This window comes from Nocardia sp. NBC_01377, from assembly GCF_045040005.1.
GTDB lineage: Bacteria > Actinomycetota > Actinomycetes > Mycobacteriales > Mycobacteriaceae > Nocardia > Nocardia noduli.
Map to the genome: position 1 here is coordinate 1 of NZ_CP109569.1, position 50215 is coordinate 50215.

Below are 50215 nucleotides of genomic sequence, written 5' to 3' on the forward strand. Positions count from 1 at the left end.
AGTGAGAGGGGTGTGTGGAGTGGGAGAAGAGGGGGAAATGAAGGCGTGAAAGAAGGGAAGTAGGTGGTGTCAGGGTGACGGCGGGTCTTCCAAGACCTCATCCGCCGCAGCCGAATTCGCTTCCCACACCTCGGCCGGAACCATCCGATCGTGGCGGCACTCCGGCAGTCGCGCCGGGGTGTAGATGACCGCCTCGCAGGTCCGGCAGATATGCGTGCGATGAAACCCGCCGACCCTCGGACACGCCACCGTGCCCGCCAGCACCCGGCCCGCACCGAGCAGATGCCCGTTGGGGCAGCGCCGCGGGGAGGGCTCGGCCCATCCGCCGTCGCGCAGCCGGTACAGCCTTCCGGGCTCGACCCGACGACCCTCGACGTAGTACTGCGGCACCCACGGATCGCACATGCGTTCGAATAATAGACCGGCGGGTCGGTTGTTCGATGCATTCGAGATCGGCGTCCTGCGGAGCGACGGTGGGGACGATTCCCGGCGTGATCACGCGCCGAGCCGGGACCTTCTACTGCTGCGAACTGACGGGGTTGTCGCTGACCTTGCCGTCGCGGATGCGTCCGACGTATTCGCGAGTGAACCCGGAATGCCGCGCCAGCGCGCTGGGGCCGATGCCCTCGGTCAATCCGCCACGGATCTCGGCGAGCAGCTCTGTGCGCGCGTCGGCGTAGGCCGCCGTCGCGACGTCGTAGCGTCGGCGGGCCTGCTCGATTCGACGGATCCGTTCCTCGCGGTCGGGCTGTTCCTCGCTCACGACCACACACGGTACCAGTGGATGCGACCACTGTTGACATGATCCGGGTGGATGCTTACCGTAAATGATGGTCGCAATCAGTGTTTGCGACCATCAGTCTCATTCGGTTTGTTCGTCCTTCTGGAGTCGCCATGACCGTCGTCAATGCCCCACCACTTCTCACACCACCCCGCACCGCTGACGTGGGCCTGGATCCGGCGGCCGCGCGATGAGCCTGCGGTCGACGGTGTACTTCGCCGGATGGGGTGGTGACCAGCTGGGCTGGGAGCAGGTACCGGGGGTATCGGGCCGTCTGGCGGCCAATCACAACCCGGTATGCGTGCAGGTCCACAGCCTGAATTTCCCGGGCACCGAGCATCTTCCGCCCGGCGATGTCGAGGACATCGACCTGGCCACCCTGCCCTACACCGAAATGTTCTGGGCGAGCCCGGCGTGCCCGGAGTGGACCGACGCCAAGGGCGTCAAACGCTACTTCGACCAGTCCAACCAGTACTCGATGTTCGACGAAGAACTGGGCAGGGTCGAGGATCCGGCGGCCTCGCGGTCGCGGGCGCTGATCGAACAGATCCCGCGGTACCTGCGCGCGATGGCCGCGCGGGGGACACCGGTACTGGCCGGTGCGATGGAGAACGTGATCCAGTGCCGACGCTGGGACGACTGGAAACGCTGGATCAAGGCCATCCAGGACGCCGCGCCGGGCGGTTACGACGTCCGGGTGATCGCGTTGAACTCCGGGCACGTACTGCCCCGGGCCTGCCTGCCGGTGCCGCAATCGCGAGACCGGCTGTATGTGGCGTACTGGCTCAAATCGTTGGGCCGCACACCGGATTGGGACAAGTGGCTGCGCCCGAAAGCGTGGTGCGGTTCCTGCGAGCAGATCGTCGACGCGCTCCAGTCCTGGAAGAAGCCCGGCGCCGACATGGGCCGCTACGGGATCCGCCACGGCCAGTACGTCTACCGCTGCCCGTCCAAGGCGTGCCGGGCCGCGATCGTCGACCCGATCACCACCCCCGCCGCCGTCGCGATCGACTGGAACCTGCCACCCGGAGCGAAGATCACCGACCGGTCAGAACCCCTGGCCGAGAACACGTTGGAGCGGATCCGGATCGGGCTGGCCAAGTTCGGCGGCTCCCCGATGCTGAGCCCGGCCGGGGGCACCTGGCGCACCGAACCGACGAGTCTCGGCGAGCCGATGCCCGCCCGGACCACTCGCGAATCCGACGCGCTGGTGCTTCCTCCGCTGGTGGTGCAGACCAGCGGGCGCGCGGCACCGACCGCGGTCTCCAGCGCCGGGATGCCGTTGCCGACCCAGACCACACGCCGAGAACTGGCCGTGGCCATCCCGCCGTTCATCGCCGAACTGCGCGGCGGCGGCTCCAAGAAATCCGCGCGGTCGCTGACCGAACCCCTGGCCACCTTCGCCGCATCGGGGTTCCATCACGGGCTGGTGCAACCGCCGGGATCCGAACACACTCGCCAGCTGCTGGTGCCCTACTACCGCACCGGGCGCGCGCACCCGATCAGTGAGCCGATGGGCACCCTGACCACCCGCGACCGATTCGGGCTCCTCGGCATCGACCCCGCCCAACTGCTGGGGCAGTGCACCTTCCGCATGTTGGAGGCCACCGAGATCCGCGCCGGAATGGCGTTCCCGGCGAACTTCCGCGCCGTCGGAGACAAACGCACCCAAGCCCGCGGTTACGGCAACGCCGTCACCCCCGCGGCCGCCGAAGTCATCGGCTGCGCACTCGTCGAAGCCATCACCGGCACAGATATCGAAAGGACAGTGGCGGCATGACCGCGATCGAATGGACCGACGTCACCTGGAACCCGGTCACCGGATGCGACCGCATCAGCCCCGGGTGCGACCACTGCTACGCGATGACCATGGCCAAACGACTCAAGGCGATGGGCTCGGCCAAATACCAGCGCGACGGCCACCCGGCCACCTCCGGCCCCGGATTCGGCGTCACCGTGCACTCCGACGCCCTCGACATCCCGCGCCGGTGGCGGGATCCGCGCATGGTGTTCGTCAACTCCATGTCGGATCTGTTCCACGCCAAGGTGCCCGTCGACTTCGTCCAGGCCGTGCTGGAGGTGATCGCCGAAACCCCTCAGCACACCTACCAGGTGCTGACCAAGAGGCCCGGTCGGGCGCGGCGCCTGGCCGAAGCCGGACGCATCACCTTCCCACCGAACCTCTGGTTGGGAACCAGCGTCGAGAACGGCGCGGTCACCGACCGCATCACCGAACTGACCAGCACACCCGGTGTCGCGGTGCGGTTCCTGTCGCTGGAACCGCTCCTCGGTCCCGTCGACCTGGACCGGTTCCTGTTCATGCGACGCTGCGCCGACGGCTGCTCGTGCCGTCACCCCGACGACGGCGACCGCAACGAATGCGCCTGCGGCGGCGAATGTGCCGAATGGCGTCCGGCGCCGGAAATCGACTGGGTGATCGTCGGCGGCGAATCCGGGCCGAACGCGCGCCCGATCCACCCGGACTGGGTTCGCGACCTGCGCGACCAGTGCGTCGACGCCGGGACGGCGTTCTTCTTCAAACAGTGGGGCGGCCGCACCCCGAAGTCGGCCGGGCGTGAACTCGACGGCGAGATCTGGAGCCAGTACCCGCAGAACAGGAGGGCGACATCGTGGCGCGGTTGATGTCGATCTCGCTGACCGAGGACGCGGTGCGCGAGCGCCGAAAGTTCGTGACGCGTCGAGCTGGGCGGCTGTTTCTACAGCCGGGGACACGGTTGACGTTGTGCCGCAAGGTCATGGGCCGCCGCAAGGGCGATCCGCTGGTGAAGATCGTCGACGTCGAGGTCCTCGATGTGCGCCGCGAGCGCCTGGACCTCATCACCGAAGACGACGTGCACCTGGAGGGGTTCCCGGACATGACACCGGCCGGGTTCGTCGAGTTCTTCTGCCGCACTCACACCGGCTGCACGCCGGATTCGCTGGTGACGCGCATCCGCTGGCGTTACCTCGACACTATTTCGACTCCCGACAACCACACAACAACCCTGAGAGAGGAAACCCGATGACCTTCGACATCACCACCGCCCACCGCGAGATCCTGGATCACCTGCTCGACCCGGAGTTCACGACGCTCAGCGTGGTCCCGGCCGCGTTGAGCGGGCATTACCCGCGCGGCTCCTACCAGGCCGATATGCCGATCGACTGGCTGTGGCCGATCATGGCCTTCACCCACCCTGCCGACCCGACGCGGCTGCTGATCAGCGTGCACACCACCCACCTCGGAACCCTGGTCGCCCTCGACCACATCGCCCACCACTTCTGCGAACACCCCATCTGCACCGCGGTCAACGCCCAACGTGAACGCGAACTCGCCGAGATCCCCGCTGACGGTGCCCTGTTCGCGCTCTGCCGGGTCGAGACACCTTTGGGCGCATTCCTTACCCCGTACATGGTCCACATCGACGACCTTCACGCCGCCGAGAATGGAGGCTGGACCGGGTCGCTCACCGAGTGGGGTTTCCTCGCCACGGAGCCGTAACCGCGCCGCCCGAATGAACGACAGTGCCCGTTGGACCAGTGTCAGGCTGGTCCAACGGGCACTGTCATGTTAATTCCCGGCCGAATAATATCGGGGGCAGAATCAATGTCGCGGCCTGTCGCAGCGAACCCGCGAATCTCCTCCCATCGGGTCTTGACCAGCCTCTTGACGAGGGTCTTTACCAGGGTGGCAATTGAGTCAAGACCTTGGTCAAGAGTCTGGTAAAGGCCCTGGTCAAGAGGCCATTCGAGACGCTGGTCAAGACCCGAAACCCGGTCCTACCTGTGGGTTTGGCTGTCCTGCCCTGTCTCGCTTCGTCGCAGGCTCCGATTCCTTGACCACCCTCTCTCGTGAAGAGTGAGACAGGGTGGTCAAGAAACCGGAGACAGGGCAGGACAGCCAAACCCACTGCAACAGAAGAATTCTGATGATGTGGGGGGACAGGGACCAAAAGAAAAGAACCGCGGCTCGGGGCGGTTGGTCGCGTCGCGTACGGCGGCTCGGCTCGGGCGCGGGGAGACTCGGCTCGCCAGCTGGCGCTGACATCGCCGGGCGGCGCGGTGTTCCATGCCTGCCGGTCAGTGTCTGCCGATACGCTCCACCCGACCGGCGACAGCGCCGACCGGCCCGGCCGGACCGGCGAGGGGGAAATCGTGGTGGTATCTCAGCAGCGCTACATCTGCACCAACTGCTCTTTCGGGTGGCACTACACCCCGTACTGCCCCTCCGCGGGCGCGGCGTCGCTGGGCTCGTCGCTCATGGCCCTCAGCGACGCCAAGTATCGAACCCGCCAAATCGAGAAGAAAATGGTCGAAGACGGCCTGTGGCCCGCACCCGCCGTCAAACGATTCCGGTTCCGCTGGTGGTGGATCCCGCTGGTCCTGACGGTGTGGATCGCGCTGATAATTCTGATCTGACCTGCGCTATGTCCGGTTTTCGACACGGAAATGAGGACCACACGCGATAGTGGTTCACTCCAGCGCGGTGGCGGCGCGAATCCACACGGCGCGTTCGGCTTCCATCATTTCCAGTGCGGCGTCCGGGGTCAGCTGCTCGGCGGTGCCGCTGACGACGACCAGGCCCGCGCCGAGGTGGTGCAGACCCGCGACCCGTTCCCGCCATGTCGGATCGGCGTGCAGCTCGCCGTCGTAGATCTCGCCGAGTCCGGCCGGGCCGCTGATCCGCACCGTGGCCACGCGTGGGCCGATGGCGACCGTCCAGCCCGGCGCCGGGTCGCCGAGGAAATCGGTGTCGCGCATCGGCTGTGCGCCGTGCTCGAGGAGGGCGGTGGTCCAGGCGTCCGCGGTGACCAGTGCCCCGGATTCGGCGACCAGGGTGGCGCGCATACGCGGTAGCAGGATCACGACCGGCGTGGTGCCGATGATGGCGGTGAAGGTGGTTGCCTGCTCGATCTCGGGCGTGGCCATGGCGACCGACACTACCGGTGCGCGCGGTTCGGTGACGGGCCGAATCGGTGCGGACAGTCATGTCCGGTGGTGTCGGAATTCGCGCTCATCCGCCCGATTTTAGATCGAACACTCGTTCGATTTCTGACCGCCGATAAGTGGGTCAACTCGGTTGTCATAGCTCCAGGCGGTTCGGGCGGGAGTCGATGGGTGGGGCCGCCGAGACACGAGGATTTCCCCGATCCGATGTCTCGGCGGCCCGATTTCCCCCAAACAGGCACACCTCTCGTGTTCCCGCGGCGGCTCTGTCACGGGGTGAGGGGCGGGCCTACTGGTGATTCGGAACTGTGTCCCGGCTGGATGCCGACCGATGCGGCGATGATCGGTCGCGGTGGATAGTCGGCGGCGTGTCGGCGATGCCCTGCCTGCGCCGAGCGAGCGCGTGCGGCGGGATAACTACAGGTGCCTTTTTCCTCTGCCGGTATTGACCGTGCGAGGTAGCGGATCGTGTGTTTCACGATCAGGCAGAGTGAAAGTGTCCTCTTCGCAGAGGTTTTCGCGACCAACCAGGACCATCAATGTATCCGTCGCTGTGCTCATCGATTCCATTCCAGCACAGGTTGCTGGAATCGCGAGGAAGAACCAGCGCGCCGACGAACCCGACCTCGGGTCGACGATCCCGCCGTCCGCGATCAGCATCTCGGCTTCGGCCATCCCGGTTGTCAGCGATTAGCTTTCGGTGCTCTTCCACCGCTACTATCCCCGGTCTGGCAACGATGCCGCTATCTATCGAAGGTCTCCGAACTGGACACCACACGGAGATCGGATCTCACTCGTCTCGAACTTTACTGTGGCAGTGCTCGATTCCTAGGAGTAGGTATGCAGCGCAAGAACCGGTTGATGATGGGTCTGGGTGGAATGGTGGCCAGCGCGATGATCGCGGTCACGGTCGGAGCCGGGACAGCGACAGCGGCGCCGACCGGTTGCTCCAAGGGCGGAGGCAACACCTATGCCAACGCTATCTGTACTGGCGGCAACGGCTCGTACCAGGCATACGCGACCTGCTTCAATCCCACGATTCCTGGTGCCACCTTCTACAAATTCGTCGAAGGTCCGTGGAAACGGGCTGGCAGCAAGGAGACCAGCACCGTCTGGTGTCCGTTCCTCTACGTGGTCGAGTCGCGGGGTATCGGCCTGCGCAAATGATGGCACGCTGCGGTGAAGTCGACCATCTTGATGGACCGTGCAGGCGTCGGTGAGGCAATGTCCGACCTCGGAATCCACTAAATACGCCCCGGCGCGGGATCGGCGCTGAGTTCGGCGGTTTTCACGACGCCGTGGACCACGGCCAGGCTGATCTCGACGCCGCGGGCGATCTCGCGCAGCGACTGGCCCTCGGCTCGGCGGGCCAGGATCGCACGGCGTTTGTCGTCGTCGACGACGGTCGGTCGCCCACCTCGGCGGCCGCGCCGTGCGGCGGCGTCGAGTCCGTCGCGGGTCTTGCGTGCGATGTCGCGGCGCCGGTCCTCGGCCAGGGCGAGGGCCAGGTCGAGGATGAGGCTGCGTTCGGTGTGCTCGCCGGCGGCGATGCCCGCCAGGATCTTCACCGCGACGCCCTGCTGGAACAGATCGTTGAGCACGATCAGTCCTTCGAGGAGGTTGCGGCCGAGCCGGTCGGCTTCCTGGACGGTGAGCATGTCTTCGCCGGGGCGCATGTAGTCCAGGGCGGCGCGCAGGCCGGGCCGGTCGGCGACGCGCAGGCTGCCGCTGATCTTCTCCTCGAACACCTTCACGCAGATCGGGTCGAGGTCGTCGTGCTGTCGGTGGGTCTCCTGCTTGCTGGTGCTGACCCGTACGAGACCGACGAGCGCCATTCCACCCTCCCAGATGTTCGGTAAACGTGTTCGTAAACTGTCCTCGACACTACCAGTAAACGAACGGGTTTCCGAACACGTGATCCTGGGGAAACACCGCACCTGTTCGGCGCGGTGTTCGTGTTCGGTAGACGATCGTTTTCCGAACACTGGCGTCGGCCGTCTCGCGGCGGGTAGCTCGTTTTGAAACAAGCGTTCGTGCACGGTTTTTCGTGTTCTGTCGTGGTGGGTGCAGGATGGGCGGGAATGTAGCGGCGGCGCTGCTGATGGCGATAGGGGTGGTCATGGAGATCGAGTTGGCGGACGCGGTCGCGGCGTTGCGTGATGAGTTGTTGACCGCGGCGGCCAAGGGTGCCGGTGCGGGCCTGAATTTCGAGGTCGGGCCGATCGAGTTGTCGTTCGAGGTCGAGTTGCGTCGTGACGCGTCGGTCAAGGCAGGGTTCAAGGCGTGGGTGGTCAACGGCGAAGCCAAAGCGGGACTCGCGCACGCCCGCACCCAACGCGTCACCCTCACTCTGACTCCGAAGAATCCGGGTGGTGGAGGCGTGTTGGTCGGCAGTGACCAGCAGCAGCGGGTGCCGGGCGCCGACGACGAGCGTTACGAGCCGTAGCCACGAAGGTCTGGGCGGCGAACCGCGCGGCGTGAAGGAGGGGTTCGGCGGGTGCGATGGGAACAACTGGTCGGTGTGACCGGTGCGGGCAGCGCGGGGTCGGGGTATCTGATCGCGCCCCGGCTGGTGCTGACCTCGGCGCACGTGGTCGGTGAGCACGCCACCGAGGTGACGGTGATTCGGCCCGGCCGCCCCGGTGTGTACACCGGCTCGGTGGCCTGGTGTGGGCGTGGGGACGGTACGAGCGATGCCGCCCTCGTCGAGATCACCGATCTGGGGTGGGAGCCGCCGCGGATGCGGCCGGTGATCTGGGGTCGCACCGTCACCCACCGGCCCGGGATCGTGTGTCGCACCTGGGGCTTACCGGATTTCGCCCAGCAGGTGGGCAAGGCCGCCGACGCCGAGCAGCCGACCGGCACTCTCAACCCCGGCGACGGCTACGGCCACCGGCACATCCTGCACCTGAGCGAACATCCCCCCACCGCGCTCGGGGAGTCTCCGTGGAAGGGGATCTCCGGGGCGGCGGTCTACTGCGGGTCTCTGTTGACCGGGGTGGTAGCCACCGACCTCGATCACCGCGGCCACGGCGCGCTCGGTGTGGTGCCCGCCTATGTCCTGCTGGCTCGGTCCGGATTCCGGGAGGTGGTCCAACGCCATTGCGGTCCGGCGGGGTTGGAGTGGGCGCCGGTGGAGTTGCAGGAGTTGGCCGATCACCAGTCCCCGACCCGTGCCGCGACGGTGGCGGGCACGCCGGCGACATTGCTGACCGCGCGACGCGCGGTGGTCGAGTTCCGCGGCCGCACCGACGTGCTCACCGATCTGCGCGCGTGGACGTCCGGGCCCGGGGTGGATATGTGGTTGGTGCACGGTGCGGGTGGGCAGGGCAAGACTCGCCTGGCTCACCAGCTCGGTACCGAACTCGCCGCGAGCAAGGAACGCTGGTCGGTGTTGTGGCTCGATCCCGCGTTCGACACCGCCGAAAGACTGCGGGTACTCGGGCAGGTCGTGACCCCACTGCTGGTGGTGATCGATTACGCCGAAGCGCGGGTGCCGCAGGTGGGGGTGTTGTTGACCGAGCTGGCCGCCCACGTCGGGGACCGGCCGGTGAAGGTGCTGCTGCTGGCCCGCACGGTCGGGGAATGGTGGACCCAACTGGGCGCGACCAATGACGTGGTCGGTGACATCACCGCCCGCACCCACCACACCACCCTGCACCCGCTCGACGACGACCCCGAATCCCGCCATGGCACCTACCGCGACACCGTGGACGCGTTCGCGGCCGAGCTTGCTCGACTCCCGGATCTGGGCGGGGTGGGGTGGGCGCAGGCCGCCGCCACGGTGTCGGCCGGCCCGTATCGGGATCTCGGGAACGACACGACGGTGCTGGGGGTGCAGATGGCCGCCCTGGCGGACCTGCTCGACACCGTTCACCCCACCACAACGCCTGTGGTGGCGGGTCAGCAGAGTCTGGAAGACCGGATCCTCGAGCACGAACACCGCTACTGGAGCGCCACCGCCACCCGCCACAACCTCGACGACCTCGGAATCGCCACGCTCAAAGACATCCTGGCAGCCACGGTCGTACTCGGCGCCACCACCAGCGAAGAACTCGGGCAGGTGCTGGCGCGGATCCCGGATCTCGAAGACCAGCCGCGCCTGATCCACACCAGGATCCGGGACTGGCTGATGAGCCTCTACCCCGGCCGGACCGCCCGCGCCTACGCCGGGCTGGGACCCGACCGGCTCGCCGAACAACTCGTGGGCAGGTTGATACTGCACCCGACCCGCGACTGCGTCATCGAAACCCTCGCCGCCACCACCGACACCGAAGGCGAAGCCGAGCAACTGCTGACCGTGTGCGCACGCGCCGCCGCACACCCCACCCTCACCGCCACCGCGGACACACTCACCACCTGGTGCGTGCGACACCCCACCCTGCACCTGGCCGCGGTCCGAGTCGCCACCCGCGTCGAAAACCCCACCCCCCTGATCACCGCACTCGACCAGATCGCCACCACCCCCACCACCGCACCCGACACCCTCCACGCCCTCCACGACGCCATCCCAGACCAGACCCGCGTACTCGCCACCACCGCCGCAACCCTCACCCACACCCTCACCGAGCACTACCGCCACACCAACAACCAACCCGATCTCGCGATGAGTTTGAACAATGTCTCGGTCCGGTTGGGGGATTTGGGTCGCCGTGAGGAAGGCCTCGCCGCGATCGAGGAGGCCGTGAAGATCTACCGGGTGTTGGCCGAACGCCATCCCGATGCCTACCTGCCCGACCTCGCGAGCAGTTTGAACAATGTCTCGATCCGGTTGGGGGAGTTGGGTCGTCGTGAGGAAGGCCTCGCCGCGATCGAGGAGGCCGTGAAGATCTACCGGGTGTTGGCCGAGCGCCACCCCGATGCCTACCTGCCCGACCTCGCGATGAGCTTGAACAATGTCTCGATCCGGTTGGGGGAGTGGGGTCGTCGTGAGGAAGGCCTCGCCGCGATCGAGGAGGCCGTGGGGATCCGGCGGGTGTTGGCCGAGCGCCACCCCGATGCCTACCTGCCCGACCTCGCGAGCAGTTTGAACAATGTCTCGATCCGGTTGGGGGAGTGGGGTCGTCGTGAGGAAGGCCTCGCCGCGATCGAGGAGGCCGTGGGGATCCGGCGGGTGTTGGCCGAGCGCCACCCCGATGCCTACCTGCCCGACCTCGCGAGCAGTTTGAACAATGTCTCGGTCCGGTTGGGGGATTTGGGTCGTCGTGAGGAAGGCCTCGCCGCGATCGAGGAGGCTGTGAAGATCTACCGGGTGTTGGCCGAGCGTCATCCCGATGCCTACCTGCCCGACCTCGCGATGAGCTTGAACAATGTCTCGATCCGGTTGGGGGAGTTGGGTCGTCGTAAGGAAGGCCTCGCCGCGATCGAGGAGGCCGTGAAGATCTACCGGGTGTTGGCCGAGCGCCACCCCGACGCCTACCTGCCCGACCTCGCGAGCAGTTTGAACAATGTCTCGGCCGATTTGGGGGAGTTGGGTCGTCGTGAGGAAGGCCTCGCCGCGATCGAGGAGGCTGTGAAGATCTACCGGGTGTTGGCCGAGCGTCATCCCGATGCCTACCTGCCCGACCTCGCGATGAGCTTGAACAATGTCTCGATCCGGTTGGGGGAGTTGGGTCGTCGTGAGGAAGGCCTCGCCGCGATCGAGGAGGCCGTGGGGATCCGGCGGGTGTTGGCCGAGCGCCACCCCGATGCCTACCTGCCCGACCTCGCGAGCAGTTTGAACAATGTCTCGGTCCGGTTGGGGGATTTGGGTCGTCGTGAGGAAGGCCTCGCCGCGATCGAGGAGGCTGTGAAGATCTACCGGGTGTTGGCCGAGCGTCATCCCGATGCCTACCTGCCCGATCTCGCGATGAGCTTGAACAATGTCTCGGTCGGGTTGGGGGAGTTGGGTCGTCGTGAGGAAGGCCTCGCCGCGATCGAGGAGGCCGTGGGGATCCGGCGGGTGTTGGCCGAACGTCATCCCGATGCCTACCTGCCCGATCTCGCGAGCAGTTTGAACAATGTCTCGGCCGATTTGGGGGAGTTGGGTCGTCGTGAGGAAGGCCTCGCCGCGGCCGAGGAGGCCGTGGGGATCCGGCGGGTGTTGGCCGAACGCCATCCCGACGCCTACCTGCCCGACCTCGCGAGCAGTTTGAACAACGTCTCGGCCGATTTGGGGGAGTTGGGTCGTCGTGAGGAAGGCCTCGCCGCGGCCGAGGAGGCCGTGGGGATCCGGCGGGTGTTGGCCGAACGCCATCCCGACGCCTACCTGCCCGACCTCGCGGACAGTTTGAACAACGTCTCGGTCCGGTTGGGGGATTTGGGTCGTCGTGAGGAAGGCCTCGCCGCGGCCGAGGAGGCCGTGGCGATCTACCGGATGTCAGCTGAGCGGCATCCGGCGTTGTACGAAGTCGACGTCGAACGAATGCAAAGAGTCCTCGGCTGGTTGCGGTCCACCTCCGCAGGAAACGAACCTCACTGAATCAGGCCTATTACCGCCATCGCGTGAAGGTGACCGTTCGTACGTCAGCAGAGGCTGACCGCCGAAACCGCCGATAGCCGGGTCTTATCGGCGGTCAGAGTTCGGGTCTGGACCCGTGAACGGCATCCGCCGGAGGGGTGAACCCATGCGGCCATATGGTCTCGTCGTCGTGCCTGGCCTCGGTCAGGTTCGCGCCGTTCAGGTTCGCGCCGTTCAGGTTCGCGCGGCTCAGTTTCGCGCCGGTCAGTTTCGCGCCGGTCAGTTTCGCGCGGCTCAGGTCCGCGCCGTTCAGGTTCGCGTCAGGCAGTTTCGCGCGGCTCAGGTCCGCGCCGGTCAGTTTCGCGTCAAGCAGTTTCGCGCGGCTCAGGTCCGCGCCGTTCAGGTTCGCGTCGGTCAGGTTCGCGTCGGTCAGTTTCGCGCCGTTCAGGTTCGCGCCGATCAGGTGCGCGCGGCTCAGGTGCGCGCGGCTCAGTTTCGCGTCGGTCAGGTTCACGCCGGTCAGGTTCGCGCCGCCGGTCAGTGCCGCGAAGGTCAGGTTCGCGCCGATCAGGTTCGCGCCGGTCAGTTTCGCGCCGGTCAGTTTCGCGCGGCTCAGGTTCACGCCGGTCAGTTTCGCGTCAGGCAGTTTCGCGCGGCTCAGGTCCGCGACGCTCAAGTTCACGCCGGTCAGTTTCGCGCCGGTCAGTTTCGCGCCAGCCAGATTCGCGCTGGCCAGATTCGCGTCGGTCAGGTCCGCGCCGAGCAAGGACAGGTCGGCGAGGTCGAGGCGGGCGAGGGTGCAGTTCGGCAGGGAGATCTGGCGCAAGTCGATGGAAACTTCTGCCCAGGATTTCGGGTCCTCGGTCGGGCGTCGTCGGCGGCGGGTGAGGACGGCGAGGATGGTCTGGCGGATCTCGCGTTCGGACAGATCCGGCTGTTCCCCCTCCATGGGTTGCGGGAAGGGCACACGCAGGTACCACTGGAGCAGGTCGATGCAGACCTGGCGTTCCTCGTCCTCGCCGATCGCGTGCCAGTCGTCGGCAAGCGCGGTCAGCGCGTAGACCCCGGCCTGGCGGATCGCGGCCGAGGCGTGGGCGAGCTGCTCGGCGCTGCTGGTGTAGCGCTTGCGTAGGCCCTCGATCCGCTCCAGCTCGTGTTTGCGGTCGAACTGCGCGCGGTCCTGTTCCTGCTTGCCTGTGAAGTGTTTCTCGGTCTGGCGGCGGTTCAACAACACACCCCCGAACGCGATCGTCGCGGCCACCACCGCCAGCACCCCGGTGAGCACCGTGGCCACCGGCTGGGTGAACCACCCCGGATTCGACGTCGTGGCGGTCGACGGCGCCTGCGCGACCGCGGGCCCGGCCATCACCACCGCGGCCGCGAACACCACGACCGGCCCCCCGAGCAATCTCCTCATGCCGCCGATCCTGTCACCCACCCCGGCCACGCACCGGGCAATCACGGTGACGCCCAAACGAGTTCGACCGGCACCGTGGCCGCGCCCGGTCCATGGGCGGCCGTCCAGCCCGGGCGCCGCCATTGAACCAGCCCCACACCCACCCTCGATCTGACGTCGATAGCGACCGCGATGCGGGATTTATCAGCGGGTCAGTCGCGGGTCTTGTACGTGATGAGGTTGCCTTCACTGCCACGTGCCGCCATGCACAGGTCGTAGACGTTCGCGTCGTCCGCGAGTTGCCTCACCTTGATCTCGGACGCTCGGTCTCCCGCAGTGGTCGCCGGAAACTCGATCTGTTGCTCGGCCATGCTTCTCACCTCTCGTCGTTCGAATCACGTGAGGCTACGGCACCGGCCCGACAGAGAAGTGGGCTTTATCGGCGGTCAGAACCGTTCATCCGGTGGCAATCGGGCGCTGTCAGGAGCAAAACACCTGGGTCACCAGATTCTCCTCGGTTGGGTTGTAGACGACGGTGAGCCGACCCTTATCCGGGTAGATCTGACCCAGCCCGTCCAGGCTGACGATGATGCGATTCGACGGGAGGTCCGTGACCGCCGTCGGTTTACCTGTCCCGCTGAACGTGTGGTTCTCTGGGTCGAAGTGCGCTCCCGTGAGGTATTTCCACGGACCGGCGTCGCAGCCGAAATCGAACGGCTCCTTCTTCAATTTCGGTTTTGCGGCGCCAGGGGAGACAGGTGCGCCCTCCGACTGCGCACCTGCCCGCGGGGCACCCGACGGCTGCGCGCCCGGATCCGGAGCGGCCGTACCGGCGGCGGCCCCGCCCAGCAGCAGCGCGGCGGACAGGAACGGGACGAGCAGTACTGCACGTGACACGCGAATTCCCTTCTCTACCTGGACAGAGCACCCAGAGCGTAGAGACCAGCAACCTCCGGTAAGGGAAAGAACGACACCTCAGTTCGAGTGTCGGAACATCAATAGCCTGAGACGGGATTCAGCAGGTGGAAACAGGAATCGCGTCGGGTGGTCGGGTCGCGGGATATCGTGGTGGCATGGCATCGCCTCAGCCCACACCAGCGGTCGGTCCCGCGCTGGTCGCGCCGACCACCCCGGCCGCGATCCGCGACGCCCTGGTCGCGGCGGATCGCGGCGAGTTCGAGCGCCAATACCGCGAGGAGATGACCGCGGCCGCCGAGTCGCTGGACCTCACCGGTGTGCTGTCGGTACTGGCCGAGTGGCGTGAGGTCGCTGACCTCACCCAGCGCCAGGGCGTTGCCGCCCACGAGCGGATGCTCGCGGTGGTGGCCGACCTGGAACAGGGCCGCCCGGTGCCGACCACCGGCGCCGCCGAGGTCCGCGCCATGATCGCCGCCCGGCTCGCTCAGTAGCCGCTTGTACTCCTACGAGCAGGCCGACGAGGTCGGCCAGGTACTCGCGGGGATGCCGATCGAGCTGCTGGAGTACTTCGCCGAGCTGATCGCCTTCCTCGAACTCACACCGTGGACCGGTCGGCCCTTCCAGCCACGCAATCCCGAGGGCAACCTGCGCAAGATGGTGTTCGGCCCGAACAGCGAGGCCCTGCTGGTGTATCTGATCCTCGAAGAACAGCGACGTGTCGTCGGGATCAGCCTGATCTGGCTCGACTGACGACGCCGACGGTTCGACCGCGCGCGGTCTTCGAGGTCGATTCCCCCCCCGAGACATGGAACGACCCCTGGGAGGTTCGCGCCCCAGGGGTCGTTCGATATCGCGGGAGTCAGCTCCCTACTCGGTTACCGGATGTCCTCGATCCGGATCTGGCCATCAGCGGAGTGGACAGTCTGTCCGGAACGCCCTGTGCGGGTGATCCAGTCGTTGAGCCGCTGGTAACCGCAGACGCGCAGGAGGTCGTCGACGGCGGTGATGTCGACCAGCGCGCCCGGCTCGGCGGGGGTGATGCCGTCGAAACTCAGCGATTCCCACCAGGACTCGATGGTGCGCCCGACGATTCCGTCTCCGTCGTCGCCTTCCCACGGATCGGACTGGAACAGGTCGACCACCGGGCCGCCGTCAGCGTCCAGGCGAGCACAGATCCACACGTAGACGATGTCGTCGATGGTCACCGCTCGACCTCCGGGGAGTTGCGGCGCATCGAATGCCGTGCTGGGGCGGGGGAGGACGGTTGCGCGGACCGGTCGGCGCGGTGCGCGCGGTTGCGGCCGCTGCTGCGCGGCGCGCGACCGTTGGCGACGGCACGGCGCTGGGCCGCCTGGTCCTCGCGCTGGGCGATGGCCGCATCGGTACGGGTCTTCCACTGGGTCCGGCGCTGCGCCGCGGGGCGGCCGAGCTGTCCGGCTTCGCGGGCGCGGCCGTCGATCACATCGCGAACCTTCAGTTTGGTGTCGCGGTCGACTCCGGCCTTGTCCAACGCTTGCCCGAGGTATCGACGCTTCTCGGCGAATTCCTCGCGTTCGCGCTCGACACCGAGGGGCGCGCCCTCGGCAACGGAGTAGACCGAGTCACTGATCCGCGATACCGCGTGGTCGACGATCCGTCCCTGGTGGCTGTCGGGCTCGACGGCGCCGCTGTCCGCGATCAGTTCCCGCACTTGCTTTCTGGTCGCGGTCGACAGTTCTGCGGCGGGCCGGTTACTGCGCAGCAGGTCGACCTCGGATTTGGTGCGCTCGTCGACCCACATCAGTTCCGGCAGCTGGCTCTCGTGGCCGATGCGCCCGCAATCGATATCGGCCAACACCGCGGTGATCTGATGCCGTTCGGCCGTGGTCAACCCTTTGCCGGTCTCGGCGGCCGCGCGCAGCTGCTCGCGGCGGGTGGCCATGCGTTCGATTTTCAGGAGAGTGTCGTCGGTGACGCCCAACCGTTCGGGGTCTTCCTGGGCGAAGGACGCCGCCTCCTGGACGATGTAGTCGGAGACGCGCAGCAGATCACCCGCGTCCATCGCGTAGAACATCAGTTCCTCGCTGACGTGTTCGCGGTCGACGTAGCCGGGCCAGATATCGGTCTCGACCGGCTGCCCGGCGGTGATAGCGCGTCCGACCTCACGCATGGCGTCCTGGTCGGGCGCGGTCATCACCGAGATCTCCTCGGCCATCCGACCGGGCTGGACCTGGCCGCGTGCGAAGTAGTCGAGCATTTTCGCTGCGCGGCCACGGGCTTCCTCACCGGGATCGACCTGTACCGGGGTATCGAGCAGGTCGACATCGACGGCGTCGCGCAGGTAGTCGACGGTGAATTCGAGCGCGGCACGGTCGGTGTCGGGCATCTTCACTTTGCCCAGCTCGGTGAGCAGCTCCCCGTACCGGTAGGGCTCCTTGTCGACGTAGACCTGCGGGTCCTCGGGTTCGAAGTACTGATCCGACCACGCCGTCATGACCTCACCGACAGCGGCTTTGACGTCCTCGGGCAACGCCAAGCCCGCCACGACGTCGACGGCGGCGAGTTCACGGACCCGCACCGCGCGGGCCTGCGCCTCGACCTGGGCGGTGCGCGCGTCGAACTCGGGATCGATACCGACGCTCAGCTCGTCGATGTCGACGAGCACGCCCCACTGCTGGCGCAGAGCACCCGTGATCTCGGTGACGCGGTCCGCAGCCACCGGGGAGGCTTCCTTCCACGTCAGGGCCTTGCCCAACGCTGCGGCACGGGCGTCGCGGTTGTTGTCGGGCAGCTGCGTGAGTGCGGCCTCGTCGCGTTCGAGGGCGACCTCGATCCGTTCGGCCAGCGCGTCGGCGGCGGCCTGACCGCGGCGTTCGGCGGCCTGCATGTCGACGAACATGCGCTCGCGACGATCGCGGGCCTGGTTGACCGCGACCAGGGCGTGCAGGTGGGCGAGGCGCTGGCCGTGCCCGACCGGCACGGTCTCGGTGGCGGCCGCGGCGAGGTCGGCCTGGATCCACTTGTCGAGGGCGTCGTTACTGGGCGCGTTCATGCCCGGTTCGTCTTCTACCTGGATGTTGTCGATCCATGCGGCTTGATCGGGGCTGATCAGTCCGGAGGCGAGGTCGGCGCGGGTCTCGGCCTGGATCTCGGCGAGTTGTTCGGCGGCGGTTCTGGGCCGGGCGTCTTCGGCACGGCGGGCCTCGATCGCGGCGTCCTGGGCTTCGGACTCGGCGATCCTGGCCCTCGTCGCGCGGAGCCGACGCGCACCCTCGCGCTGCCGGTCCATGCTGTCCGGTGAGAACAGACCGGTCCCGGTCGTGTCCTGGAAGTCGTTGCTGCTCATGTCGTTGTTCTCCTGAGAGTGATTGCGGGATGGTTGGTTTCGGTCCCATTGGGATCCGGGATCGACCTCGGCGGTGAGGTCGGTGCGGGTGTAGCCGTGGCGTTCGGCCGCGCGGGCCTGGTGCTCACGGGTCGCTTTCGCGATGGCGTCGAGCTGCGCGGGCGAAGGCACGCGCTTGGGGCGGGCCAGGGCGATGTCGTAGAGATGGGCGATCAGTCGGCGGCCGCGTCGTTTGCCGAGCATCAGCGCGGCCACGTCCTGCCCACCCGGACTGAGTCCCGCCGCACGGAGTTGGCGGCGGGTTTTCAGGTGAGACGGAGCAGCCCGCCACGGGTAGGTGTCGGGCTGCTCGTTCTCGTGCACTGCGGTCACGGGTGATTCACTCCGGCAGGGCCGGTGCGAGGGTGGCCAGGAACTCGGCCTCGCGGTGGTAGTCGTCGAGCATGATCGTCAGCGCGTTGAGCCCCAGGGCGGTGATCCCGGCATCGGTGACCGCACGCGAGATCTCGTACTGCGCATCCAGGAATCGGGCGCGGCTGGCCTCGACGTCGTGGTTGTTGGCGATGTTGTTGAGCGCGTAGTTCAGGTCCTGGGCGCGGTGGGTGATACGCCGTTGCAGGCGCTCGTCGAGCAGATCCCGCGGGCCCAGCAGGGCCGCGAGCAGGGTGCCGCGCGAGACGGTCATCCGCATCGCGATCGCGTCGTGCAGATCCGCCGGGGTCGGGTCGAGGATTTCGGTGGTGGACATGGGATTTCCTTCTTCCTGAGGGGTGTTCAGCGGCCCTGGCCGGGTTCGCTGTGCGGGAGGAGGTCGGCCATGTGTTCGGCCTCGCGCAGGAAGTCGTCGAGCATCGCTCGCAGCGTGTTCAGCGACCAGTTGCTCATTTCGGCCTCGGCGACCGCCGCTTCCAGGGCGGTGCGCGATTGCTGATACCGGGCGCGGGCCGCGTCGACAGCGCGGCCGCTGGCGAGTTCGTAGAGAGCGAAATCGAGATCTCGTCCGGCCGCGTCGATGGGATCTTTGAAGTGCGGGGGCAGCGAATCGGTCGGACCCAGCAGCGACGTCAACAACCTGCCGCGCGTCCTCGACATCGAGAGCACGGCGTTGAAATGCCGATCGGCGGGCGAGTCGACTTCGCTGCGGTGAGCGTGGGTTGCGGTGGTGGACATGGGATTTCCCTTCGTGGTGACTACTTCGGTGATCAGCGACCGAGGCCCTTTTCGGGGCCTTTGCCGCGATGCTGGGTGCGGCGCACGCCCGCACCGGGTTTGGTGCTGCGGCCCTTGGCTTTGCCCGCGCTCGGCGCGGCCGAGGCGGGTTTGGCGTGGGCGGCGTCGGCGGCCATGCGCTGGGCGAGGGAGTCCTCGTCGAGTCCGGCCGTCGCGCGCAGGTTCTCCTCCAGGCCCGCGCGCCGCTGCGGGCTGTCGTAGGCGGGGGGTTCCTGGTTGGCCGGGTCGCGGGTGATCACGACCGCTTCGCGCCGCTCACCCCACTGATTCGCGATCCGGGTGGCCTGCTTGCCGACGATCGCGGCTTCCCGTGCGGCCGCGTCGATGTGGTGACGGACCTTGTTACGGACCGGTTCGGACACACCGGCGGCGGTGAGTTTGGCGTCGAGCTGGCGGTCCAGGCCGGTGGCCTCGTAGTCGGGCAGCGTGGCTCGACCGGCGGCGAGTTCGGTTTGCACGTCCATGACGCGGGTGACCGCGTCACGGGTGCGCGCGACCGTGCCCGTCGGTGCGGCGTTGGTTTCGAGGATCTGTTCGAGCTGACGGCGATGGGTGAGGGTGGTGTCCTGCGCGATGCGTGCCGCGCGATCGGCGTCGGCGGCCGCCGCGGAGCGTTCGTCGAGGAACAGCAGTTCCGGAGCGACGGTTTTGCCCGCCTCCACATCCCGCATCACCAGTTCGAGCTGGTCTTTTTCCCACTCGTGCAGGCCCTTGCCGGTCTTGATCGCCGCCGTGATGTCGTCGCGCTGCTTCTTGGCTCGGCCTTGCAGAGCGCGGGCATCGGCGTCGTCGAGATCGGCGGCCTTGCCCGCGGCGAGTTCGGCTTGCGGAGCGAGCACGGCATACACGCGCACGGCGGTGGCCAGCTCGTCACGGTCGACGTGACCGGGCCACAACGGCTGAAACTGCTCGCCGGGGTTGGCGCGAATCGCGGCGCCACGCGCGCGGGCGGCGGCCTGGTCCTCCGGCGTCATGACCGAGATCGCCTCGGAGAGCCGTTCACGCAGCGATCCGGTCGGCCCGCCGAGACGGACCGCGTCCTGATACGAGATCAGCAGTTTGTCGGTGCGGGCCTTGGCTTCCTCGCCCGGATCGACGAACTGGCCCATCTTGCGCAGTTCGCGGCTGGCCGAGGCGGCGTCGACCTCGCCGAGCTGCTCGGTCGGCACCATCTGGCCGGGAGTGCCGAGGTAGGCGGCCACGAGCCGCACCCGGGTACGGACCGGTGCCCCGACGCCTTTCTCCTCCAACTTGCGGCTCAGCGAATCCAGTTGCTTGGCAGTGGGGTTCGCGCGCCATGCCTCGATCTCGGCCAGCAGTTCGGCCTTGCTCGACTCGTCCAGGGTCTCGGCGGCGACGAGTTCGAGCATCCGGTCTTGGGCCTTCTTGAGCCGGAACCCTCCCGCGCGTTCCTGCTCGGCGGCCACCAACGCGGTCGCCAGATGCGGCGGCACCACGACCTCGATATCGGCGGCACCCAGATCGGTGAGGTCGATCTCGACGCCGAATCGGTGGTGCACGTGGCTGGCCAGCGTGCGGGCTGCCTGGGCGGCCACCGTGCTCTCGGGTGCCCATGCGATCGCGTCGGCGACGGCTTCGACGATCTCGGTGCGGGAGGCGTTGTCGAGGCCGGCCTCGGCGAGCTTGCCGAGACGGGCCTCGACCGCGGCTTGTTCGGCGGCGAAGCGCGCCAGCGTCTCGCGGGTCTCCTGGGCCTTGTCCTCGGCGAGCTGTTCCTTGTGGCGGATGCGTTTGGCGGCGGTCTTCTGCGCGGCCGTCGTGTAGTAGGTCATCAGCAGCCGCACGAAGGTCGTCCACTGCGCGGCCAGGTGATCGACCTCGTCGGAATGCGTCGGCGCCGGACCGTCGTGCAGGGAAGGGGCGAGCATGTATTCGGGCACGGAGGTTCCTCCAGGGGTTGGTGCGGGATCAGCAGAGGCCGCCGGGGTTGTGGCGGCGGTGGTGTAGGGGTCCAGGTGCGCAATCGGCACCAGTTCGGCGATCTCGTGACCGCATTCGAGGTGCTCGCTCAAGTCCTTGCCGGTGGCGGCTTGCAGAACGCGTACGCGTCCGACCAGGCCGTCGAGGCTGGCCGTGATGCGTTCGGCGCGGCGGTATCCGGCGGGGTCGCGGTCGGCGACGATGACGACTGTGGCGGCTCCGCGCAGCCACTGCGCGTGTTCGGCGGTCCAGGACGTCGCGCCACCGGCGTTGGTGGTCGCGACCAGCCCGGCGCGTTCGGCGTTGAGCGCGTCTTTCTCGCCTTCGACGATGTAGACCACGCGGCCCTCGGCGACGGCGTCGAGCACCTTGGGGAGTTGGAACGGGATGTTCTCGAATCCGCCGGGCTCCCAACCGGATTCGGTCGACCAGCGGCGTTGCCGGAATTCCTTGTCACGACCACGCGTGAAATCGGCTTCTCTGCGGATGACCTCACCGGCGACGGTGCCGTCGGCGCGGGCGTACGGGTAGGAATCGACCTGCTTCCACGGCGAGACCTGCTCGCCGAGATCGGGTTTGCGGGGTTGGGTCAGCGGCATGCCCGCGGCGTCGAGGGCGCGGTCGGCCGGTGACACCTGGCGCGGGCGGGACCGGTTCGCGTGACGGTCCCGCCCGGGGGTGCGCTCGACATCGCGGTCGAACATGTCGCGGACCTTGAGTCCGAGGGTGTCGAGGACGACTTCGTTGTCGCACCCGGCGAAGCACCGCACGACGGTGCGCTGCTGGCTGGTGTCGTACTTCACGCCCAGCGACGGCCGGTGGCCACGCCCGTCGCCCTCGTGAGCGGGGCAGCAGTACTTGGTCCAGGCCCCGGACGGGCGCCCGGGACCGACAGTGCGGTCCAGGGCGGTGGTGATCACCTCCCACGACCCCTCGTCGTGGGTACGGGCCGGGGCGCTCATTGCCCGAACGCCTTGACCACACGGGATCTACCGACCGACGGGCGGGGGATCACCAGCGTCGAGGAGGACAGCGGCGCGGGCTCGGCGGGGGTGTAGCCGTCGGCGAAGAACCCTTCCGGGGCCTCGACCAGCGCCAGGCGCGGCACCGGTGTTTGGTAGTGGTGACCGTGGCCGACCGAGCAGGCCGAGAAGACGCCATCGGGGTCGAGCAGGCGGTCCATCATCGGGTCGCAGTGGGTGATCCACCACGTCGCCATCTCGTCGCCCTCGCCCTGGCGGGCCTTCTCCCACGCCCGCCACAGGTCCTCCAGGCGGCCATATGCCTCGCCGTGGTCCCACCAGCGCGGGCACCAGCGACGCTGGCCCTCGGTGCTGGGACCGACCTCGCGCCGGTACAGGTTCGCGATCTGCTTGTCGACGAACTCACCGACATCGCGGTAGAACAGCTCCGGTTCTTCCTCGGCCTTCTCCTCTTCCTCGGCCTCGGGCTCGGCTTCGACCTCGATTTCGGGGGGAGGATTCAGTGCGCGTTCGGCCTCCAGGATCGCGGTCTCCCGCATTCCGGCGATGACCTCGGGAGTCAGCATCGCCGCGATCACACCGGCGGCGATGGTCTTGGCCTCGGTGCTGACCTGACCGACCACGGCCTTGCGCACCGCTGTGTTGAGCAGCGACCCGAGGTCCATCTCCGGAATCACCGGCGCGGCAACGGCTTCGGTGGCTTCGCTGGTCTCGGTGGTGGTGTCGCTCATGCGCTCTGGCCTTCCTCGTCGACGGACGGGACGGCGTGCAGGTGCGCCCGCCCGATCGGGTTTCCGGCGGTGATCTGGGCCTGTTCGGCCTCGGTGATCGCTGCGGAGACTTCGGCGGCGTAGGGGCGCACCATCCAGGGCACGGCCTGGCACAAGGTGGCGCGATGCCCGGAGGTGAACACGACCATCCGGCCCTTGGGCAGGCTGGCGAGATCCGAGGCGTGCAGGGTGATTTCGGTGGTGCGAGAGGTGGAGACCGACATCGATCCGGGGCCGGTCTGGTTGTGGGACTTGCTGGTCGAGGTGGCCAGTTCGTAGTGGTGCCCGATCAGTTCGCTACGAGCCCGCAGGAATGCCTCGTCGTCGACACCGCCGCCGAGAACCTTGACGTTGGACGCACCCCACAACATGGTCATTCCGTCGTGGCCCCAGCAGTTCACGCCTTGTGCCCAGGACTGCAGGATCGTCATGACGACGATTCCGCGAGATCCGAAGTGGCTGTACTGCTCGGGCAGGTCGGCCCACTTGACGATGTTGGCGGCCTCGTCGAGCACCAGCAGCAGTGGCACCGGCAGCCGCCCGCGCCGATGCCCGGTCGCCACGTCTGCGGCGGCGTCGTTGACCGCCGCGCACATCGCGGTCACCAACGGTGCCGCCGAACCCTTTTCCTTCTTGCTCAGGGGGTAGAGGGTGTCGCGGCCGCGCCGCACGAATTCCTCGACCTTGAACGAGGTCCGCGCCGCTTCGCCCTTGACCGGCGGGCACACCCACGGGTGGATGTTGAGGTATTTCAGGCAGTTCGCCATCTTCTTCGCGGTGCCGAACACGCCCGCGCGCTGCTTGTCCGGCGCGACGTACTGCGCCGTCAACGACGACGCGGCCTCGCCGTAGCCGTGCGCGCGCAGGATCTGGACCGGGGTCTTGTCGTGGGCGGTGGTCACCCACATGAACGCCTGGGTGATCGGTTTCTTGTCCAACGCGGCGGCCAGGAACAGTCCAGCGAGCAGGTCTTCGCCCTCCGGATCGAAGAACGCGTCCTTCTGGCTGGCCTCACCGGCCACCGAGAAGTGCCCGGCCAGACTCGCCGCACGCTTCTGCGCGCCCGCGCCGCCGTCCTCACCGAGCACCCACTCCAGCGGGTTCCAGTACCAGGTGCACGGTTCGGCCGCGACGCCCTGGGGGTCGAAGACGAACACCTCACCGGTGCGGCTACGCGGGCCACGGGTCGCGTCGACCACGTCGCGTTTGTTGCTGGTGGCCACGACCGCGCCGGGGGCCTCCATCACCGCGGGAATCACGCGGCTGGTGGATTTGCCCGCACGCGGACCCCAGATATCGACGTGGAGGTCTTCGTAGGAGCCGTAGAGTTCCTGGCCGTCGATGACCGTGCGCCCGATCAGAACGCCGGGAGCGTCGCCGTCCTTGAGCTGGACCGCCAAGTCCTGGGCCTTGGCCAGGACCGCGTCACGGCGCAGATCGGCCAACTCACTGCCCATGGCCATCCACTTGGCCTGCTTGTCGACCTTCTCGCGCTTGATCCGAGCCCTGCGCGTGCCCGAACTCTTGCGCAGCTGCACGCATTTGCGGCACGTCGCCTTCCACGCCCACACCGACCCGGCCACCGCCGCACCCATGCCGACCGCGAGAGTGACCGCGCCACCGGTCGCCGCGCCGGTCCAGTCCAGATCACCGGTCGCGAGATTGATGCTCATGATCAGCGGGTTCCAGGACACGTGCTGCTGGGTGTCGGCGTAGAGCGACTCACCGACCCGGATCGACAGCCCCGCCAGCTCACCGAGCCCGATCGCCGCACCAACCCCGATGAACTCGCCCCAACCCGAAAGACTGCTCTGGCCAGGCTGTTTCACACTGCGATCCATCACGCAGCCCCTTCCATACGAGCGCCACGAGCCGCCTCGGCGACCTCGGCGAGTTCGGCAGCGGCGTTCTCGCGCCGCTTCTGACGCGGGGTCTTGCCGTAGAGCTGCGGCATCTGCACCCCAGCCACGAACGACTCGGCCAACCGGCCCGCGAGCACTTCCGAGATCGCCCAGTCCGCGCACTCGGCCAGACGCGGGCAACCGCCGCAGAAGCGGCGCACCATCCGCTTCTGCTCGGCGTCGGACGGGAAGAAGAAGTCCTGATCGACCCCACGGCAGGCCCTGTCCGAGAACGTCACCGGATCCGGCAGGTTCTGATTCGCCATCACCGCTCACCGCCCGGCACAGCCGGAGCGGTGGTGCGCAGTCCGCAGAACGGGGCGCAGTCGCCGATCACGCGAGTCGGCGACGGGGCGCTCGGATCGTGCGACGGGAACGCCAGCGTCACCACGACCAGCACCGCCAGGGCGAAGAGAACGACCCCCGCAAGCAGCAGCGCCATCGACGACACGACACCGATACCGCCACCACCGGAGTCCGGCACGATCGGCACAACAACCTCGACAATGCGTTCGCGGGCCATCACACGACCTCCACCGACAGCGCGGCGAAACCGACAGCCTCAGCCACGGTCAGGCCGAGCGAGCCCGCCCAACGCTCGACCTCCGGGCGGTCCGGAGCGATCGCGATCCGCATACCGGCCAAGGCCTGCGCCCGGGTCAACTGCCGACCGGGCAGGTAATCCAGCACCCACCGGTCCTGACCGACGTAGTCGGCGTGGTGATCGGTCTCCTCGCTCACCAGATGGCCGGCGGCCTCGATCACCGCCGGAATCGTCGGCGTCGCCGCCCGTCGCCATGTCTCTCGCGTCCAAACGTTCGGGATGTTCATCCCGCCCTCCTCGTTTCGTGTGCGCTCTGTGTGCGCGATGCGCACACGATCGAGTATGAACGTGATAGCGACCACGCACAAGAGCGCACACGGACTAAATTCGGGCTGTTGTGCGCTGTCTTGATGCGTACCGCGCACACGCGCACACGACTGCTAGCCTTGGATCGATGAATTCCGAGAGAAGGACCCCCCGATGACCCCACACCTGCAACGACCCGAGCCGATCTATCTCCAGCTCGTTTCCCACTACCGCGACGCGATTACCAGCGGCGATCTGCGCGAGGGCGCTCGACTGCCTACCGTGCGCGAGATCGCCGACCAATGGGAAGTCGCCTACACAACCGCCGCAAAGGCAGTGCGGCAACTGGCCTCCGACGGTCTGGTGTCCACCAGCAAGCAGGGCACGATCGTCTGTTTCCTGGAGGGATCGACCTACTCCCCGGCGGACCGTCTGCGGTCCGTGCACCGTGGTCGGGTGATCTATCCGCATGGAGCTTCACGGATCATCTCCGCCGAGCTCATCGCGGCGCCGCAGCACGTCGCCGATGCGATGGCGATCGAGACTGGTGACCAGGTTGTTCGCCGCGAACGAGTGACCGCGCACGGCGATGTGCCTGTCACCTGGTCAGTGACGTGGATGCCTGCCGGGCTCGTGGAACAGGTGCCGGAGCTGCTGGAGATGGCCCCGATCCCCGGTGGAAAGGGCACGATTGGTCTGGTGCAGGACCGAACCGGGCGCTTCCCGCAGATCGGCATCGACAGCTATCGCCAGTGCGCGTCTCGGGCGTCAGCGCTCATCGCTGAACGGCTCGGCATCGCCGAGGGCGATCCGATCCTGCGCGGCGAGAACACCTGGCCCGAACAAGACGGTGTAGTCCTGGAATTCGGCGAATTCGCCATTCCAGAGGGCCAGTGGGTGACTGTCTCCTGATGCCCACAGAGCCCGAAGAGGAGGACTCCACCGCGGCCGCGCTCGACGCAAACCGCGTGCTCTGGGACGAGTGGGCCGCGATCCACGCCCAGAGCGACTGGTACAACCTCGACGCGGTCCGGGCCGGGGCCGACAAACTGCGCGCATACGAGAAGGCGGAGGTCGGTGATGTCACCGACCTCCGCCTTCTGCATCTCCAATGCCAGATCGGCGCGGACTCCGTGTCATGGGCTCGACATGGCGCGCACGTGACGGGCGTGGACTTCTCCCCCGTCGCAATTCAGATCGCTACCGAGCTGGCCGAATCTCTCGGCGTGAGCGCCGAATTCGTGTGCTCCGACGTCCTCGCACTACCCGAACATCTCACGGGGACCTGGGACATCGTCTACGCCTCGCGCGGCATCCTCGGATGGATCTCCGATCTCGGCCGCTGGGCACGGGTCGCGAGCCACTTCCTACGGCCCGGCGGGACGCTCTACCTCACCGACATGCACCCGATGGCCCGGGCCGTCGACGACACTACCGATACCCTCCAACTGGGCCGCCCGTACTGGGCTCGCACCGACCCGGCGCGACTCGAAGTCCGTGGTTCCTACGCTGATCCCAGCGCCCACGTCGACTCGACGAGCAAGTTCCTATGGACCCACAGCACCGGCGACCTCATCACCGCTGTTGCACAAGCGGGGTTCCGAATTGAGTTCTTCCACGAATTCCCTTGGCTGGACCGATCTTTGCCGTCCCTCACCAAGGTCTCTCCTCGAGAGTTCGTGCCGCCTAACGGGATCGAACTTCCGCTGTACTTCTCACTTCGCGCACACAAGGTGTAGGTGTGATCCGGAGATATGCACAAATTGTGGACATGCTCTCCCGGCGTGTCTGCGCGGATCCCGAGCGATCCACGCGTTATATAGCCGGGTATGAGCGCCGTACGCGGAAAACCCCAGTTGGTCGAGATCGACGAGACGCTGCTGGCCGAGGTCAAGGCCGAGGCGCAACGTCTCGGCATGACGTACCGGGCGTACTTCGAAAGCGCCCTGACCCGCGAGGTACAGGTGTCGAAGAACGTCGCGACACCTGAGCAGCTCAGATTGGCGGGCTAACCCACACAGCCGGTGTGCCTTCGCCAGTCACCGTGTGTGTCATGGCGATAGCGTCCAGTTCGACATCAACGAAGGAGTACGCGACGGGGATCTGATCGGTAGGTAGGGCTCGAAGAGGCCCTGCTCAGAAAACTCCATAAACGCGAGAAAACCCCCGCGACGGACCAGGTCGGGGGGCTCTATTCTCGCCCCTTTGAAAGGGACTGGCGCTGAACCGCAGGTCTCAGGGTAGCTCACGCCCATATGGCGGCGCGCGCGAACACACCCGATCTCACACATATCGTGTGTATAACACCTCTCACCAGGGGAAACACAGTGCTGCCCGGTCACCCCGCAGTCGGGGTGTCGGTGCCTTGGCTCCACTGTTTCCGTTGCCTCCGCTGCGGCTGGAGCTGCCGGAAACCGCCTACTCGGCTGCCCCGGCGTGTTGGTGGTCGCGTGAACGGTGGATCGCGCACCACTTGGCGTTCTATGACCAGTACTACGTGCTACTGCGCCGCAACGGCGTGGTCGAGTCGGTGTCGCGGCGGACCTTCGAGCACTACCTCATCGTCGAATCCAGTGGTGCCGACTACAGCACTGGACGCAACGCCCGGCTGACCATCGGCGCGCTCCAACGGGCCACTCTGCGTAGCGAATCCACCATGCACCGGTGCCGTCGACTCCTGGCTGCGTTCGGCGGCCGCACGGTCGTGTTCCGCGGCCGCCACAGGACCCGCGTCGAGCGGCTGGACTCCTGGCGCCGTGACGACCCGTGCCGCGGCTGGTCGGCAGTCGCCGCACTGCACGAATCGACCACCCTGCCTGTGGATAACTTCCGCGTCGAATCCATCCTCCACCAGGGCTTTGGCACCCCACCGGGGCAAAGCCCCGGTTTGGTTTCTCTCTCACGCCCCAGATCGGTTACTGACCACCAGGACGTGACGAAGGGACGCGCTTCGCGCGGCATCGACAAGGAGGGGGTTCGCCGGAAACCTCGTGCGTACGACCCACGAGCGGTGGTACTGGCCGCCAGAGTGCGCGCTGACGAACGAAACCCGGTCTGGTTGCGTCTACTCGGCCCGCAAGGGCTATCGGCCGTCCTGACCAGCCGAGCTATCGCGGGCTGGCAAGCCGACGACGTGCACGCCGCGCTCGACGAGGTCTACCTGTCCGGGCGGCGGATCTTCGATCGGCCGCGAGATCCGTACGCCTACCTGGCCTATCTGCTGTCCGGAACGCCGGTCGACGAGCCTCCGATGCTGCTGGACCGGGCGCGGGAGGCCGCCGTCGAGCTGGAGCGGCTGGAACGTCAGCGGGTCGAGAACGCCGCCCGGCGGGCCGAAGCGATGGCGCAGATACCCGCCGCGCCGGACTCGGCGGCGATAGCCCAGGCCCGCGAGATCGCGGCCGCCGCCACCCGGCGCGGAATCAGCACTAAAGCCGCAGCCCGCGTGGCTGCGGCGGCCGAGCTGCGCGACCTCGCGCAGCGTGCACGCCAGGAATGACCTCACCAGGTGATTGGTCGAGTGAGGACGCGCACCCACCGGTCGGAGTGAGGGGTGCGTTCGAAGCGCTGTTCGCACCGAACGCGCTGCTAGCTAGTTGTGCTAGCACGCCTATCAGTGCTGGTCAGCAGCCGTTTCGGTCCAGGAACTCGCGCAGGGCCTGGTCGGTGATCGAGGCGATGGAGATACTGCGGTCACCGGATTCGTAGCGCAGTTTGTCGACCGCGCGGCCGAGTCGATCTTTCGTCGACGGCCGGATCCGGACGTTGTGCTGCTCGATGAGCCGTTCCTCGGCAGGCCCGCGCGGCGTCGGTGTGGACGGCGCGACCGGAGCAGCCGGTGACGGCGCGGGCGCGGCCTGGGTGGGGCGGGGCTTGTCGGGCAGGGCGTCGGCGGGGTGCCGACGCCCGATCGCTGGTTGGCGGTCGACGCCGCTCATGCGGTGGCTCCGTTCAGTAGTCCCAGCTCACGGGCGAGATCGGTGTAGGCGACCTGGAGAGACAGTGCCTTTCCACCGCGGAACTGATGCATCGGCAGACGCGCGGAGTGTGCGTCCTGGCGGGCGGCGTATGCGGGCACGACGGTGCGGCACACCTTGCCGTCGCTGCCGTATGTGCCGTACGCGGTGCGCAGCTCGCCCTCGCGGAACTCGTGCTCGCCGATCCCGCGGTGCATCGACACCACGATCCCGCTGAAGTCGAGGCGCGGATTCGGCCGGCGCTGCACCCGCGCGATCGTCTGCTCGATCTTGCCGACAGCCTTGACCGAATCGACCGTGGGCTCGGTGACCACGACGACCTCATCGGATGCCAGCAGCGACGAGAACAGCAGCTTGCCCAAGCTCGGCGGGGTGTCGAACAGCACGACGCGGTAGCCGCTCAGGTCGACACCTTCGAGGGCGGCGTCCAGGCGCCACACCATGTCGGCGTTGCCGGAGTCATCGAGGTCGGCCAGGTCGTCGGTCGCGGGGGCGATATCGACTCTGTCCCAGGCCGAGGCCACGACCACATCGGCGAGAGCGCCGGGGCGTGCCTTGGAGTCGAATACGTCGGCGATCGTGGGCTGGTCGTCGGCGACCTCGATCCCGACACCGTTGGTCGAGTTCCCTTGCGGGTCCAGGTCGACGATCAACACGTTGCCCGCCTCGCCATCGGCGGCGCGGGTAATCGCGCTGGCCAGGCCCAGGACGGTCGCGGTCTTGCCCACGCCGCCCTTCTGGTTGGCCAGCACCACCAGCCGGGGCCGCTGCCTATCGGTGCTCTGTCCGCTCACACAGCGACCGTAGCACCCATAGCAAGTATCTCTAACTAGCCTAGCTATCGTAGCTAGCATTCATTATTACGTTTACGTTCTAACGTAAAAACGAATATGAATTACGTTGAACAATCAACGATAATGCGGTAGACTCGTGGTATGAGCGAACAATCCGATCCAGAGATCCCGGCCGGTCGCGGCGCGGTATCCGCCGATGACGCGCGGGTTTGCGCGTTCCCGGTCGGCTACGACGTGGAAACCGGCGATTTCACCAAGGCGGGGCACCCGTTGCCGCCGGTCGAGGGGCGCGGTCGTCGCGCGGAGTACTGCGGGCAGGACCACGTCGATCCGGACGGCATCGTGCGCGTGCACGACCGGGCCACGGCGTTCCAGCGTCGCCAGGAGTTGAAGGCCGAGGCCGGGGCGGCCGGTGCGCGGCGCGAGAAGCCCGCCGGGCGGCCGGTGACATCGGCGCGCTCGTCGCTGGCAGAGCTGCTGGCCCAGTTCGAGATGGTCGCGACGAACAGTCGCACGGAGATGTCGCGGATCATGGAGGCCGCGCAGCGGATCGTGGCGACCGCGGGGGATCCGGACGCGGCGGCCGCCGAGGTCGGCGCCGCACGCCGGGCCGCCGATGCCGAGATCGCGGCCGCGAACGCGCGCGTCGACGAGGCCGAGACCGACGCGGCGACCGCCCGGCGTGAGCTGGCCCGCGCCCTGGAGGACAAAGCCCTCGCCGAGGGCGCGGCCGAGGACGCCCTGGCCGACCGGGATGCCCGAGCAGCCGAAACCGAGGCCGCGCGTGCGGAATTGGAACAGGTACGCGGCGAGTCGGCGCAGCGGATCGCCGCTGTGGAGGCACAATCGCGAGAGGAGATCGCCGCCGCGCGCCGGGACGCGCAGTATCGCGCCGAGGAGGCCGAGCGTGCGGCCGCCGCGTTGATCACCGAGGCCAACGACGATCGCGACACCGCGCTCACCGCTCAACGTCGCGCCGAATCCGCCCAGGCCGCCGCCGAGCAGGCCGCCACCGATGCCCGCGCGGAAGCCGATCGCCTCCGCGCCGAGCTGGCAGAGACCCGTGACCAGGCCCGTTCCGAGCGTGAGCAGCTGCGCGGGCAGGTCGACACCATCCGTGCCGAGGCCGCGACCCGCGCTACCGCCGACCGTGACGAGATCCGCGCCCTGCGCGCCGAACTCGGCCAGGCCCGCACCGAGGCCCGCGCCGACCGCGAAGCGCTGCGCGCCGATCACACGGCCGAGATCGTCCGCATCCAGGCCGCCCACGAGACCCAGATCGCCACCTTGCAGGCCGCGCTCGACACGGCCCGCCGCACCAATACCCCTGATGAGGAAGGCAACTGATGTTCCGCACGAAGAAGACCGAGCCTGTTCCTGCTCGCCCGCCCGGCGGCGATGTCGCGGCCCTGGCCGAACAGCTCAGTACCGCGCGGGGTCGGCTGGAACTGCTCGGTGGCGACTCTGCCAACGTGTTGACCGAGGTTCCGTCCGAGTCCGAGTTGGCCGAGCAGCGTGGGTTGGCCGAGTGGAAGCGTGGTCAGCTCCGCAGGGCTGATCGTGCGGAGTTGTCCGCGCAACTCGATGCGGCCGAGGCGATCCGGGAGGCCGAGGCCCAGATCCGGGAAGCCGATATCCGCGACGCGATCGATGCACGGAAGGCGTTGGCCGCGCAGCGTCGCGCCGATACCCCGGCCTCGACGATCGCCGAGCTGCACCGCTACAGCCGGTGGACCCGCTACGGGTGCGCGGCGATCATCGCCGCGGGCATGCTCTGGTCGGCGGTCAACGTCCAACACAACATGGCGCCCGGCGGCACCAGCGACCCGATGTTCTGGGTGTCGTTCCTCGTCGAGGGCATGATCTCCGGATTGCTCGTCATCATCGCCGTGGGCACCGCGAAAAACCGCGAGGCCGCCGGTGTGGAGCCGTCCCCAGGGTTGCAGTGGGCCGAGGTCGGCCTGTTCGCGCTGACCCTGGCGCTCAACACCTACCCCTACCTCGCGGCGACGCACTGGTACCAGGCGAGCCTGCACGGCATCGCCCCGTGCCTGATCGGTGGCGCGCTGCTGGTGCTGCATTACCTCGGCAAGGACTACACCAAGGCCCGGGCGGTGGTGGCACAGCGGATCACCTCCGACGTCGCCATGCACCTGCCGGATCTGCGCACACTGCACACCCCGCAGCCCAGCATCATCGGCACCGCCGTAGCGCCGTCGACGGCGCCTGCGGTTGCACAGGAGCAGCCGGTCGAGTCGGCCCGCACTACGGACCCGATCGACGAATTCGAGGCCGAGTTCGACCCCGCACCAGAGCCCGCACTTCCGCCCGCACCGCACTACGTGGATGAGGAAAGTGCGGCCCCGCACCGCACTTCGCCGGAGGTGCACAGCACTGCGATTCTGGACACAAGTGCGGGAAGTGCGGCCGCACCGCACTTCGAAAGTGCGGGGTCCGAGGGCACCGACACGGTCGTGGTCGAGTCCGCACCGCACCAGCCGAGCGAGGAAAGTGCGGACACAAGTGCGGGGGCTGCCGCACCGGTCGCCGAGGAGGCTCCCGAACCGGCCCGCACCGAAACCAGCACCACGTCTACCTCGAACGATGCCCTCGAAGTGACGGCAAGTGCGGGCGAAGTGCGGGAAGAAGTGCGGGCACCCCGGGCACCCCGTTCACGGACTGCGCACCCGTCCCGCACCAGTGGTGCGGGGTCGTCGGCACCGGCAAGTGCGGGGTCGCGGACACAGGCCGCACTTGCGCTGAGCCCGGTGGAAAGTGCGGGGACAAGTGCGGTGGAAAGTGCGGGCACCGACAGCCAAGTGCGGGCTTCGCTGACCGCACTTGCGAACGAAGTGCGGGGGCGTGGTGCGGGCGGACGGCTGCCTGTCGAGACCGTGGTGCGGGTGCTGGAAGCGCTCGATCGTGGCGCGAGTGTCAATGCCGCACATACCGCGACCGGTGTACACCGGCGCACCGTCGAGCGGATCCGCGATACCGCGGCTGTGCTCCTGGCCGAAGCCGTCAGCAGCGGCACCGGTGGCCGTGTGATCGAACTGCGCAAGACCGACCGGACGTAGCAGCGCACCACCCCGAATACGACGAAGACCCCGCCGGGCGCTATCCGGCGGGGTCCTCGTCTATCTGGTGACGCAGGCCCTGGAAGCGCGAACTATCCAGGGACTGCGTCAGCAAGAACTCTACTGACACGGCGCGGAGGCGTGTCATAGCCAGACAGTTGTGGTGCCAGTAGGAGTAGGTGCGAGTGCGTAGGTGAGCGCAAGGATGCTGATGCCGAGGAGTACGCACATCAGTGCGCACTGGACAAAGAGATGTTTTCTCGCTGCGATCTTGCTGATCCGAGACAGCTGTACCGCCAGGACCGGTTCCACGTTGCGCGTGAGAAATTCCGCGATCTTCTCCTCGTCACATGCTTGCAAGTTGCCGAAGAAGATGAAGTTCTTTTCTGCTCTTTTCCTGAGCTTCTTCGCTTTGTACTGCGGGATCCGCTTGTGCCGTGAGAGCCACTTGCAATGCGGGATCCAGAGAACTGTTGCCGCGAATATGGCTCGCCAGTCCAGGCCCGGGAACAGGACGATGAGCGCTGATGCGGCAGAAACGAACAGCAAGATACAGCCAGACCTGAAGAGGAGCGCGTATACGCCACTCAGCTCGTGGAATGGGGTGCCTGGGTCTTTCGACAGCGCGATGCCACCGATGAGTAGCACGCCATCGAGGGTGAGGGTGAACGACGCTTTCGCGTCAATCTTGCTCATCCAATCCAGGATGGCGGCATGGATGCGCCATCCCGTATCGATCTGCGTCGCCCTGTCTGCCATCGCTGTGCGAGCCCGGGCAGTTGCCGCATGAGCTTGGAGCGCGGCGATTCGGGCCTGGTGGGTGGCCGTGCGGGTTTGTCGGACCGCGAGGAAATGGATGGGCAGGCCCCACGCTAATTCTTTCGACTTGGTCACAACGGTCTACTCCTCCGTTCCCGTCGAGGTGGCGGCAGGATGCCGTCGCGTCTCGAGTCGCGGGCCAGTGTCGTCCAGGCCCGCGGTTCCGTGCCGTTCCCGCGCCGGAGTCTTTGCTCTGTGTGGTCTCGGTCAGGAAGGCAACCAGGCATCTCCCGATCCGGTAGTCTCAGGGATTGAAGCGGGAGCGAGCTAGTAGATAGGTGCCCTAACGGGCACTCCCACCGTGAAGGTGGGTCGCTGCGCTGGGCATGGAAGGAGGCGGCCAGGTGGCCGGAGAGTCGACGAATCAGCGGGCGCGCACGCGCCGGAAGCGTCAGGCCAACATCGCTGACGGCCGCCGACACCGCCATGTCGTGAAGCTGTCGGATGCCGAAGAGGAAGACCTCACGCGCCGGGCCGAGGAGGCTGGCGTGTCGGTCGCGCGGCTGCTGGTGGAATCCGCGCAGGATTCCGGCCGTGTCGAGGCCGGTCGCGCGCACGCGGCGATGCAGCTGCTCGAACTCGACACCGAACTGCGCCGCATCGGATCGAATCTGAATCAGTTGGTGCGCTACGCCCATCAACAGCGCGAGATCCCCGAGCACTTGGGCGACGCGTTGCACGCGGTGACGCGGGCCTGCCTGAGCGTGGACGCGACAGCGCGGTGGGTGATGGGTTTGACGCCTGCGGTGACCGCGAAGTCGGTGGATCCGGCTGTCGATCTGCTGGTCGACGAGGAGTGGGCGGCCGCGGTCGATCCGGACGGCGCTGGGGTGTGATGCGCTGATGATGCCGAACATCGTCAAGGGCTCGGATATGGCCGGGTTGCTGCGCTATCTGGCCGGGCCTGGTCGCGCGGAGGAGCACACGAATCCGCGCGTGATCGCGGGTGATGTGGTCTCGATGTCGGTATTCGGTGGCGCGATCGACGTCACCCGCGCCAATGAGCTGGCGAAACTGCTGGATTCGCCGCGTCAGACGGTGTTGCGCGGGCAGCCGGTGATGGCGACGAACTACCGGAAGGCGTACGCGGCGATCGCGGAGGGGACGCCGCGGCGGGAGGCGTTCGACGCCGCGACCCGTGACGAGAACGTTTGGCACTGCGCGTTGTCGCTGGACCCGCGTGAGGGTCAGCTCGACGAGGCGAAGTGGGGTGAGATCTCGCGGCGGTTCATGGCCGAGATGGGTTTCACCGACGCGGTGGATGGTGCGCCGGATGTGCGGTGGGCGACGGTGCATCACGGCCTGACCAAGGCCGGTGGCGATCACGTGCATATCGCGATGTCGGTGGTGCGTCCGGACGGGTCGCTGGCCGATGTGCGTCGGGACTGGCCACGCTCGCAGGCAGCGGCGCGGGTGGTCGAGCAGGAGTTCGGTCTGCGGGTGCTGGCGTCGCGGGAGTTCGGCGGGACCGAGCAGGCGACCCGCCCCGATGAGCGGGCCCGCGCGGAACGGGTCGGCGCTACCGAGACAGACCGTGAAGCGTTGCGGCGGCGGGTCCGTGCGGTCGCGGTGTCGACGGAGTCGGAGGCCGAGTTCGTGCGCGAGCTGCGGTCGGCCGGGGTGATGCTGCGGCCGCGCTACGCCAAGGGCAGCACCGAAGAGGTTGTGGGCTACTCGGTTCGGATGCCCGCACAGCGCAATCAGAAGACCGGGGCCTGGGAAAAGGCGATCTGGTTCGGCGGCGGGCACCTGGCCAAGGACCTGACCCTGTCCGCTATGCGTGGATGGGCTGGGTGGGAGCAGTCCGAGCAGGCCCGCACGGCGGCGTCGGCCGAGTGGGGCCGGTCGAACACGACCCGGTCGGGGCGTTCGGTGCGTCCGGATCTGTTGAGCCAGAAGGACGCGATCGGCCAGCTGGCACGCTGGTCGCAGTACATGCGCACGATCCCGCTCGACGACCGCGACGCCTGGGCGAAAGCCGCGTCACAGACCTCCGGGTTGTTCGCGGCCGCGTCGATGCGCACCGAGACCACACCGGGGCCGCTGGACCGGCTCGCCCGTCAGCTCTCGCGCGCCGCGCAGCTGCCCGCGCATCAGCGTCGCCCGCACCCCGTGCACGGAGTCGGGATGCGCGCGGTCGGGCGGATGCTGTGGGCGACACGCTCTCCCGAGGCGGCCAACCTCGCGCTGGTGACGGCGTTGGCCGACTGCATGGTCACGATCATGGCCGCGATGGACGCGGGCGGTCGCGCTACCCAGGCCGCCGAGATGGCGACCCACGCGCGTGAGGCACTGACCGAGATCCACAAACGCGCCGCCGGGATCGACCCGACGCGCCCGCACGTGCGGGAGCTGGGGTCTCCGGCCTGGGCCGCCGAGCAGCGCACCACCGCTGTGCTGGAGCGCGCCGACCGTGACGTCGTGGAGACCGCGATCGATGAGGCGCACCACGGTTGGACGAACCGGCAGGTGACCGGGGCGTCGCGGCCGGACCATCAACGCGTCGACGACTACGGGCACCCGATCGGGAAGACCCCACGCAAGGGTGCCCGCGCAACCGTCGTGGACCGGGCGAGTGGACCGGGCACGCCGCTGTCCAACGCGAAACGGATCACGATGCGGGCGTTGGAAGAGGCCGCACGCCCGGCCCGGGAAGCAGCCGAACGTCGCCGCCGCGCGATGGAACGTATGCAGCAGAACGATCCTCGACCGGCCAGCCCGGACGGTGGCGACCGCGTGGCCGAGGAACTCTACGACCAGTTCTACGGGACACCGCCCCCGAGCGCGGCACCGACGCAACAGTCGCCGTCGACGAAATCGACGCCGAAACCGTCACGGGCGTCCGAACGGCACCGGCCACCGCCAGGCCGCCGAAACGATCGCGGGCGCGGCGACTTCGAACGCTGAGCGCGCTGTCGGGTTTCACGGTGCTGCCGCACCCTTCCTCAGCGGGGAGAGCTTTGCCATCTCACACGCCGAGTCCGTCAGTACCAGAATCCGAGGTTGGGTAGGGCATCGTTCCGGTAGTCGCTCGCTGGGAGTGGCTTGATCCATGGAATCCGAGAGTTTCTACCGAAATCGGCAGTTTACTACCGAAACCCGGCTTTGGGGGGATATGGCAATTCAGCTGTGACTACGCAGGTGACGCGGTACTGAAGTTTTTGACACATTCGATGTGCGTTTTGCCTGTGTTGGGGTCCACCACGGGGTAGCACGTGGAGTGGTCCATGCCCTCCGCCTTCCCGGTCCACGGGCGGTCACCACCCGACGAACGGGATATACAAATACCAGACGATGGGAGGAGGGATCCTCGAGACCAGTTTCGAGAAACTCGAGTAGTGCACTACTCGTGTGTCAGGCGGCGGCGGATTAAATGATTGACCGACATGATCCTACTAAGTGTCAGGAGAAGCCATGGAAGTCGACGCGGTCAGCCGCAACTCCGATCAACTCGATCTGTATTACACTGATTCAGCCGGTCGGGTTATCTCATCGTGGTGGCATCAGGGCACTTACTGGTCGGAATTATTTTCAGTTGGCGGATTCTTCCCGCCGGGCGCGCCGGTGACCGCTGTCGCTCGAATGCCTAATCACCTCGACCTCTTTGTGACTGGGAACGATGGACGGGTGTATACGTCGTGGTGGCATGAGGGCCAACAATGGTCGGGGATCAATGATAACTGGCGCGCAATAGGAGGATTCTTCCCGCCCGGTGCGCCAGTTTCTGCGGTGGCGCGCACGTCGAACAATCTCGACCTGTTCATCACCGGAAACGACGGGCGTGTTTATACCTCGTGGTGGTTCCAGGGAGTCGATTGGTCGGGGATCAATGATAACTGGCGCGCAATAGGAGGATTTTTCCCGATCGGTGCGCCAGTTTCGGTGACCTCACGTCACGCGGGCAATCTCGACCTGTTCATCACCGGAAACGACGGGCGGGTCTACACCTCGTGGTGGTACGAAGGACAGGATTGGTCGGGGATCAATGATAACTGGCGCGCAATAGGAGGATTTTTCCCGATCGGTGCGCCAGTTTCGGTGACCTCACGTCACGCGGGCAATCTCGACCTGTTCATCACCGGAAACGACGGGCGGGTCTACACCTCGTGGTGGTACGAAGGACAGGATTGGTCGGGGATCAATGATAACTGGCGCGCAATAGGAGGATTTTTCCCGATCGGTGCGCCAGTTTCTGCGGTGGCGCGCACGTCGAACAATCTCGACCTGTTCATCACCGGAAACGACGGGCGTGTTTATACCTCGTGGTGGTTCCAGGGAGTCGATTGGTCGGGGATCAATGATAACTGGCGCGCAATAGGAGGATTTTTCCCGATCGGTGCGCCAGTTTCTGCGGTGGCGCGCACGTCGAACAATCTCGACCTGTTCATCACCGGAAACGACGGGCGTGCTTATACCTCGTGGTGGGTGCATGGAGTCGATTGGTCGGGGGTCAACGACAACTGGATGCTCATTCCCCTGTCGTGGGTGCTCAACTTCACTATGCAGACTCAAACGCAGTCGAACTGGTGCTGGGCCGCAACCTCTGTCAGCATCGCGCAGTTCTACAACCCGAGCACGACCTGGACGCAATGCGCGGTAGCCAATGGAGAACTGGGCAGAACCGACTGTTGCGGTTCGGGTGCTTCTGGACCGTGCAATCAGGTGAATACCCTGGATGCGCCGTTGACTAGAGTAGGCCATTTCAATCGCATGGTGAGTGGGACTATGAGTCGCGACGATATGAAGAACGAGATTGTCGCCGGAAGGCCGGTGTGTGCGCGCACAGCATGGAGCGGCGGCGGGGCGCACTTCGTCGCGATCGCTGGATTCATTGAGGGCGATCTCATCGAGATCCATGACCCAGTCTCGGGTGTTTCAAATGTCGACTATGACACTTTTACAACCGCCTACTTGGGCTCTGGCAGTTGGACCCACTCATACTTCACGAGGAGGTAGAAAGTAAATGCCGATCCAATTCTCTTCACCGCCGACTGAGGTCCTGACAGCTGTCACGAACAGAATTCGAGATGTCGCGGCCGCGCCTGAGTCTAATGCCCGTGGGCTCGGCGGTTCCGCGCCTGCCGAACTTACACCCTCGATGCCGCACGACGTCTACGTCATCGGACTCTACGATGTAATCGCCGGGCGACCGCCTGATAGCGCTAGCCTCACAGGATGGCGATTCATTATGTACAGTAAAGACGGCGCAGTCGCGAGCGCCGAAACACAGATAGCATCCAACGGCCAGCACCGCTTTGCGCTATTCAATAGCGGGCCATTCGTTGCTGCGACTGTCGAAACTGTCAATAGAATGAACAATGTACTACGTATGGCGGAGAAGAATCCACGACTTTCGCTCCTGCGGATCCCTGCATTACATGTCACGGCGTTGTGGCTTCACGACGACAACGAGGATACGTACACGCCTCTGGCACCCGCTCCGGAAGGTCTTGACCCGAATCGCCAATACTCGTCAACAGAACTGTTCGATGTACTTCGACCCGAGGCTCAATCGCAGGCCTCGATTGGTGTCGGTGACGAGACGGGAGGCTGAGAAACGGGAAAATATCGGAAAGGCGTCGCAACTGGATCTACGTATCGCGTAGAATACTTTGCCTTGACCAGCATTTTCGTTATATTTTCCGCTGATACTACGGTGGCCCGTCTTCTCAGCAGGGGGCTTGCTATCGGTCCGTCGGTGCTGCCCTTTCTGGCTCACATGCCGTGGCCGTGGTCGTGTGATGGCCCACTGTCGTGGTGCGGGCCGGAATGATGGCCGCCGCTGGTGGTTGTTCCGATGCTGCGGCGACGTTCGCGGGTGAAGGTGACGGCTTTGCGGGTTTCCTCGGCGCGGCGCGTGCGCGCGGTGGGCCCGCCGGGGGTGTTGGTGGGTATGGGCTGGTCGTCGAGTTCGGCGCGGGCTTGTTCCTCGGCTTCGAGTTCGATGTCGCTGAGGTTGTCGCGTCGTTCGGTTTCGGCTTGGGCGGCGTCGAGTTGTGGCTCGTCGAGTGCGGCGTGCACGGCGTGCTTGAGACGGGCTTGGTCGAGTTCGGTGGTCGCGGCGGTGAGGCGTTCGTCGCGTCCGGTCCGGTCGTCGGCTTCGGTGAGGATCTGTTCCCACGAGGACGGGGACGCGGGTGCGTCGGCGCGTAGGCGGTCGGCCTCTTCCTTGGCTTCGGCGGCCGCTTCGAGGGCTTGTTCGCGTTCCTCGGTGAGTTGTTCGATGCGGGCGCGTAGTTCGGCGCGGTAGCGCCACCAGATCCGGTTGGTGGCTTCGTGGGTTCGTTCGTGGGCCTGGATGTCGCGGTTGTAGGCGTAGTACTGCGCGGCGAGGGTTTTCGCGTTGTCGATGGCTGGTTGTGCCCGGCGGATCGCGGCCGCGTCGGCGTCGAGCTTCTGGTAGTGCTCGCGGAGGTTGGTGAGGGCTTGCTCGGCTTCGCGTACGCGCAGGACCGCGACGACGAGGACACCGCCGCGGTCGTGGGTCGGGATGGAGTGGCGGTCGGTGGTGATCTCGGCCAGGCGGGCGTTGCTCATCCGGCGTGGGTCGTCGGGGCCGAGTCTGCGCAGGTTGGCGCGGGCCCGCGCCAACACCGCTTCTTTCTCGGTCGCGGGTTGTGGCGCTGCGGGTTCGGGCCGCTTGGCCGGGGCATCGAGCTGGGGGAGCGAACCGTCGCCGATCTGACGGACGGGTTCGGGTGCGGGGGTGTCGAGGATTTCGGTCATGCGCCAGCGCAGCGCGGCCGCGGGCTGCTCGGCGGGCAACTGCCGCCCGTCGTGCGCGGCCCGGACCGCTGCGGGGATATCGATTCCGGCGGTGTCGGCGGCGCGGGAGAACTCACGGGCCAGGGTCGGCCAGTACGGATCCGCCGCGATACGGCCATCGACGGTGTCGACGACCGGGCGCCACCGTCTGGCGTAGGCATCCTGGTTGCCGATCCGGTCGGCGACGACCTGGTCCAAGCGCTGCTGTTCGCGCCGCTCGGCCACCGGATACTGTCGCGGCCCGGTCGGGCGACGGTCGAGATCCGGAACGCGGTGCGCCGCACGCCAGATCGCCAGACCAGCGGTCAAGGCCGGATCAGCGTCGTGGAGACCTTGTGCCCACACCGGCACGTCCACGCCGGTGGTGGCGCGGGATTGGTCGGCGATCGCTGCGGCCAGGGCGGTGATCTGTTCGGCACGCGCTACCAGGTGCTGGCGTTCGGTGCTGTCGCGGTCGAGTGCGTCCGGGATGGCGGGCAGCCAGGGCAGCGGCCCGCGCCCGGTCTGGGAGTGGCCTCCGGTGGAATCGATACGCCAGTCGAGCACAGCGGCCGGGTCGGCGGCCGAACCGAGTTCGCGTTTCGCGGCCGCGTCGGTGAGCGTCTGGAGCGGGTCGGCACCGGCGAGTTCGAGCAGCGCCAGGTGAGCGCGCAGCACCGGCCACGCTTGGGCGTCGGTGATATCGGGGACGAGCTGCTCGGCGTGGGCGGCGTACTCGGCCAGACGCCCGGCGCCGACGCGGGTTTCGGCGATCTCGGTCAGCGCGTGATGGTAGGCGTCGGCCGCGTGCGCGAGATGCTGGCGCGGGTCGGCGTCGAGGCGATCTTGGGTGGTGGCCGAGACCTGGGTGCCCTCGCGAGTCAGGATGTCGGTGAGCAGGTCCAGCGCGGTCGGCGGATGGACCGCCTCGTAGGCGTGGGCGGCGTGCTCGTCGACGGCGGTCGCGGTCGCGAGATACATGTAGTTGCCGCCGCGGCCGCGCGTGAGCATGACGTAGAGCTGGGCGCGGGACTCGCGCCCAGTGAGCACACCGTGGCAGCGGTCGACGGTCATGCCCTGAGCGGAGTCGATCGTGGAGGCGTAGCCGAGTCCGACATGGTCGCGGACGTAGTCGGCGGGCAGGGTGACCCGGCGCCGGGATCCGAGGTGGGTGGCGGTGATCGCGCCGTCGTCGTGGACTGCTTGGACGGTCCATCGGTAGCCGTTGCGGACGTAGTCGGTGTCGGAGATCCGCAGGCGGCGGTCGTTTCGGCGGGTCGCGATGACCTCACCGACCGAGGCGCAATGTCCGTCGGCCAGCACGGTTTCCGGGCCGAGGAATTCACCGTGGAGTTCGGCGCGGTGTATTCGTTCGGCGCGCGCGAGCGCGTTCAACTCGCTGACCAGGGCGCGGGTCGGGGCGAGCATCGCGGCGTCGCGTCCTTGGGCGTGATCGGCGCGCCAGGCCCGGAACGCGGCGGCGAGGTTCTCCGACAGCGTGCCGACCTGGACGCGGGAGTGGTCGAAGTAGTACGCCAGACCGGCCGGATCACCGTCGCGGATCGCGAGACCAGCGGCAGCTTCGCCGGGGTCGGCGAAACGGACCACCTTGGTCAGGGTGGGGGAGTCGCTGGTTTCGACGATGTCGCGGATGATCCCGCCCGCGGCGACCGCCGACAGTTGGCGGGTATCGCCGATCGCACGGACCGTCGCGCCACGGCTGGTCAGGTACTCGATCGCGGCGTCGAGTTTGAGGGTCGAGGTCAAACCGGCCTCATCGAGGATGACCAGGGTCCGTGAGTCGATGACCGGGAGACGCTCGGGGCCATGTTCGGCGAGGGTGAGCAGCAAGTCCACGGTCATCGTCGCCTCGACGCCGGTCTCGGCGGCGAAGGTCGCGGCCGCCGACGCGGTCGGCGCGATACCGATCGCGTTGCCGCCCTCGGCGTTCCAGGCGGTGACCAGGACTTTCATACCGGTCGTCTTACCGGTCCCGGCCGGTGCGACCGCGGCCATGAACCGGCGGCCGCTGGTGGCGCAGGCATGGACGAGGGCGCGTTGTCCGGGGTTGAGTCGACGGCCGTTGGCGGCGTACTCGACCTCGGCGAGTTCGATCGCGGCGGCCGGGATGACGTGGCCACCGTCGAGTTGGGCGGTGGCCAGGAGACGCCCTTCGGCGGCCACGATCTGCGGGGAGGTGTACTTCGTCGACTCGGCGCGGGTGTAGACGCTGGTGCCGTCGGAGCGGACCAGGCCCGGCGTCGGCGGGGCCGGATCCACGCGACGGATCGACAAACCGTCGCCCAGTGCGAGTGCGACGACCTCGTGCAGGGTGTCGTCGAACGCGTGCGGTGCGACGCGGCCGCGCAGCTGGCGGACGGCCTCGGCGCGGATGTGGTGGGCCTGCCAGGTCGCGCGCTGCTCGGCGACCACGTCGACGACCTCACCGGCGAGTTGTTCGGTCCACACCGTTGCTCGCACGGGTGGCTCGTGGGACAGCATCGCGGAGACCATGCCGTTCACCCGCGCCGCGGTTCCGAGAACGCGCCGGGCCTCGATCCGCCACTCGGTGCGCTGCTCGGCGCGTGATCGGGCATGGTGTTTGGCACCACGGGTGGACAGCGTCGCCTCCTCGGCCATGCGCCACAGCTCTTTCGGCGACGGTTCGCGGCCGTGACGGTTCTGGAAATCGGTGGTCATGACGGCCAGGCGGGCGTTGATCGCCTCGGCACGGGCCGACCACGCCGCACCCAGGCGAGGATCGAATCCGGCCAACTCCCGGATCGGGCGTTTGTCGGCGTCGCGACCTTCGCGTTCGACGAACGCGACACCGCCCACCATGGTTTCGAGATGGTGCTCGAGGCGGGTGTTGTAGATCTCCGAGGCGGTGACGGCGTGCTGGTAGATCATGCGGCCGTCCAGGGCGCCCCACTGGCCGGTCTTGCGGCGGACCTTGTTCGAGATCACCACGTGGGTATGCAGATCCGGGTCACCGGCGCGCGAATCGCGGTGATCGAACATGGTCGCGATCAACCCGCCCACCTCGACCTGGGCGACGCCGCCGCGCCCGACCCGGGTGTAGGTCGCGTGCAGTTCCAGGAACCGCAACGCGTCGGAGATGGCGGCGTGATGGGCGGCCTCGATCTGGGCGGCCACCTTGGGCGAGGACAACGCCCACAATGCCGACACGGACTTGACCGGGGTGAATGTGAGGTCGAATCCGGCGATGCGCTTGGACTTCGGGCGCGAGGCTTTCGCGACCCAGGTCGACAGTTCGGCCTCGTCGCGGGGGTCGTGGCCGTGCTCGTCGTGGAACATCGCTTGGGCGACCTCGGTGGCGATGTATTCGCGGTCGGTCTCCGGGATCGGTGCGTGCGGGTCGCGGCTGTGTTCGACGTTCCACGCCTGGTAGGCGCGGCGAAGCTCGCCGCGGTAGGAGAACTCGTCGGCCGTGGGCTTGATGAACGGCGACCCGATACGCGCCTTGATCTTGATCGCGTGTGCCTGCGCGGTCCGAGCGGTGAAGCCCTCCGCGCGTTTGGCGGCGACCTCCTCGGCGATCAGGCTCTCGGCGTTGGGGTGCAGGCCGCGCCCGAACAACGCCCACATCTGCGATTCGGTGACCTCGTCCCCAGCGAAGACCGCCGTGACGATGTCCTCGTTCTCGTCGAAAACGGTCAGATCCATCAGCCCAGTGCCCCACCAACGACCAGGGGATTCACCGCGTTCGGAGTAGTAGTCGGCCAACTTCTGCTCGCCGCGCTCGTTCGCGTCGTTCGTGGCGATATGCCGGACGTAATACTCGTAGCCATCGCCACTCGCGATTTTCGCCAGTGACATCACCCCAACCACCATACCCCGCAGTTTGTTTCGCTGATCTGAAGCGAACGTGACCTGGGTGCAAGAGGTTTGAACGGCTGTAGAAAAAATGCAAGGAAAAGGTGAGGTAGAGGGTGTTTGTGTCCGTTACAGTTTTAGTTGGCGAAGTCCAGATGTAGTTGGCGAGTGAGTGGCGAAGTCCAGGTTTTGTTGGCGAGCAGAGTACGCGAAGTGATCGGCTGACCGGTACAGGAGTCGGTGCGATTTTCGGTCCACCGCGTCGCTTCGCTTCGCCGACCGGAGGTCGGCGGTGTTCGGAGGTTCGTGGGCGAGCTGGGTGGTACGCGTTGCGCTGTGCTGCTGGGTGGTTGAGAATCACAGCCCGTGACGTCGGCGGGGCTGAACGTGGTTGAAGGGGGCGCGCGATACGCGCTGTCGGTGTTCGAGTTGTCCTACTCGGCCGATGCGGTCGGCGAGGTGCGGGTTCCGTTGGCGGAGGCGTGGTCGCTGCGGTTGGAATCGCTGCGGCCGGTGCGTCGGTTCCGTTCTTATCGGGGCCAGAGGCATTTATCTGGTCAGTGGTGGTCGGCAACGACGGGGCGGCACGTGGGGTTCGAGTCCTGGCTGGAACGTGACCAGCTGGTGGCGCTGGACTTCGACCCGGCGGTGGTGGGTATTGCCTCGCAACCGTTCTGGCTGTTCTGGTCGGCCGAGGAACCGGCTCCTCGGCCGCGGTCACACGCCCCGGACTATTTTGTCCGCAAGGTCGACGGGACCGGGGTGGTGATCGACTGTCGACCGGTGGATCGGCGCGGGCCGCGTGACTTGGCGGCGTTCGAATCGACTCGCCGTGCTTGCGAGCTCGTCGGGTGGGAGTATCGGCTGTTGGGTGCCCCGGACCCGATCGTCACCGCGAACCTTCGATGGCTGAGCGGGTATCGGCATCCTCGTCATCGGATCTCCGAGATCGCCGAGCGACTTCGTGCTGCGTTCGCTGATCCGCTGACACTGATGGACGGCGCGACGGCGGTGGGGGATCGCATCGCGGTGTTGCCGGTGCTCTTTCATCTGATCTGGCAACACGAACTGAACGCAGACCTTTCCCTGCCGCTGCGCGGGGAGACGATCGTGACGGCGATGCGATGATGGCCCAGAGGGATTCGGTGCTCCGGGTCGGTGACTGGATAGTGTTCGACAACACCGAGCATCAAGTAGTCGCTGTGAGCGGGACCTCGGTCCGGCTGCGGGCCGGTGACGGCGTCGAGACCGTCGTGCTCGCCGCCTATCTGATGGGTTCGGCGGACTTCGAAGTCGTCGGATCCGAACCGCGGCAGCCGATGACACCATTCGGGATCCTGGACTCGCTACCCGAATCGGCCCTGGCTACGGCCCGTGAGTGGGAACAACACATCATCGAGATCACCACCGGCGTCGCGCCGGACGGGGCTCGCCGCGCGACCTACGATCCGCTGACGCGGACACAGCATGAGCGGGACACGGCAAAGGCGGCCGAGCTGACCGACGCGGGTCGGCGGGTCGGTGTCCGGACACTCCAGCGGCTGCGCGCCAACTATGCAGAGCAAGGACTCTGGGGACTGGTCGACCAACGGGTGCTGCGCGAGTCGACGGCGGTCGGTCGGGTCGATGAGCGAGTCGTCACTGCGGTCCGCCGAGAGTTGGACGCGCAGACCGGTGCTTCGACAGGCACGCGGTCGCGGGTGATCCGGCGGGTGAGCAAGGCTCTGGAGGAAGAGCACGGTCCAGACGTGGTCCCGTTGCCGGGCCGCAGCACCTTCTATGCGTTGATCGAGGCGTTATCGACGGGGCGGCACAGCTTCGCCTCGGCGGTGACGCGGCGGCAGGCAGCGAATCGTCCGGCGCGGCCGTTTACTCCGACGTTGGCGGCTCGGCCTGGTGAGCAGATCCAGATCGATTCGACACCGCTGGATGTGATGGTGGTGTTGGAGCCCGGGGTCCTCTCGCGCGCGGACCTGACGATCGCGGTCGACGTCGCGACCCGCACGATCTGCGCGGCGGTGCTGCGACCGGTCGGAACGAAGGCGGTCGATGCGGCGCTGCTGCTGGCGCGGATGCTGGTTCCCGAGCCGATGCGACCGGGATGGTCGGCGACGTTGGCGATGTCGGCGTCACGGCTGCCCCACGATCGGCTGATGTCGGTCGATGAGCGGATGGCGCGCGCGGCAGCCAAGCCGGTGATCGTGGCGGACACGATCACGATCGACGGCGGGAACGTCTTCATCTCCGAGACTTTCACCCGGGCCTGCGAACGCTTGGGCATCTCGATCCAGCGCGCACGCAAACGCACCCCGACCGACAAGGCGATCGTCGAAGCGACGTTCGGATCGATCAACACTCTGTGGTGTCAGCACCTGCCCGGTTATACCGGCGCCAACACCAGCCGCCGCGGGGAACGCGTCGACGAGCAGGCGGTCTGGACGATCCCGGAGTTGCAGGAATTGCTGGACGAATGGGTGATCGCGGGCTGGCAGCCGCGCCCGCACGACAGCCTGCGGGATCCGGACTTCCCGCGCAGAGCGTTGTCGCCCAACGACGCCTATGCGGCGATGGTCGCGGCGGCGGGCTATCTGCCGGTGATGCTGACCGGGCTCGATTACCTCGAGTTGCTGCCGGTGACCTGGCGGGCGATCAACGACTACGGCATCCGCCTCGACTACCGCACCTACGACGCGAAAGCGCTGGAGCCACACCGACGTCAGCCCTCGGGCAACGCCGCGAAGAGGGATCTCTGGGAGGTGCACTACGACCCCTACGATCTGTCGCAGGTGTTCGTCCGCACCCCCAACGGCTGGGTCACCGCCGAGTGGACGCACAAGCCGATGGTGAGTGCACCGTTCGCTGACTTCACCTGGCGCGAAGCTCGCCGACTGCTCGCCCAACGCGGCGTCGACGACACCGACGAGACCAACATCGCTCGCGCCCTCGATGATCTGCTGACCCGCAGCGAGAACGGACCGGTTCGGCCGAACGAGCGCGCCGGCCGCAGAGCCGCTGCCCGCGGCAGGGTCGCTGCCGCGACACATCGCCCACCGACATCCGATGCTGAACCGGTCGAACCGACCTCGATCGAATCTGTTGAGGCGACGGTGATCCCGTTCGGGATTTTCGACGCCGCCACTGAAGCCGAGAAGTGGAGATGACGAGCAGAACCCGCAAACCGGTCCGCCGACGCGAGTCCGCCTACACCCCGGCGTCGTCCGCGAAGACCATCACTGCGATCCCGCCTGACAGCCCGTTGACGACCAAGGAAGGATGGGGCCGTTTCGTCGGGCACACCCCCGCGCCGCCACCGTTGCTCACTGCCGCGCAACTGCTGGGCATGACACCGCAGGATCGCGCCGCACACGAGGACCGATTGTTGGACTACCACGCGGATCTCCCGTTGGTGAACACTCCGACGATCCAGGAAGTGATCTCGGCGGGACGGCTGCTGGTCCAACTCAACCGCCGTCAGATCTCGGCCCGACGCGGGATGGTGATCAGCGGCATGTCGGGAACCGGCAAGACCACCGCGCTCACTCAACTCGGACGCGCACACGAAATCGCGGTCCGCCGACGCTATCCCGGCCAAGGTGAGCGGTTGCCGATCATCTACGTCACCGTTCCACCGGCGGCCACACCGCGGATGCTGGCCGTCGAGTTCGCGCGCTTCCTCGGCCTGGACTTCCCGACCCGCGCCAACGTCACCGACATCACCGATGCCGTCTGCTCGGTCGCCGCGCACACTCACGTCGACCTGGTCCTGGTCGACGAGATCCACAACATCTCCCTGACCAGCCGCTCCGGCGCGGAAGCCTCCGATCAACTCAAATATTTCGCCGAACGACTTCCGGCGACGTTCATCTACGCCGGGGTCGAAGTCGAAGCACAAGGATTGTTCGCCGGTCCCCGCGGCCGTCAGATCGCTGGGCGGTTCACCGTCGTCCCGGCCACGTCGTTCGCCTACGGCACCGCCGAGCAACGCACGCAATGGCAAGCCCTGGTCGCGGCGGTCGAGTCGACGCTGCGGTTGCGCGACCACATCCCGGGAACGCTGGCCTCGATGGCCGAGCAGCTCTACCGCCGCAGCGGTGGCATGATCGGCAGCCTTTCCCAAATCATCCGCGGCGCAGCGATCCTCGCGATCGAGGACGGCACCGAGAAGATCACCAGCAACCTGCTCGACCTGGTCCCGGTCGACTACGCCGCACAACGCAGCAACCTACCGATCGCGGCATCGACATCGAGGACGTCTGCGGCAGCGCCCCGGTGAGGCGCGCGCTTCCGCGGCGCCTGCCGCGCACCGCCGCCCCCGCCCATCATGAGATCGTCGCCTCCTACCTGGCGCGCTTGGCTGCGCTGAACCACCTCGACGGCGACGAACTCTGGAAAAGCGTGAGCGTTCCCGGCCCGACAGCGGCCCGGCGGATCGTGACCGCCGAACGAATGTCGGCACTGACCGGCCGACCAGCCGAGCATCTGGCGGGAGCATTGCCCGAGCTTCGGGCCACCGCGGAGCACTGGCCGCTGTTTCGGCATCGTCCGCAACCGGGCTGCCCACGCTGCGACGCACGCCACCCGGGCGGACCGGTCTGGCGGATCCTGCCGCATCATCGCTACGTCTGCACCCGGCACCACTATTGGATCGGCCCACCCGACAACGACAGTCACGGTCCCTCGCTGCGGGGAAACCGGGAGGTGATCGCGGCCCAGCGCAAACACCTGCGCCTCGTCCAACACTTCGGCCCGGGCGCGACCTACGACGCCGTGCTGACCGCCTTCATGATCTGCGCCCATCGATGGGAAATATTCCGCCCCACCAGCGGACTACACCGGCAACAACAGATCTGGAGAGAACGCAGCTTCCAGTTCATGCCCGCGGGCGCTGAACTGTCGAGTTTCACCGCGTCGAAACTATTCGCCTGCCTCTATCCCGAAGCGGTCGATCTCGCCCCGCTGATCGCCGCGCCCCGCTGGCGACAATTCGCCGCAAGCGGCGGGGACCAACTCACGCGGTTCGTTGCCGAGGTTCGTCGGAGACTGCGTGACCACGACTACCAGCCACAGGCAGAACAAGACGCCATTGCGCACTGGATCGCGACCGACTGCTGGCGACCACCGACCACGCCGCCGAACACCTTCGCCACCGCACGAGGAAACCGCAAACCCAGCCAGGTCGGACGAATGAAACTACCCAGCGCAGAACGGACCATCCGATCCGCGGCATGGTTCGCGCTGAAAGACCGCCGCGGGATGGGTGACGCCGTCCTGCACCACGTCACACTTCGCCCCGTGATCATCCGAGAATGGTCACCCGACATGCAGGAGTTCCGCGGCGCGATTTGGAACAGCCAACGAACTGACAAGCGGTTCAGGCAGCCACAATCCGCCAACTAGACCTGGACACCACCATCAAACATCGTCCAGACCAAGATGGCGAACCGCAGCTCACGAGCAACTCGCACACCAACAAAACTCGGAACGGACAG

45 protein-coding genes are annotated in these 50215 nt (G+C 67.0%); 23 read left to right on the plus strand and 22 right to left on the minus strand.

All coding sequences use genetic code 11. The features are described from left to right. Nucleotides 1-69: 69 nt before the first annotated feature. On the minus strand, nucleotides 70-405 hold the full coding sequence (locus tag OG225_RS43750) for a hypothetical protein (protein WP_331764094.1): 336 nt from the start codon (nucleotides 403-405) through the stop codon (nucleotides 70-72). Nucleotides 406-517: 112 nt separating this feature from the next. Beyond that, nucleotides 518-763 (minus strand): hypothetical protein, encoded by a 246-nt coding sequence (locus OG225_RS43755; RefSeq protein ID WP_405183721.1) that lies wholly within the window; start codon nucleotides 761-763, stop codon nucleotides 518-520. Nucleotides 764-971: 208 nt separating this feature from the next. Here OG225_RS43755 and OG225_RS43760 point away from each other — a divergent pair, with 208 nt between their 5' ends. The 5 genes from OG225_RS43760 to OG225_RS43780 all read left to right on the plus strand — a co-directional run bounded on the left by OG225_RS43760 (nucleotide 972) and on the right by OG225_RS43780 (nucleotide 5197). Continuing rightward, entirely contained in the window at nucleotides 972-2561 is a 1590-nt protein-coding gene (locus OG225_RS43760) for a DNA methyltransferase (RefSeq protein ID WP_331764098.1), read from the plus strand. Next, nucleotides 2558-3424: a phage Gp37/Gp68 family protein gene (locus OG225_RS43765; protein ID WP_331764100.1), complete on the plus strand. Its 867-nt coding sequence runs from the start codon at nucleotides 2558-2560 to the stop codon at nucleotides 3422-3424. The genes OG225_RS43760 and OG225_RS43765 overlap by 4 nt, the downstream gene beginning before the upstream one ends. Then, nucleotides 3412-3807, plus strand: coding sequence for a hypothetical protein (locus OG225_RS43770; protein WP_405183722.1), 396 nt, complete (start codon nucleotides 3412-3414; stop codon nucleotides 3805-3807). Before OG225_RS43765 ends, OG225_RS43770 begins: the two co-directional genes overlap by 13 nt. Beyond that, on the plus strand, nucleotides 3804-4280 hold the full coding sequence (locus OG225_RS43775) for a hypothetical protein (RefSeq protein WP_331764103.1): 477 nt from the start codon (nucleotides 3804-3806) through the stop codon (nucleotides 4278-4280). The genes OG225_RS43770 and OG225_RS43775 overlap by 4 nt, the downstream gene beginning before the upstream one ends. Before the next feature lie 653 nt (nucleotides 4281-4933). Beyond that, entirely contained in the window at nucleotides 4934-5197 is a 264-nt protein-coding gene (locus OG225_RS43780) for a hypothetical protein (RefSeq protein ID WP_405183723.1), read from the plus strand. Between the two features lie 54 nt (nucleotides 5198-5251). On the opposite strand, the gene OG225_RS43785 is transcribed toward OG225_RS43780, so the two are convergent. Next, on the minus strand, nucleotides 5252-5707 hold the full coding sequence (locus tag OG225_RS43785) for a hypothetical protein (RefSeq protein WP_331764107.1): 456 nt from the start codon (nucleotides 5705-5707) through the stop codon (nucleotides 5252-5254). 435 nt (nucleotides 5708-6142) lie between these two features. Further along, nucleotides 6143-6400: a hypothetical protein gene (locus OG225_RS43790; protein WP_331764109.1), complete on the minus strand. Its 258-nt coding sequence runs from the start codon at nucleotides 6398-6400 to the stop codon at nucleotides 6143-6145. A gap of 165 nt (nucleotides 6401-6565) precedes the next feature. On the opposite strand from OG225_RS43790, the gene OG225_RS43795 reads away from it, so the two are divergent. Next, nucleotides 6566-6892 carry a hypothetical protein gene (locus OG225_RS43795; protein ID WP_331764111.1) on the plus strand — a complete coding sequence of 109 codons (327 nt, stop codon included), beginning with the start codon at nucleotides 6566-6568 and terminating at the stop codon, nucleotides 6890-6892. 77 nt (nucleotides 6893-6969) lie between these two features. On the opposite strand, the gene OG225_RS43800 is transcribed toward OG225_RS43795, so the two are convergent. Continuing rightward, nucleotides 6970-7560, minus strand: coding sequence for a recombinase family protein (locus OG225_RS43800; protein ID WP_331764113.1), 591 nt, complete (start codon nucleotides 7558-7560; stop codon nucleotides 6970-6972). A 236-nt stretch (nucleotides 7561-7796) separates the two neighbouring features. Between OG225_RS43800 and OG225_RS43805 the strand changes: the two genes are divergently transcribed. Both OG225_RS43805 and OG225_RS43810 read left to right on the plus strand, forming a co-directional pair. Beyond that, nucleotides 7797-8171: a trypco2 family protein gene (locus OG225_RS43805; protein ID WP_331764115.1), complete on the plus strand. Its 375-nt coding sequence runs from the start codon at nucleotides 7797-7799 to the stop codon at nucleotides 8169-8171. Nucleotides 8172-8222: 51 nt separating this feature from the next. Then, nucleotides 8223-12185, plus strand: coding sequence for a tetratricopeptide repeat protein (locus tag OG225_RS43810; RefSeq protein ID WP_331764116.1), 3963 nt, complete (start codon nucleotides 8223-8225; stop codon nucleotides 12183-12185). Nucleotides 12186-12279: 94 nt separating this feature from the next. Here the strand turns inward: OG225_RS43810 and OG225_RS43815 are convergent, their stop codons facing one another. The 3 genes from OG225_RS43815 to OG225_RS43825 form a co-directional block, all read right to left on the minus strand. After that, nucleotides 12280-13581, minus strand: a complete 1302-nt coding sequence (locus OG225_RS43815; protein ID WP_405183724.1) for a pentapeptide repeat-containing protein — start codon at nucleotides 13579-13581, stop codon at nucleotides 12280-12282. A gap of 191 nt (nucleotides 13582-13772) precedes the next feature. Then, complete coding sequence (locus tag OG225_RS43820) at nucleotides 13773-13931, minus strand: hypothetical protein (RefSeq protein ID WP_331764120.1); 159 nt, start codon at nucleotides 13929-13931, stop codon at nucleotides 13773-13775. A gap of 109 nt (nucleotides 13932-14040) precedes the next feature. Next, nucleotides 14041-14457, minus strand: a complete 417-nt coding sequence (locus tag OG225_RS43825) for a hypothetical protein (RefSeq protein ID WP_331764122.1) — start codon at nucleotides 14455-14457, stop codon at nucleotides 14041-14043. 176 nt (nucleotides 14458-14633) lie between these two features. Here OG225_RS43825 and OG225_RS43830 point away from each other — a divergent pair, with 176 nt between their 5' ends. Together OG225_RS43830 and OG225_RS43835 are read left to right on the plus strand one after the other, a co-directional pair. Next, the gene (locus OG225_RS43830) at nucleotides 14634-14969 is read left to right on the plus strand and encodes a DUF6247 family protein (protein WP_331764124.1); all 336 of its coding nucleotides are present in this window, start codon (nucleotides 14634-14636) and stop codon (nucleotides 14967-14969) included. 4 nt (nucleotides 14970-14973) lie between these two features. Further along, entirely contained in the window at nucleotides 14974-15228 is a 255-nt protein-coding gene (locus OG225_RS43835) for a hypothetical protein (protein WP_331764125.1), read from the plus strand. Between the two features lie 125 nt (nucleotides 15229-15353). On the opposite strand, the gene OG225_RS43840 is transcribed toward OG225_RS43835, so the two are convergent. The 10 genes from OG225_RS43840 to OG225_RS43885 are packed head-to-tail and all read right to left on the minus strand — an operon-like array spanning nucleotide 15354 to nucleotide 25459. Continuing rightward, a complete protein-coding gene (locus OG225_RS43840) occupies nucleotides 15354-15683 on the minus strand; it encodes a hypothetical protein (RefSeq protein WP_331764127.1) in 330 nt (109 codons plus the stop codon). Next, on the minus strand, nucleotides 15680-18175 hold the full coding sequence (locus tag OG225_RS43845; RefSeq protein ID WP_331764129.1) for an RRQRL motif-containing zinc-binding protein: 2496 nt from the start codon (nucleotides 18173-18175) through the stop codon (nucleotides 15680-15682). Before OG225_RS43845 ends, OG225_RS43840 begins: the two co-directional genes overlap by 4 nt. Before the next feature lie 7 nt (nucleotides 18176-18182). After that, a complete protein-coding gene (locus tag OG225_RS43850; RefSeq protein WP_331764131.1) occupies nucleotides 18183-18551 on the minus strand; it encodes a hypothetical protein in 369 nt (122 codons plus the stop codon). Between the two features lie 26 nt (nucleotides 18552-18577). Beyond that, nucleotides 18578-18973, minus strand: coding sequence for a hypothetical protein (locus OG225_RS43855; RefSeq protein WP_331764132.1), 396 nt, complete (start codon nucleotides 18971-18973; stop codon nucleotides 18578-18580). 32 nt (nucleotides 18974-19005) lie between these two features. Continuing rightward, nucleotides 19006-21936, minus strand: coding sequence for a toprim domain-containing protein (locus OG225_RS43860; RefSeq protein ID WP_331764133.1), 2931 nt, complete (start codon nucleotides 21934-21936; stop codon nucleotides 19006-19008). Then, nucleotides 21933-22688: a DUF4913 domain-containing protein gene (locus OG225_RS43865; protein ID WP_331764135.1), complete on the minus strand. Its 756-nt coding sequence runs from the start codon at nucleotides 22686-22688 to the stop codon at nucleotides 21933-21935. The genes OG225_RS43860 and OG225_RS43865 overlap by 4 nt, the downstream gene beginning before the upstream one ends. Further along, nucleotides 22685-24568: a TraM recognition domain-containing protein gene (locus OG225_RS43870; protein WP_331764137.1), complete on the minus strand. Its 1884-nt coding sequence runs from the start codon at nucleotides 24566-24568 to the stop codon at nucleotides 22685-22687. Before OG225_RS43870 ends, OG225_RS43865 begins: the two co-directional genes overlap by 4 nt. Continuing rightward, nucleotides 24568-24894: a WhiB family transcriptional regulator gene (locus OG225_RS43875; protein ID WP_331764139.1), complete on the minus strand. Its 327-nt coding sequence runs from the start codon at nucleotides 24892-24894 to the stop codon at nucleotides 24568-24570. Before OG225_RS43875 ends, OG225_RS43870 begins: the two co-directional genes overlap by 1 nt. Next, nucleotides 24894-25151: a hypothetical protein gene (locus tag OG225_RS43880; protein WP_331764141.1), complete on the minus strand. Its 258-nt coding sequence runs from the start codon at nucleotides 25149-25151 to the stop codon at nucleotides 24894-24896. Before OG225_RS43880 ends, OG225_RS43875 begins: the two co-directional genes overlap by 1 nt. Further along, nucleotides 25151-25459, minus strand: coding sequence for a hypothetical protein (locus OG225_RS43885; RefSeq protein WP_331764064.1), 309 nt, complete (start codon nucleotides 25457-25459; stop codon nucleotides 25151-25153). Before OG225_RS43885 ends, OG225_RS43880 begins: the two co-directional genes overlap by 1 nt. A 193-nt stretch (nucleotides 25460-25652) precedes the next feature. Between OG225_RS43885 and OG225_RS43890 the strand changes: the two genes are divergently transcribed. From OG225_RS43890 to OG225_RS43905, 4 genes are all read left to right on the plus strand, one after another. Beyond that, the gene (locus OG225_RS43890) at nucleotides 25653-26390 is read left to right on the plus strand and encodes a GntR family transcriptional regulator (protein WP_331764066.1); all 738 of its coding nucleotides are present in this window, start codon (nucleotides 25653-25655) and stop codon (nucleotides 26388-26390) included. Continuing rightward, a complete protein-coding gene (locus OG225_RS43895; RefSeq protein WP_331764068.1) occupies nucleotides 26390-27217 on the plus strand; it encodes a class I SAM-dependent methyltransferase in 828 nt (275 codons plus the stop codon). Before OG225_RS43890 ends, OG225_RS43895 begins: the two co-directional genes overlap by 1 nt. A 90-nt stretch (nucleotides 27218-27307) precedes the next feature. After that, nucleotides 27308-27490 (plus strand): hypothetical protein, encoded by a 183-nt coding sequence (locus OG225_RS43900; RefSeq protein ID WP_331764070.1) that lies wholly within the window; start codon nucleotides 27308-27310, stop codon nucleotides 27488-27490. 461 nt (nucleotides 27491-27951) lie between these two features. Then, entirely contained in the window at nucleotides 27952-28977 is a 1026-nt protein-coding gene (locus tag OG225_RS43905) for a hypothetical protein (RefSeq protein ID WP_405183717.1), read from the plus strand. A 124-nt stretch (nucleotides 28978-29101) separates the two neighbouring features. Here the strand turns inward: OG225_RS43905 and OG225_RS43910 are convergent, their stop codons facing one another. Together OG225_RS43910 and OG225_RS43915 are read right to left on the minus strand one after the other, a co-directional pair. Then, nucleotides 29102-29416 (minus strand): hypothetical protein, encoded by a 315-nt coding sequence (locus OG225_RS43910; RefSeq protein ID WP_331764074.1) that lies wholly within the window; start codon nucleotides 29414-29416, stop codon nucleotides 29102-29104. Further along, entirely contained in the window at nucleotides 29413-30249 is an 837-nt protein-coding gene (locus OG225_RS43915) for a ParA family protein (protein ID WP_405183718.1), read from the minus strand. The genes OG225_RS43910 and OG225_RS43915 overlap by 4 nt, the downstream gene beginning before the upstream one ends. A 141-nt stretch (nucleotides 30250-30390) precedes the next feature. Here OG225_RS43915 and OG225_RS43920 point away from each other — a divergent pair, with 141 nt between their 5' ends. Together OG225_RS43920 and OG225_RS43925 are read left to right on the plus strand one after the other, a co-directional pair. Next, entirely contained in the window at nucleotides 30391-31596 is a 1206-nt protein-coding gene (locus OG225_RS43920) for a hypothetical protein (protein ID WP_331764078.1), read from the plus strand. Further along, a complete protein-coding gene (locus OG225_RS43925; protein WP_331764079.1) occupies nucleotides 31596-33326 on the plus strand; it encodes a hypothetical protein in 1731 nt (576 codons plus the stop codon). Before OG225_RS43920 ends, OG225_RS43925 begins: the two co-directional genes overlap by 1 nt. A 144-nt stretch (nucleotides 33327-33470) precedes the next feature. On the opposite strand, the gene OG225_RS43930 is transcribed toward OG225_RS43925, so the two are convergent. After that, nucleotides 33471-34220 (minus strand): Pycsar system effector family protein, encoded by a 750-nt coding sequence (locus tag OG225_RS43930; protein WP_331764081.1) that lies wholly within the window; start codon nucleotides 34218-34220, stop codon nucleotides 33471-33473. A 269-nt stretch (nucleotides 34221-34489) separates the two neighbouring features. Between OG225_RS43930 and OG225_RS43935 the strand changes: the two genes are divergently transcribed. From OG225_RS43935 to OG225_RS43945, 3 genes are all read left to right on the plus strand, one after another. Then, nucleotides 34490-34981 (plus strand): plasmid mobilization protein, encoded by a 492-nt coding sequence (locus tag OG225_RS43935; RefSeq protein ID WP_405183719.1) that lies wholly within the window; start codon nucleotides 34490-34492, stop codon nucleotides 34979-34981. A gap of 7 nt (nucleotides 34982-34988) precedes the next feature. Continuing rightward, nucleotides 34989-37052, plus strand: coding sequence for a relaxase/mobilization nuclease domain-containing protein (locus OG225_RS43940; RefSeq protein WP_331764085.1), 2064 nt, complete (start codon nucleotides 34989-34991; stop codon nucleotides 37050-37052). 507 nt (nucleotides 37053-37559) lie between these two features. Beyond that, complete coding sequence (locus OG225_RS43945; protein ID WP_331764087.1) at nucleotides 37560-39101, plus strand: papain-like cysteine protease family protein; 1542 nt, start codon at nucleotides 37560-37562, stop codon at nucleotides 39099-39101. A gap of 759 nt (nucleotides 39102-39860) precedes the next feature. On the opposite strand, the gene mobF is transcribed toward OG225_RS43945, so the two are convergent. Next, the gene (gene mobF, locus OG225_RS43950; RefSeq protein WP_405183720.1) at nucleotides 39861-44729 is read right to left on the minus strand and encodes a MobF family relaxase; all 4869 of its coding nucleotides are present in this window, start codon (nucleotides 44727-44729) and stop codon (nucleotides 39861-39863) included. 363 nt (nucleotides 44730-45092) lie between these two features. Between mobF and OG225_RS43955 the strand changes: the two genes are divergently transcribed. From OG225_RS43955 to OG225_RS43970, 4 genes are read left to right on the plus strand one after another with little or no spacing between them, the layout of a single operon-like run. Then, nucleotides 45093-45854, plus strand: a complete 762-nt coding sequence (locus OG225_RS43955) for a TnsA-like heteromeric transposase endonuclease subunit (protein WP_331764093.1) — start codon at nucleotides 45093-45095, stop codon at nucleotides 45852-45854. Next, entirely contained in the window at nucleotides 45854-47887 is a 2034-nt protein-coding gene (locus OG225_RS43960) for a Mu transposase C-terminal domain-containing protein (protein ID WP_331758849.1), read from the plus strand. Before OG225_RS43955 ends, OG225_RS43960 begins: the two co-directional genes overlap by 1 nt. Then, nucleotides 47884-48999 (plus strand): ATP-binding protein, encoded by a 1116-nt coding sequence (locus tag OG225_RS43965; RefSeq protein WP_331758288.1) that lies wholly within the window; start codon nucleotides 47884-47886, stop codon nucleotides 48997-48999. The genes OG225_RS43960 and OG225_RS43965 overlap by 4 nt, the downstream gene beginning before the upstream one ends. Next, nucleotides 48996-50123, plus strand: coding sequence for a TniQ family protein (locus OG225_RS43970; protein WP_331758286.1), 1128 nt, complete (start codon nucleotides 48996-48998; stop codon nucleotides 50121-50123). The genes OG225_RS43965 and OG225_RS43970 overlap by 4 nt, the downstream gene beginning before the upstream one ends. The last annotated feature ends 92 nt before the right edge of the window (nucleotides 50124-50215 follow it).

Bases quoted from the DNA above. Each gene is read 5' to 3' on its own strand.
- OG225_RS43750 (WP_331764094.1), bottom strand. From the start codon at position 405: ATGTGCGATCCGTGGGTGCCGCAGTACTACGTCGAGGGTCGTCGGGTC.
- OG225_RS43760 (WP_331764098.1), top strand. From the start codon at position 972: ATGAGCCTGCGGTCGACGGTGTACTTCGCCGGATGGGGTGGTGACCAG.
- OG225_RS43765 (WP_331764100.1), top strand. From the start codon at position 2,558: ATGACCGCGATCGAATGGACCGACGTCACCTGGAACCCGGTCACCGGA.
- OG225_RS43775 (WP_331764103.1), top strand. From the start codon at position 3,804: ATGACCTTCGACATCACCACCGCCCACCGCGAGATCCTGGATCACCTG.
- OG225_RS43785 (WP_331764107.1), bottom strand. From the start codon at position 5,707: ATGGCCACGCCCGAGATCGAGCAGGCAACCACCTTCACCGCCATCATC.
- OG225_RS43790 (WP_331764109.1), bottom strand. From the start codon at position 6,400: ATGGCCGAAGCCGAGATGCTGATCGCGGACGGCGGGATCGTCGACCCG.
- OG225_RS43795 (WP_331764111.1), top strand. From the start codon at position 6,566: ATGCAGCGCAAGAACCGGTTGATGATGGGTCTGGGTGGAATGGTGGCC.
- OG225_RS43800 (WP_331764113.1), bottom strand. From the start codon at position 7,560: ATGGCGCTCGTCGGTCTCGTACGGGTCAGCACCAGCAAGCAGGAGACC.
- OG225_RS43805 (WP_331764115.1), top strand. From the start codon at position 7,797: ATGGGCGGGAATGTAGCGGCGGCGCTGCTGATGGCGATAGGGGTGGTC.
- OG225_RS43815 (WP_405183724.1), bottom strand. From the start codon at position 13,581: ATGAGGAGATTGCTCGGGGGGCCGGTCGTGGTGTTCGCGGCCGCGGTG.
- OG225_RS43820 (WP_331764120.1), bottom strand. From the start codon at position 13,931: ATGGCCGAGCAACAGATCGAGTTTCCGGCGACCACTGCGGGAGACCGA.
- OG225_RS43830 (WP_331764124.1), top strand. From the start codon at position 14,634: ATGGCATCGCCTCAGCCCACACCAGCGGTCGGTCCCGCGCTGGTCGCG.
- OG225_RS43850 (WP_331764131.1), bottom strand. From the start codon at position 18,551: ATGTCCACCACCGAAATCCTCGACCCGACCCCGGCGGATCTGCACGAC.
- OG225_RS43855 (WP_331764132.1), bottom strand. From the start codon at position 18,973: ATGTCCACCACCGCAACCCACGCTCACCGCAGCGAAGTCGACTCGCCC.
- OG225_RS43860 (WP_331764133.1), bottom strand. From the start codon at position 21,936: ATGAGCGCCCCGGCCCGTACCCACGACGAGGGGTCGTGGGAGGTGATC.
- OG225_RS43865 (WP_331764135.1), bottom strand. From the start codon at position 22,688: ATGAGCGACACCACCACCGAGACCAGCGAAGCCACCGAAGCCGTTGCC.
- OG225_RS43870 (WP_331764137.1), bottom strand. From the start codon at position 24,568: ATGGATCGCAGTGTGAAACAGCCTGGCCAGAGCAGTCTTTCGGGTTGG.
- OG225_RS43875 (WP_331764139.1), bottom strand. From the start codon at position 24,894: ATGGCGAATCAGAACCTGCCGGATCCGGTGACGTTCTCGGACAGGGCC.
- OG225_RS43880 (WP_331764141.1), bottom strand. From the start codon at position 25,151: ATGGCCCGCGAACGCATTGTCGAGGTTGTTGTGCCGATCGTGCCGGAC.
- OG225_RS43885 (WP_331764064.1), bottom strand. From the start codon at position 25,459: ATGAACATCCCGAACGTTTGGACGCGAGAGACATGGCGACGGGCGGCG.
- OG225_RS43890 (WP_331764066.1), top strand. From the start codon at position 25,653: ATGACCCCACACCTGCAACGACCCGAGCCGATCTATCTCCAGCTCGTT.
- OG225_RS43895 (WP_331764068.1), top strand. From the start codon at position 26,390: ATGCCCACAGAGCCCGAAGAGGAGGACTCCACCGCGGCCGCGCTCGAC.
- OG225_RS43900 (WP_331764070.1), top strand. From the start codon at position 27,308: ATGAGCGCCGTACGCGGAAAACCCCAGTTGGTCGAGATCGACGAGACG.
- OG225_RS43910 (WP_331764074.1), bottom strand. From the start codon at position 29,416: ATGAGCGGCGTCGACCGCCAACCAGCGATCGGGCGTCGGCACCCCGCC.
- OG225_RS43920 (WP_331764078.1), top strand. From the start codon at position 30,391: ATGAGCGAACAATCCGATCCAGAGATCCCGGCCGGTCGCGGCGCGGTA.
- OG225_RS43925 (WP_331764079.1), top strand. From the start codon at position 31,596: ATGTTCCGCACGAAGAAGACCGAGCCTGTTCCTGCTCGCCCGCCCGGC.
- OG225_RS43940 (WP_331764085.1), top strand. From the start codon at position 34,989: ATGATGCCGAACATCGTCAAGGGCTCGGATATGGCCGGGTTGCTGCGC.
- OG225_RS43945 (WP_331764087.1), top strand. From the start codon at position 37,560: ATGGAAGTCGACGCGGTCAGCCGCAACTCCGATCAACTCGATCTGTAT.
- mobF (WP_405183720.1), bottom strand. From the start codon at position 44,729: ATGTCACTGGCGAAAATCGCGAGTGGCGATGGCTACGAGTATTACGTC.
- OG225_RS43960 (WP_331758849.1), top strand. From the start codon at position 45,854: ATGGCCCAGAGGGATTCGGTGCTCCGGGTCGGTGACTGGATAGTGTTC.
- OG225_RS43965 (WP_331758288.1), top strand. From the start codon at position 47,884: ATGACGAGCAGAACCCGCAAACCGGTCCGCCGACGCGAGTCCGCCTAC.